Origin of the sequence: Devosia sp. WQ 349K1, assembly GCF_016595685.1 — a bacterium.
Classification (GTDB): Bacteria; Pseudomonadota; Alphaproteobacteria; order Rhizobiales; family Devosiaceae; genus Devosia.
Window position 1 is genome coordinate 113,868 of the sequence record NZ_JAENGO010000002.1, and the last position, 56,460, is coordinate 170,327.

Annotated in this window: 57 protein-coding genes and 1 riboswitch (2 of these 58 running past the window's edge); of the genes, 30 read left to right on the forward strand and 27 right to left on the reverse strand. The window is 58.4% G+C overall.

Annotated features, from left to right (window positions below):
• From JHL21_RS05755 to uraH, 7 genes are all read right to left on the reverse strand, one after another.
• Positions 1 to 371, reverse strand: partial view of an ABC transporter permease gene (locus JHL21_RS05755; protein ID WP_169195696.1) — the start only. It extends 553 nt beyond the left edge of the window; only the first 371 of its 924 coding nucleotides appear in the window; its start codon is at positions 369 to 371; its stop codon lies off the left edge, out of view.
• A complete protein-coding gene (locus JHL21_RS05760; RefSeq protein WP_248309021.1) occupies positions 371 to 1,504 on the reverse strand; it encodes an ABC transporter permease in 1,134 nt (377 codons plus the stop codon). The genes JHL21_RS05755 and JHL21_RS05760 overlap by 1 nt, the downstream gene beginning before the upstream one ends.
• Positions 1,501 to 3,030, reverse strand: coding sequence for an ABC transporter ATP-binding protein (locus tag JHL21_RS05765; RefSeq protein ID WP_248306522.1), 1,530 nt, complete (start codon positions 3,028 to 3,030; stop codon positions 1,501 to 1,503). The genes JHL21_RS05760 and JHL21_RS05765 overlap by 4 nt, the downstream gene beginning before the upstream one ends.
• Positions 3,020 to 3,877 (reverse strand): xanthine dehydrogenase accessory protein XdhC, encoded by an 858-nt coding sequence (xdhC, locus tag JHL21_RS05770; RefSeq protein ID WP_200212440.1) that lies wholly within the window; start codon positions 3,875 to 3,877, stop codon positions 3,020 to 3,022. Before xdhC ends, JHL21_RS05765 begins: the two co-directional genes overlap by 11 nt.
• Before the next feature lie 91 nt (positions 3,878 to 3,968).
• Entirely contained in the window at positions 3,969 to 6,299 is a 2,331-nt protein-coding gene (xdhB, locus tag JHL21_RS05775) for a xanthine dehydrogenase molybdopterin binding subunit (protein WP_200212442.1), read from the reverse strand.
• Positions 6,299 to 7,762, reverse strand: coding sequence for a xanthine dehydrogenase small subunit (gene xdhA, locus JHL21_RS05780; RefSeq protein ID WP_200212445.1), 1,464 nt, complete (start codon positions 7,760 to 7,762; stop codon positions 6,299 to 6,301). Before xdhA ends, xdhB begins: the two co-directional genes overlap by 1 nt.
• A 3-nt stretch (positions 7,763 to 7,765) precedes the next feature.
• The gene (gene uraH / locus JHL21_RS05785) at positions 7,766 to 8,116 is read right to left on the reverse strand and encodes a hydroxyisourate hydrolase (RefSeq protein WP_200212450.1); all 351 of its coding nucleotides are present in this window, start codon (positions 8,114 to 8,116) and stop codon (positions 7,766 to 7,768) included.
• A gap of 202 nt (positions 8,117 to 8,318) precedes the next feature.
• Between uraH and JHL21_RS05790 the strand changes: the two genes are divergently transcribed.
• The 8 genes from JHL21_RS05790 (at position 8,319) to JHL21_RS05825 (ending at position 15,283) form a co-directional block, all read left to right on the forward strand.
• Positions 8,319 to 8,756, forward strand: a complete 438-nt coding sequence (locus tag JHL21_RS05790) for a DUF1801 domain-containing protein (protein ID WP_200212525.1) — start codon at positions 8,319 to 8,321, stop codon at positions 8,754 to 8,756.
• 2 nt (positions 8,757 to 8,758) lie between these two features.
• A complete protein-coding gene (locus JHL21_RS05795) occupies positions 8,759 to 9,166 on the forward strand; it encodes a DUF1801 domain-containing protein (RefSeq protein WP_200212451.1) in 408 nt (135 codons plus the stop codon).
• A 125-nt stretch (positions 9,167 to 9,291) separates the two neighbouring features.
• The gene (gene puuE / locus JHL21_RS05800) at positions 9,292 to 10,710 is read left to right on the forward strand and encodes an allantoinase PuuE (protein ID WP_200212452.1); all 1,419 of its coding nucleotides are present in this window, start codon (positions 9,292 to 9,294) and stop codon (positions 10,708 to 10,710) included.
• Between the two features lie 42 nt (positions 10,711 to 10,752).
• Complete coding sequence (locus JHL21_RS05805) at positions 10,753 to 11,571, forward strand: bifunctional allantoicase/(S)-ureidoglycine aminohydrolase (protein ID WP_200212453.1); 819 nt, start codon at positions 10,753 to 10,755, stop codon at positions 11,569 to 11,571.
• A gap of 2 nt (positions 11,572 to 11,573) precedes the next feature.
• Positions 11,574 to 12,068, forward strand: a complete 495-nt coding sequence (locus JHL21_RS05810) for an ureidoglycolate lyase (protein ID WP_200212455.1) — start codon at positions 11,574 to 11,576, stop codon at positions 12,066 to 12,068.
• A gap of 40 nt (positions 12,069 to 12,108) precedes the next feature.
• Positions 12,109 to 12,930, forward strand: a complete 822-nt coding sequence (locus JHL21_RS05815; protein WP_200212457.1) for an META domain-containing protein — start codon at positions 12,109 to 12,111, stop codon at positions 12,928 to 12,930.
• Positions 12,931 to 13,020: 90 nt separating this feature from the next.
• Positions 13,021 to 13,821: a trehalose-phosphatase gene (gene otsB / locus JHL21_RS05820; RefSeq protein WP_200212464.1), complete on the forward strand. Its 801-nt coding sequence runs from the start codon at positions 13,021 to 13,023 to the stop codon at positions 13,819 to 13,821.
• Positions 13,822 to 13,870: 49 nt separating this feature from the next.
• Complete coding sequence (locus JHL21_RS05825; protein WP_200212466.1) at positions 13,871 to 15,283, forward strand: trehalose-6-phosphate synthase; 1,413 nt, start codon at positions 13,871 to 13,873, stop codon at positions 15,281 to 15,283.
• Positions 15,284 to 15,337: 54 nt separating this feature from the next.
• Here the strand turns inward: JHL21_RS05825 and JHL21_RS05830 are convergent, their stop codons facing one another.
• Positions 15,338 to 16,738: a DEAD/DEAH box helicase gene (locus JHL21_RS05830; protein WP_248306613.1), complete on the reverse strand. Its 1,401-nt coding sequence runs from the start codon at positions 16,736 to 16,738 to the stop codon at positions 15,338 to 15,340.
• Positions 16,739 to 17,074: 336 nt separating this feature from the next.
• Between JHL21_RS05830 and JHL21_RS05835 the strand changes: the two genes are divergently transcribed.
• Complete coding sequence (locus JHL21_RS05835) at positions 17,075 to 18,010, forward strand: ABC transporter substrate-binding protein (RefSeq protein ID WP_200212468.1); 936 nt, start codon at positions 17,075 to 17,077, stop codon at positions 18,008 to 18,010.
• Here the strand turns inward: JHL21_RS05835 and JHL21_RS05840 are convergent.
• From JHL21_RS05840 to JHL21_RS05850, 3 genes are all read right to left on the reverse strand, one after another.
• Positions 18,007 to 18,798, reverse strand: a complete 792-nt coding sequence (locus JHL21_RS05840) for a molybdopterin-dependent oxidoreductase (RefSeq protein WP_200212470.1) — start codon at positions 18,796 to 18,798, stop codon at positions 18,007 to 18,009. The genes JHL21_RS05835 and JHL21_RS05840 overlap by 4 nt on opposite strands.
• Entirely contained in the window at positions 18,795 to 19,643 is an 849-nt protein-coding gene (locus JHL21_RS05845) for a cytochrome b/b6 domain-containing protein (RefSeq protein WP_200212527.1), read from the reverse strand. The genes JHL21_RS05840 and JHL21_RS05845 overlap by 4 nt, the downstream gene beginning before the upstream one ends.
• Before the next feature lie 71 nt (positions 19,644 to 19,714).
• Positions 19,715 to 20,362 carry a ThuA domain-containing protein gene (locus JHL21_RS05850; protein ID WP_169195713.1) on the reverse strand — a complete coding sequence of 216 codons (648 nt, stop codon included), beginning with the start codon at positions 20,360 to 20,362 and terminating at the stop codon, positions 19,715 to 19,717.
• Positions 20,363 to 20,791: 429 nt separating this feature from the next.
• On the opposite strand from JHL21_RS05850, the gene JHL21_RS05855 reads away from it, so the two are divergent.
• Positions 20,792 to 22,396 carry a bifunctional UDP-sugar hydrolase/5'-nucleotidase gene (locus tag JHL21_RS05855; RefSeq protein WP_200212472.1) on the forward strand — a complete coding sequence of 535 codons (1,605 nt, stop codon included), beginning with the start codon at positions 20,792 to 20,794 and terminating at the stop codon, positions 22,394 to 22,396.
• A 176-nt stretch (positions 22,397 to 22,572) separates the two neighbouring features.
• Positions 22,573 to 22,986 (forward strand): hypothetical protein, encoded by a 414-nt coding sequence (locus JHL21_RS05860; protein WP_200212528.1) that lies wholly within the window; start codon positions 22,573 to 22,575, stop codon positions 22,984 to 22,986.
• 54 nt (positions 22,987 to 23,040) lie between these two features.
• Here JHL21_RS05860 and JHL21_RS05865 read toward each other — a convergent pair whose 3' ends face one another.
• From JHL21_RS05865 to JHL21_RS05890, 6 genes are all read right to left on the reverse strand, one after another.
• Positions 23,041 to 24,084, reverse strand: a complete 1,044-nt coding sequence (locus JHL21_RS05865; protein WP_200212474.1) for a Gfo/Idh/MocA family protein — start codon at positions 24,082 to 24,084, stop codon at positions 23,041 to 23,043.
• Between the two features lie 130 nt (positions 24,085 to 24,214).
• On the reverse strand, positions 24,215 to 24,994 hold the full coding sequence (locus JHL21_RS05870) for a ThuA domain-containing protein (protein ID WP_169195716.1): 780 nt from the start codon (positions 24,992 to 24,994) through the stop codon (positions 24,215 to 24,217).
• A gap of 116 nt (positions 24,995 to 25,110) precedes the next feature.
• The gene (locus JHL21_RS05875; RefSeq protein WP_169195717.1) at positions 25,111 to 26,115 is read right to left on the reverse strand and encodes an ABC transporter ATP-binding protein; all 1,005 of its coding nucleotides are present in this window, start codon (positions 26,113 to 26,115) and stop codon (positions 25,111 to 25,113) included.
• A gap of 14 nt (positions 26,116 to 26,129) precedes the next feature.
• The gene (locus JHL21_RS05880; RefSeq protein ID WP_182394225.1) at positions 26,130 to 26,975 is read right to left on the reverse strand and encodes a carbohydrate ABC transporter permease; all 846 of its coding nucleotides are present in this window, start codon (positions 26,973 to 26,975) and stop codon (positions 26,130 to 26,132) included.
• On the reverse strand, positions 26,975 to 27,955 hold the full coding sequence (locus JHL21_RS05885; RefSeq protein WP_169195718.1) for a carbohydrate ABC transporter permease: 981 nt from the start codon (positions 27,953 to 27,955) through the stop codon (positions 26,975 to 26,977). The genes JHL21_RS05880 and JHL21_RS05885 overlap by 1 nt, the downstream gene beginning before the upstream one ends.
• A 73-nt stretch (positions 27,956 to 28,028) precedes the next feature.
• The gene (locus tag JHL21_RS05890) at positions 28,029 to 29,288 is read right to left on the reverse strand and encodes an ABC transporter substrate-binding protein (protein WP_169195719.1); all 1,260 of its coding nucleotides are present in this window, start codon (positions 29,286 to 29,288) and stop codon (positions 28,029 to 28,031) included.
• A gap of 451 nt (positions 29,289 to 29,739) precedes the next feature.
• Between JHL21_RS05890 and JHL21_RS05895 the strand changes: the two genes are divergently transcribed.
• The 5 genes from JHL21_RS05895 (at position 29,740) to JHL21_RS05915 (ending at position 37,050) form a co-directional block, all read left to right on the forward strand.
• Positions 29,740 to 30,759 (forward strand): LacI family DNA-binding transcriptional regulator, encoded by a 1,020-nt coding sequence (locus JHL21_RS05895; protein WP_200212476.1) that lies wholly within the window; start codon positions 29,740 to 29,742, stop codon positions 30,757 to 30,759.
• 59 nt (positions 30,760 to 30,818) lie between these two features.
• Entirely contained in the window at positions 30,819 to 31,652 is an 834-nt protein-coding gene (gene sseA, locus JHL21_RS05900; protein WP_367948161.1) for a 3-mercaptopyruvate sulfurtransferase, read from the forward strand.
• Positions 31,653 to 31,762: 110 nt separating this feature from the next.
• The gene (locus tag JHL21_RS05905; protein WP_200212480.1) at positions 31,763 to 33,016 is read left to right on the forward strand and encodes an efflux RND transporter periplasmic adaptor subunit; all 1,254 of its coding nucleotides are present in this window, start codon (positions 31,763 to 31,765) and stop codon (positions 33,014 to 33,016) included.
• A gap of 11 nt (positions 33,017 to 33,027) precedes the next feature.
• Positions 33,028 to 36,147, forward strand: coding sequence for an efflux RND transporter permease subunit (locus JHL21_RS05910; RefSeq protein WP_169195723.1), 3,120 nt, complete (start codon positions 33,028 to 33,030; stop codon positions 36,145 to 36,147).
• 60 nt (positions 36,148 to 36,207) lie between these two features.
• Positions 36,208 to 37,050, forward strand: a complete 843-nt coding sequence (locus tag JHL21_RS05915; RefSeq protein WP_200212482.1) for an alpha/beta fold hydrolase — start codon at positions 36,208 to 36,210, stop codon at positions 37,048 to 37,050.
• Between the two features lie 3 nt (positions 37,051 to 37,053).
• On the opposite strand, the gene JHL21_RS05920 is transcribed toward JHL21_RS05915, so the two are convergent.
• On the reverse strand, positions 37,054 to 38,064 hold the full coding sequence (locus JHL21_RS05920) for an NAD(P)-dependent oxidoreductase (RefSeq protein ID WP_200212484.1): 1,011 nt from the start codon (positions 38,062 to 38,064) through the stop codon (positions 37,054 to 37,056).
• A 214-nt stretch (positions 38,065 to 38,278) separates the two neighbouring features.
• Here JHL21_RS05920 and JHL21_RS05925 point away from each other — a divergent pair, with 214 nt between their 5' ends.
• Together JHL21_RS05925 and JHL21_RS05930 are read left to right on the forward strand one after the other, a co-directional pair.
• Positions 38,279 to 38,980, forward strand: a complete 702-nt coding sequence (locus JHL21_RS05925) for a DNA helicase (protein WP_200212486.1) — start codon at positions 38,279 to 38,281, stop codon at positions 38,978 to 38,980.
• A 9-nt stretch (positions 38,981 to 38,989) separates the two neighbouring features.
• A complete protein-coding gene (locus tag JHL21_RS05930) occupies positions 38,990 to 39,370 on the forward strand; it encodes a GFA family protein (RefSeq protein ID WP_200212488.1) in 381 nt (126 codons plus the stop codon).
• Here JHL21_RS05930 and JHL21_RS05935 read toward each other — a convergent pair.
• The 4 genes from JHL21_RS05935 to chvE all read right to left on the reverse strand — a co-directional run bounded on the left by JHL21_RS05935 (position 39,367) and on the right by chvE (position 44,525).
• A complete protein-coding gene (locus tag JHL21_RS05935; protein WP_200212490.1) occupies positions 39,367 to 40,047 on the reverse strand; it encodes a DJ-1/PfpI family protein in 681 nt (226 codons plus the stop codon). The two genes, JHL21_RS05930 and JHL21_RS05935, sit on opposite strands and share 4 nt — an antisense overlap.
• Positions 40,048 to 40,063: 16 nt before the next feature.
• Positions 40,064 to 40,143, reverse strand: a riboswitch (ZMP/ZTP riboswitch).
• A gap of 368 nt (positions 40,144 to 40,511) precedes the next feature.
• The gene (mmsB, locus tag JHL21_RS05940) at positions 40,512 to 41,786 is read right to left on the reverse strand and encodes a multiple monosaccharide ABC transporter permease (protein WP_200212492.1); all 1,275 of its coding nucleotides are present in this window, start codon (positions 41,784 to 41,786) and stop codon (positions 40,512 to 40,514) included.
• Positions 41,783 to 43,315, reverse strand: a complete 1,533-nt coding sequence (mmsA, locus tag JHL21_RS05945) for a multiple monosaccharide ABC transporter ATP-binding protein (protein WP_200212499.1) — start codon at positions 43,313 to 43,315, stop codon at positions 41,783 to 41,785. Before mmsA ends, mmsB begins: the two co-directional genes overlap by 4 nt.
• A 151-nt stretch (positions 43,316 to 43,466) precedes the next feature.
• Positions 43,467 to 44,525, reverse strand: a complete 1,059-nt coding sequence (chvE, locus tag JHL21_RS05950; RefSeq protein ID WP_248306614.1) for a multiple monosaccharide ABC transporter substrate-binding protein — start codon at positions 44,523 to 44,525, stop codon at positions 43,467 to 43,469.
• 424 nt (positions 44,526 to 44,949) lie between these two features.
• Here chvE and JHL21_RS05955 point away from each other — a divergent pair, with 424 nt between their 5' ends.
• From JHL21_RS05955 to JHL21_RS05980, 6 genes are all read left to right on the forward strand, one after another.
• Positions 44,950 to 45,732, forward strand: coding sequence for a FadR/GntR family transcriptional regulator (locus JHL21_RS05955; RefSeq protein ID WP_182394234.1), 783 nt, complete (start codon positions 44,950 to 44,952; stop codon positions 45,730 to 45,732).
• A gap of 106 nt (positions 45,733 to 45,838) precedes the next feature.
• A complete protein-coding gene (locus tag JHL21_RS05960) occupies positions 45,839 to 47,425 on the forward strand; it encodes an FGGY-family carbohydrate kinase (RefSeq protein WP_367948162.1) in 1,587 nt (528 codons plus the stop codon).
• 114 nt (positions 47,426 to 47,539) lie between these two features.
• Positions 47,540 to 47,707, forward strand: a complete 168-nt coding sequence (locus JHL21_RS05965) for a hypothetical protein (RefSeq protein WP_169195732.1) — start codon at positions 47,540 to 47,542, stop codon at positions 47,705 to 47,707.
• A 36-nt stretch (positions 47,708 to 47,743) separates the two neighbouring features.
• A complete protein-coding gene (locus tag JHL21_RS05970; RefSeq protein WP_169195733.1) occupies positions 47,744 to 47,902 on the forward strand; it encodes a DUF3309 family protein in 159 nt (52 codons plus the stop codon).
• A 194-nt stretch (positions 47,903 to 48,096) separates the two neighbouring features.
• Positions 48,097 to 48,453: a YqjD family protein gene (locus tag JHL21_RS05975; RefSeq protein ID WP_169195734.1), complete on the forward strand. Its 357-nt coding sequence runs from the start codon at positions 48,097 to 48,099 to the stop codon at positions 48,451 to 48,453.
• Between the two features lie 5 nt (positions 48,454 to 48,458).
• On the forward strand, positions 48,459 to 48,881 hold the full coding sequence (locus JHL21_RS05980; RefSeq protein ID WP_200212502.1) for a hypothetical protein: 423 nt from the start codon (positions 48,459 to 48,461) through the stop codon (positions 48,879 to 48,881).
• 5 nt (positions 48,882 to 48,886) lie between these two features.
• Here JHL21_RS05980 and JHL21_RS05985 read toward each other — a convergent pair whose 3' ends face one another.
• The gene (locus JHL21_RS05985; protein ID WP_200212504.1) at positions 48,887 to 49,780 is read right to left on the reverse strand and encodes a diacylglycerol kinase family protein; all 894 of its coding nucleotides are present in this window, start codon (positions 49,778 to 49,780) and stop codon (positions 48,887 to 48,889) included.
• A gap of 13 nt (positions 49,781 to 49,793) precedes the next feature.
• Positions 49,794 to 51,158, reverse strand: a complete 1,365-nt coding sequence (locus JHL21_RS05990; protein ID WP_200212505.1) for a sensor histidine kinase — start codon at positions 51,156 to 51,158, stop codon at positions 49,794 to 49,796.
• Here JHL21_RS05990 and JHL21_RS05995 point away from each other — a divergent pair.
• Positions 51,157 to 51,324 (forward strand): hypothetical protein, encoded by a 168-nt coding sequence (locus tag JHL21_RS05995; protein WP_200212507.1) that lies wholly within the window; start codon positions 51,157 to 51,159, stop codon positions 51,322 to 51,324. The genes JHL21_RS05990 and JHL21_RS05995 overlap by 2 nt on opposite strands.
• Here JHL21_RS05995 and JHL21_RS06000 read toward each other — a convergent pair.
• A complete protein-coding gene (locus JHL21_RS06000; protein ID WP_169195739.1) occupies positions 51,321 to 51,875 on the reverse strand; it encodes an RNA polymerase sigma factor in 555 nt (184 codons plus the stop codon). The two genes, JHL21_RS05995 and JHL21_RS06000, sit on opposite strands and share 4 nt — an antisense overlap.
• Before the next feature lie 4 nt (positions 51,876 to 51,879).
• Entirely contained in the window at positions 51,880 to 52,098 is a 219-nt protein-coding gene (locus tag JHL21_RS06005; protein ID WP_169195740.1) for a NepR family anti-sigma factor, read from the reverse strand.
• 150 nt (positions 52,099 to 52,248) lie between these two features.
• Between JHL21_RS06005 and JHL21_RS06010 the strand changes: the two genes are divergently transcribed.
• Positions 52,249 to 53,043 (forward strand): response regulator, encoded by a 795-nt coding sequence (locus JHL21_RS06010; protein ID WP_169195741.1) that lies wholly within the window; start codon positions 52,249 to 52,251, stop codon positions 53,041 to 53,043.
• Between the two features lie 116 nt (positions 53,044 to 53,159).
• Complete coding sequence (locus tag JHL21_RS06015) at positions 53,160 to 53,327, forward strand: DUF1328 domain-containing protein (RefSeq protein ID WP_169195742.1); 168 nt, start codon at positions 53,160 to 53,162, stop codon at positions 53,325 to 53,327.
• Positions 53,328 to 53,359: 32 nt separating this feature from the next.
• On the opposite strand, the gene JHL21_RS06020 is transcribed toward JHL21_RS06015, so the two are convergent.
• Positions 53,360 to 54,151 (reverse strand): YdcF family protein, encoded by a 792-nt coding sequence (locus JHL21_RS06020; RefSeq protein ID WP_200212508.1) that lies wholly within the window; start codon positions 54,149 to 54,151, stop codon positions 53,360 to 53,362.
• Positions 54,152 to 54,306: 155 nt separating this feature from the next.
• Between JHL21_RS06020 and JHL21_RS06025 the strand changes: the two genes are divergently transcribed.
• The 3 genes in view from JHL21_RS06025 to JHL21_RS06035 are tightly spaced (at most 60 nt apart) and all read left to right on the forward strand, a layout consistent with a single transcriptional unit that may run on beyond the window.
• A complete protein-coding gene (locus JHL21_RS06025; RefSeq protein ID WP_200212509.1) occupies positions 54,307 to 55,104 on the forward strand; it encodes an ABC transporter ATP-binding protein in 798 nt (265 codons plus the stop codon).
• Between the two features lie 48 nt (positions 55,105 to 55,152).
• On the forward strand, positions 55,153 to 55,902 hold the full coding sequence (locus JHL21_RS06030) for a transporter substrate-binding domain-containing protein (RefSeq protein ID WP_169195745.1): 750 nt from the start codon (positions 55,153 to 55,155) through the stop codon (positions 55,900 to 55,902).
• 60 nt (positions 55,903 to 55,962) lie between these two features.
• Positions 55,963 to 56,460 carry the 5' portion of an ABC transporter permease subunit gene (locus JHL21_RS06035; protein ID WP_169195746.1) on the forward strand. The gene runs 315 nt beyond the window's last position, so the window shows 498 of its 813 coding nt (coding positions 1-498); the start codon lies at positions 55,963 to 55,965; the stop codon falls past the right edge of the window.

Below are 56,460 nucleotides of genomic sequence, written 5' to 3' on the forward strand. Positions count from 1 at the left end.
TCGGGCAAGACCGAGTCCATAAGCGGCACCGGACGAGCAGAGTAGTTCGCCCCAATGAGAGCCGAAAACCCTGTCCCGAAAATCGTCAGTGCTAGCCCGGTCGCTGTCTGATTGGCCGAAAGCGAGAGCGTCAGGAAACCAAAGATCAGTGACGAGAGAACGCCGGCAACGGCCGCAGCCAGAAGTGCCAGCAGCGGCTGACCGGTGTGGAACTGAACAATGAAGCCGACGACAGCGCCAATCAGCATCATGCCTTCAACGCCGAGGTTCAACACCCCTGCCCGTTCAACGACCAGTTCGCCCAAAGCGGCAATCAGAATAGGAGTGGACGCGCCAACGACGGTCACGATGATCGCAATGGTAAGATCCATTATGCAGCTCCCACGCGGGCATCAGGCTGAACGCGCCGAATGCGATATTTGATCAAAATGTCACCAGCCAGCAGCAGGAACATCATTAGCGCCTGGAAGATACCTGTCGTTTCATCCGGCAACCCCATGGTCGTCTGAGCAATCTGCCCACCGACGAATGTGACCGCCAACACGAAACCTGCAAATATTACGCCAAGTGGATTAAGCCGTCCGAGGAAGGCCACGATGATGGCCGTAAAGCCATAGTTGGTGGCAAAGCCGGGCACCATACGCTGGAACGGACCAGCCACTTCCAGCATCCCCGCCAGACCCGCCAAACCGCCACTCACGAGCATGGCCATCCAGATGGTTTTGTTCTGCGAAAAGCCGCCGTAACGCGCTGCGTGCGGCGCCGCACCAACAACGCGCATACGATAACCAAACACGGTGCGGGTCATGATGAACCACACGACCAGCGCAATGAAAATCGCCAGCGGCACGCCATAGTGCACGCGTTCCACGAGCCCCTTGAGGATCAAAGCGCCGTCGCCGAGGAAGCCAAAGTTTTCGACCGTCAGGTTCGGCAAGCGCGCCGCCACGTCAAAGCGACGCGACTGCGGGAAACCGATGCCCATTGGGTCCTTCCATGGACCACGAATGAGGAAGAAGATCAGCTGTACGGACGCATAGGTCAGCATCAGGCTGGTGAGAATTTCATTGACGTTGAGCTTGGTCTTGAGAAACGCCGGGATCGCCGCATAGGCCATGCCCGCAATCGCCCCTGCCACCGCCATCAGTGGCAAAATCCAGAAGCCACCCTGCCCGTGTGTGGCCAGCGCCACCCAGGTCGCAGCCAAAGCACCAACGATGTACTGGCCCTCAGCACCGATGTTCCAGACATTGGCCCGATAAGCGATCGAAAGACCAACACCGATAATAATCAACGGCGCCGCTTTAACGCCCAATTCCTGCCACTTGTAGGGATTGGTCAGTGGGGTAAGGAAAATCTCCCCAACCGCCGCAAAGCCATTGTAACCAATGGCAGAAAACAGGATCACGCCCACCAGCATGGTCAGAGCAACAGCCGCAATCGGCGTTGCATAGAGCATGAACTTGGATGGTTCAGCGCGCTTTTCGAGACGAAACTGCATCATGCTGCTCCCGCCTCGCCATGCACACCGCCCATAAGCAGACCGATCTCTTCCACGCTAAAGTCCTTCACCGGCCGCACTTCAGAGAGCGACCCCATATTGATTACCGCAAGGCTGTCGGACAGGGCCAGCAACTCATCAAGGTCCTGGCTGATCACGACAATGGCCGAGCCCGACGCGGCCAGATCGACCAAAGCCTGATGGATCGCCGCTGCCGCGCCCGCATCCACGCCCCAAGTTGGCTGGCTCACCACCAGCACCTTGGGGCTCTGCATGATTTCGCGGCCCATAATGTACTTCTGCAAATTCCCGCCCGAGAGCGAACTCGCGGTCGACTGCGAGCCGATGGCCTTCACCGAGAAACCAGCGATCACCTTGTCGGTGTATTTCTTCGCCGTGCCGAAATTGATCAGCCCCAGCATAACCATGCCGATACGATCACGCGCCGTAAGCACCGAATTGTCCGAGAGCGAGAAATCACCAACCGCCGCGTGACCATTGCGCTCTTCCGGCACCGCTGAAATCCCTGACCGGCGACGGTCGGTTGGGTGCTGCAAGCCAATGCTGCGTCCATCAAGGCTAATGGCGTCGCGATCTTCCCCGAGCAACTCGCCCGACAGCGCGTCTAAAAGCGCGTTCTGCCCATTACCGGCCACGCCCGCAATGCCCAGAATTTCACCAGCATGCACAGTAAATGAGATGTTGTTGACGGGCACATCGAAGTCGCCCGTCTTCTTGGTCGAAAGACCGTTCACTACGAGCTTAGGCTCGCCGAAACTGCGCCCTTCACCCTTGTTGATATCCTTGAGCCCGGCCCCGATCATCTTCTCGGCCATCGAGCGCGAGGTCTCGACCTTGGGGTCACACGTATCCACGAGCTTTCCGCCGCGCAGAATAGTCGCTGTGTCACACAGCGCCTTAATCTCATGCAGCTTGTGCGAGATATAAAGGATCGAGCAGCCTTCGCTCGCCAGCTGGCGCAGTACGGTGAACAGCTGCTCCACTTCCTGCGGCGTCAAAACCGAAGTCGGCTCATCCATAATCAGCAGTTTTGGATTGAGCAGCAGCGCGCGCACGATTTCGATACGCTGGCGTTCGCCCACCGAAAGCGTTGCAACGGTACGGTGCGGATCAAGCGTCAGCCCATAGGTCTGCATGATCTGCCGCGTCCGCTCTTCGAGCTCACGCTGCGGGATCTTCGCATCCATGCCGAGCGCGATATTTTCGAGAACGGTCAGCGCTTCAAACAGCGAGAAGTGCTGGAACACCATGCCGATGCCCAGCTTGCGCGCGGCCTTTGGGCTCTGCACGACAGTGGGAACCCCATTCCAGCGGATCTCGCCGGCATTGGGCTGCATGATGCCATAAATCATTTTCACGAGGGTGGACTTACCCGCCCCGTTCTCACCGAGAAGCGCGTGAATTTCACCCGGCTTGACCGAAAACGACACATTGTCGTTGGCCAGAACGCCTGGGAATTGCTTGGTGATACCGCTCAGTTCGAGCCGATTGGGCAGGTCAGAAACCACGCGCCACTCCCGTTTGTTCAAAGGAGGAATTGTCACGTGCACAAATGCCCTGACTTCCAACATGTGCCATAATTTCAGCTGCGGCGAAGGCCGCTATAACGGCGGGGCGTTTGTCGCCAAGGCCCTGCGCGCCGATAGGTAAAATGAGCTTGTTCAACGCCAATGCGTCACCCCCTTGGTCACGATACCAGCGCGTGAACTTTGCTCTTTTCGTTTGTGAGCCGACCATTCCAACATAGGCAGTGTCACGTCGCGACAATGCTTCATGTGCAATGAGAAAATCCAAAGCGTGATCATGCGTGACGATCACAAAGCTGCTGCCCGCTGGCGCCTGGCGCACAATCATCTCGGGCATAGCGACAAGTCGAGAAGCGATTTGAGGCGCAAGTGCAGCCAGCTCCTCTTTGCGCGTATCAATCACCTCAAGCCTCACTGGCATAAGCGAGAGAATGTGCGCCAAGACACGGCCAACATGGCCCGCGCCAAAAACAAATACGCTCGGACGTTGCGCCAGTTCGGCCTCGCACCGCGCCACAAGCTCGGCCCGCATCGTGTCGGTAACATAAGAAAGGTCGACACGAACACGCCCGCCACAACACTGGCCGATTTCGGGGCCCAAAGGCACGTCCATGACCTCATGCGCGCGCCCTGCTGTGATCAGCCGGCGCGCGTGGTCAATAACCATATATTCAAGGGCACCGCCACCTATAGTCCCAAGCGCGAGTGTCGCGCCCACCACCATGAAAGTGCCTTCCGCGCGTGGCGAGGAGCCTTTCACATGCGTGATCTCGCACAATATGGCGTCGGGATTTTCGGCGAAAAATGCGCTGAGAGCTTGGGGAGTCATGATTCTCCCCCGTAGGCGCGGCCGGGCAGTTCCCCTCCCCCAATTTGGGGGAGGTACGGTGGGACACCAGACTTTGCGCCCACCGAGTTTTTCACGCGCGCGTCTCCGCTTGGAGTCGCTCTACGCCCATCAACACGCGCTCGGGCGTAATCGGCGTATCAAGGCGCGGCGCGATTCTATAATCGGCCACGCTGGCCACAGCCATGCCCAATGCTTCAGCCACACTCATGGCCAGCATAAAGGGCGGCTCACCGACCGCTTTGGATCGACCTATGGTCGGTTCTTTGTTCACCGACCACTCCGCCAGCTTCACGTTGAAGACCGGCGGGATATCAGAAGCCAAAGGGATTTTGTAGGTGGAAGGGGCATGAGTCCGGAGCTGTCCCTTAGAATCCCACACTAATTCTTCGCTGGTGAGCCATCCCATCCCCTGAATGAAGCCGCCTTCGACCTGTCCAACGTCGATAACGGGGTTCAGCGACTTGCCGACATCATGCAAAATATCGACTCGGTCGACGGTATATTCACCCGTCAGCGTGTCGATGGTGACCTCGCTCACCGATGCCCCATAGGCATAATAATAGAACGGTCGACCACGGCCCGCTGCACGATCCCAATTGATATCCGGGGTCTTGTAAAATCCCGCTGCCGAAAGCTGAACGCGGTTCAGATAGGCCGAAGCCACCAGTTCACCAAACGGCACGAAGGTGGACCCTGCCTGCAATCCACCCTGCACCCACGAGCACTCGCTCTCTGAAACCTTGTGCAACGCCGCCCCATGGGCGACCAGCCGAGCCTTAATCTGATCACAGGCGTTGAGCGCCGCCATACCATTAAGGTCAGTGCCCGAAGAGGCAGCCGTCGCCGAGGTATTGGGAACCTTCCCCGTGGAAGTCGCCATGATCTTGACGGTGTCGAGATTGATGCCAAAGGCATCGGCAACCACCTGCGCCACCTTGGTGTGCAGCCCCTGCCCCATTTCTGTGCCGCCATGCGAAAGATGGACCGAGCCATCCTTATAGACATGCACCAAAGCACCAGCCTGATTGTACCAGGTCGCCGTGAACGAAATCCCAAACTTCACCGGGGTCAGCGCAATGCCCTTTTTGAGCACTTTGCTGGTCTTGTTGAAGGCGATCACCGCCCGGCGACGCGCCTGATAATCAGCGCTGGCTTCCAGCTCCTCCACCACGCGATCAACGACATTGTCGGTCACCGTTTGATGGTAGGGCGTAATATTGTCGGTGTCCGTGCCGTAGAAATTGGCCTTGCGAATGTCGAGCGGGTCTTTGCCCAGCGCATAGGCGATGTCTTCTACCCAGCGCTCCGCCGCCAACATGCCCTGCGGCCCACCAAAACCACGGAACGCGGTGTTCGAAACAGTATTGGTATAAAGCGGCTGCGACCGCAGACGCACCGCCGGATACCAATAGGCATTATCCGCATGGAACAATGCGCGGTCTGTTACCGGCCCCGAAAGATCGGATGAGAATCCCGCGCGCGCCGCATAGTTTGCGTCAACGGCGAGAATTTTGCCGGTCTCATCATAGCCAACGTCATAATCGACCACGAAGTCATGGCGCTTGCCGGTCGCCTGCATATCGTCGTCCCGGTCCGGACGGATTTTACAAGCGCGGTTCCACTTCTTCGCCGCCAGCGCGGCGACAGCAGCAAAGAGATTGCCCTGCGTTTCCTTGCCGCCAAAGCCACCGCCCATGCGGCGGATATTGATGGTCACAGCATGGTGGCGAATGGCCAAAACCTGCGCCACCATCAATTGCACTTCGCTCGGGTGTTGGGTCGAGGCGTGGATGGTCACGTCCTCGTCTTCGCCCGGAATGGCGAGTGCAATCTGCCCCTCCAGATAGAAGTGATCCTGCCCGCCGATCGTCATTGCGCCTTGAACGCGACGCGGCGCGCTGGCGAGGCCTGCCTCAACGTCGCCCCGTTCCAGCTTGAGCGGTTCGGTCACGAGCTTTCCGCCCGCGCCCTGCGCTGCGCGGACATCGAGCGCATGCGGCAGGTCTTCGTAGTCGATCTTGACCAGCTGTGCGGCGCGGCGCGCGGCGTCGCGCGTGTCTGCCACCACCGCAAACATCGGCTGGCCCCAGAAGTGCACCTTACCAACCGCGAAAATGGGTTCGTCATGCTTATGGCTCGGCGAGACGTCATTCTCGCCCGGAATATCCTCCGCCGTCAGCACGCCGATAACGCCGGGCGCCGCGCGAACGGCATCGAGATCAATCGACTTGATCGTGGCATGGGCGCGGGTCGACAGGCCCAAATAGGCGTGCATCGTGCCCACAGGCTCGATCATATCGTCGATATATTCTGCCGTCCCGGTCACATGCTTGGGGCCGCTGTCATGGCGCGTATTGGCATGCAGCACAGCCAATGAAATTTCGGAAGAATGCTTATTCATCATGCCACCTCACGGCTCAACCGCTCAGCGGTGCCTTCGGTCTCCATGAAAAACCGACGGAGCAGGTTCTTGGCAGCCAACAGACGATAGTCCGCCGAGGCGCGCATATCGCTAATGGGCTGATAATCCTCGCCAAACAACGGTAGAACCGCCTCAATCGTTTCTTCCGACCAGGCCTTGCCCATCAGCGCTGCTTCCACCACCGCGGCGCGCTTTGGCGTCGCCGCCATGCCGCCAAAAGCGATACGCGCCGAGGTCACCACACCATTGTCGGTCCCCACGCGGAAGGCCCCACACAGCGATGAAATATCCTCTTCCTTACGCTTGGCGACCTTGTAGACGGCGTAGTGTTCACCCGCAGGCAGCCTAGGCACAAAGAGGCTTTCGACAAACTCACCCGGCCCACGATCCTGCTTGCCATAGGCAACGAAGTAATCCTCAAGCGCCATTTCGCGCCGCTCATTGCCTTTGCGCAGCGTCAATCGCGCACCCAGCGCAATAAAGGTCGGCGGAGTGTCCCCGATGGGCGAGCCATTGGCGATATTGCCGCCCAGCGTACCCATATTGCGCACCTGTTCCCCGGCAAAGCGGCTCCAAAGCTCACGCAATTGCGGGAAATGCTCTTCGATCGTCGGCAGCGCTTCCGAATAGGTCACGCCCGCCATAAAATTCACGCCCGCGTCCGAGACCGTAACAGCCTTCAGCTCTTGCAGATGATTGATAAAAATCACCGGCCCAATGCGACGCATGAACTTGGTCACCCACAGCCCAACGTCCGTTGAACCGGCGACGATCCGCGCTTCCGGATATTGCGCATAAAGCTGCGCCAGATCATCCAGACTTGCGGGAATGATGATGCGATTTTCATCCGCACCAATATCGACGCGCCCTGTCTGGCTCAACGCGATCAGCCTATCCTTGACCGCAATCCGCTCGGCCCACAGCACATCGCCCTGCGGCAGGCCATAGCTCGAAATCGCCTCAGCCGCGCGAATGATTGGCGCATAGCCGGTGCAGCGACAAAGATTGCCCTGCAATGCTTTCTCGATAGCCGAGCGCGTTGGGTGCGGGTTCCGCATCCACAAGCCATAAAGGCTCATGACAAACCCCGGCGTACAGAAACCACACTGGCTCCCGTGCTGATCCACCATCGCCTGCTGCACCGGATGGAGCTGGCCATTCCCCCCCCGCAAATGCTCAATGGTGACGACGTGGCAGCCATTGAGGCTCCCCAGCAGTCGAATGCAGGCTGTTACGCTGTCATAAATGACTTCATCGCCAAAAACGCGACCAACCAATACCGTACAGGCACCGCAATCGCCCTCAGCACAGCCCTCTTTCGAGCCGCGCAGTCGGCGCTCAAGGCGCAACCAATCGAGCAGCGTCTGATCAGGCGCCACATCCGTCAGGGCAATATCTTCACCATTGAGCAAAAAGCGAATGGCGTTGGTCACGTCTACCAAGGCTCAACTCCCGCGGTAGGTCGAATACGCAAATGGGCTGACAAGCAGCGGCACATGGTAGTGCTTGTCTTCAGAAATCGTAAAACGGATCGGCACGACATCAAGGAACGGCGTTTCAATCTCAACGCCAATACGCTCGAAAAACTGCCCGACGTGGAAGCGGATTTCATATTCGCCGTGCTGGAACTCTTCGTCCAACAGGGGCTGATCTACGCGACCGTCAGAATTGGTGTAGCTATCAACAAGATGATGCGTGTGGTCGCCATGAACATAGTGAAGTTCAAGGCGCATACCCCGCGCCGGCGTACCATGCATTGTATCGAGAACATGGGTCGTAAGGCGTCCGCCTGCCATGTTGCTACTCCTATTCGTCGTCCCCCCAAGACCATAGCATTTAGCAATCTTGCGGCTAGCCCAATTTCACACAGGAAAGCCAGAAGTTACCCAGACATATTTGCCTGCCTAATTTTTAGCCTTCACCCCGCCTTAGACAGGTGCCACACTCCCCCTCAGGACACCATGCACGATCAAGGCTTTGCGAGGAGCGCCCGTGGCTATGAACCCTAAAATATCAGACCTAAAACCCGATGCTGATGGCGTCACCCGCCTCAGTGGTGGCAATCCTCAAATCGCCAAAGGCTATGGCGATGAGGTGGTGCAGAACTACATCGCCGCCCTCACCGGTTGGCAGCAACGCGAAGCCAAAATCATCGATAGCCTGATCACCGCAGCTGTTCCCAATGTGCTCAAGGCGGTGAAGTGGAACTCGCCGATGTATGGCGTCACCGAGCACCACTATTTCACCTCCTTCCATGCCATGAAAAACTACCTCAAACTTGGCTTCTTCAATGGTGGGCAGCTCGTGCCACCGCCACCAGAGCCGTCCAAAAATCCAGACGTGCGCTATCTCCATGTCACCGAGGCGGGCTTTGATCACGCCCAGTTCTCCGCCTGGATAAAAGCCGCTGCTCTGCTCCCCGGCGAGAAAATGTAGCCATGGCTTTTCCTCGCATCAGCAAGGCCGACCTCGCCACCGGCGCGACGCCCTCCCAACTGATTGACCAGCGGATTGCTGACCTCCCCGGCTGGCGCGGCGAAACCCTCGCCCTTTTGCGCAAGCTCATCCACGAAGCACTGCCCGATGTCATCGAAGAGTGGAAATGGGGTCAGCCGGTCTGGTCTCACAATGGCATTTTGTGCACCGGCGAGGCCTATAAAGCCGCCATAAAAACCACCTTCCCAAAGGGCGCATCGCTGCCCGACCCCTCTGGTATCTTTAACGCCAGTCTGGAGGGCAATGCCCGCCGCGCCATCGACTTCACCGAAGGCGGAACGATAGATCACGACGGATTTAAAGACCTCATCCGCGCCGCCGCTTCTTTGAACAAGCAGAGTGCAAAATAGGCATTGTTGATAACTCGCGAAAGAAACGCGCTTCGCCGAAAGATTTTGCACTTAAACCCGCTAGCCTAAGTGCAAACCTGCTCCTACCATCATGCAGAATTATTCGACGCTGATGGATACCGCAGATGCTTCGCTACCCCCGCAATATGCACGGTTATGGCGCCAATCCCCCCAATGCCAATTGGCCCGGTGGTGCGCATGTCGCGGTGCAGTTTGTCCTCAATTATGAAGAGGGCGGCGAAAACAATATTCTGCACGGCGATGGTGCGTCGGAAGCCTTCCTCGTCGACGTTCTCGGCGCGCAGCCTTGGCCAGACCAACGCCATGCCAATGTCGAGAGCATGTATGAATATGGCTCGCGCGCTGGCTTCTGGCGCCTCCATCGCCTCTTCACGCAGGCCGGTCTCCCCGTCACCGTCTATGGCGTCGCCACTGCGCTCATGCGTGCGCCAGCGCAGGTTCAGGCCATGCTCGACGCTGGTTGGGAAATCGCCAGCCACGGTCTCAAATGGGTCCAGCATAAGGACATGCCGCCCGCTGAAGAACGCCGCCAGATCGCCGAAGCCATTCGCCTCCACACCGTCGCCACCGGCACCCCGCCGCAAGGCTGGTACACAGGCCGCTCCAGTCTCAACACCGTCGATCTTGTCACTGAAACAGGCTCAATGGCCTATATCTCCGACACCTATGACGACGACCTGCCCTATTGGCGGCTTCACGGCGACCGCCCGCAATTGATCATCCCCTATACGCTCTCGGCCAATGACATGCGCTTTGTCACGCCCCCGGGCTTTGACACGGGCGACGAGTTCTTCACCTTCCTCAAGGACAGCTTTGACTGCCTTTATGCCGAAGGTCAGGCCGGCAGCCCCAAGATGATGTCCATCGGCCTCCACTGCCGCCTCGTCGGTCAGCCGGGGCGCTTTCAGGGCCTCAAGAAGTTCGTTGATTACATCAAAACCTTCGACAAGGTCTGGGTCCCCACCCGCCTTCAAATCGCCGAGCATTGGGCCAAGGAACACCCTTTCATTGCGCAGGATGTGCTCCCCAGCACGCTCGACCGCGACGATTTCATTTCCCGCTACGGCTCGATCTTCGAGCATTCGCCCTGGATCGCCGAGCGCGCTTGGGATGGTGAATTAGGTCCCGCCAATGACACCGCTCAGGGCCTCCACTTCGCCCTACGCAGTCAATTCCGCATGGCAACAGACGACGAACGCATGGGCGTTCTGCGCGCCCACCCTGATCTCGCGGGCAAGCTCGCCGCTGCCAAGCGCCTCACGGCTGAAAGCACTGCCGAACAAAAGTCCGCCGGTCTCGACGCCCTCACCGACCAAGAGCGCGAAACCTTCACGCGCCTCAACACCGCTTACGTCGACAAATTCGGTTTCCCCTTCATCATCGCCGTGCGCGACCACACCAAGGCGTCGATCTTGGCGAACTTCGAAACCCGGCTCGCAAACACCGCCGAGCAGGAGTTCACCACCGCCTGCCGTCAGGTCGAGCGCATCGCTCTCCTTCGTCTCAGCGCCGTCCTGCCCTAAGCCGCGCCCTGCCCTTTGTCCGAAATTTTGCCCGAGCCCGAGATGTCATCACAGTACGCATCACCCCCTGCAGGCCTACCCAGCCAAATGGCGCTTCACACCCAGCGCGCGGTTTTCACCGAGGCCTATGCCGTGCTCCCTCATGGGACGATGCGCGACATCGTCATCTCCTATCTCCCCCATTGGCGTCTCACCCGCCTTTGGGTCATCGCTCGCCCCTTGAGCGGCTTTGCCGAGACCTTCTCGCAATACATTATGGAAGTTGCCCCGCAGGGGGGCAGCGATAAGCCAGAGGGCAATCCAGAGGCCGAAGGCGTCATTTTCGTTGTCGCTGGCGAGATCACCCTCACCATCGAGGGCACTGAGCATACGCTCACTGAAGGCGGCTACGCCTTCCTGCCTCCCGGCTGCAACTGGACCGCCGTCAACAACGGCACCGAGTTCTGCCGCTTCCATTGGATCCGCAAAAAATACGAACGCGTCGAAGGCGTCGATGTGCCGGAGGCCTTCGTCACTTCCGATAAGGTCGAACCCATCCGCTGGATGCCCGGCTCAAACGATCGTTGGGGCACGACACGGTTCGTCGAGCCGATCGACCTGCGCCACGACATGCACGTCAACATCGTCACTCTCGAGCCGGGCGCGGTCATCCCGTTCGAGGAAACCCATGTGATGGAGCACGGCCTTTACGTCCTCGAAGGCAAGGCCGTCTATCGCCTCAACCGCGACTGGGTCGAAGTCGAACCCGGCGATTTCATGTGGCTCCGCGCCTTCTGCCCGCAAGCCTGCTACACGGGCCCGGAACGCTTCCGCTATCTGCTCTACAAAGACGTCAACCGTCACGCCAAGCTGCCGTTTTGATCATGAACGATCGCACACTTCGCATCGAGCCGCTCACCGCAGAAGCCTTTGCCCCCTTCGGTCAGGTGATCCAGACCGAGGGCTCAAACCACTTCACCATCAATCGTGGCATGACCGAGCGCTACCATGATCTGGCCACGATCCAATTGGGCGGCACCGATCCCCGCCCGATTATTTCGCTCTTTGCTGGCCAGCCATACGCCCTACCGCTCAGCCTTGATATGGTCGAACGTCACCCCTTGGGCAGCCAGGCCTTCTACCCCACGAGCGCTGCCTCATGGCTTGTCATCGTAGCGGAGAACGAAGACGAAAAGCCGGTGCGCATCCGTGCTTTCCGTCCGGCTCCGGGGCAAGGGGTCAACATCGCCATCAACACTTGGCATGGCGTGCTTTGCCCCATCGAAAAGCCAGCAAATTTCATCGTCATTGACCGCGGCGGACTAGACAGGAATCTCGAGGAACATTTCTTTGATGACCCCTGGCTTGTGGACGCTTAATCTCGCCGCAAAAATACTTTACCCCTGATGGCGAACGGAAATGCTACCTCGCCTTCTCTTCCGTTCGGTGATGGAGTTGCTCATGCGCACATGGATCATGCTCACCCTTTGCAGTGTTTTGCTCGCCACCCCCGCTCTGGCGCAAGCAACCACGCTAACCGGCGACGTGACCTATCGCGAGCGCATTGCCCTGCCCATTCCCGCTGAGCTTGTCGTCACCCTCGTCGAGTTGACAACCGGCACGCAAATCGCCAGCGCCACCGCGCCAATTCCAGATCGGGGTCAGGTTCCACTATCCTATTCGCTGAATCTGCATCAGCAGCCTGCGCCCGAAAACCACTATGGCCTTGTGGCCAAAATCCTCAGCCGTGGCGCCGTAGTCTTCCAGAATTATGATCCCATCGCCGTCGACCCTGCTTCTCCCAAGCAGACGACAATTTTCGTGCATCGCGCTGGCGATGTGCAGCCCCTCATCGAAGAACCACAGGTTCTCAATTTCAACGCCATGACCCCAACCACGTCTCCGCTTATTGATACCGATTGGACAGTTCAGTCGGTCAACGGACAAGCCATTGAAGGTCCGCGCAAGCCCTCAATCGGCTTTGATCATGAAGGTCGCGTCTACGGAACCGGCGGCTGCAATCGCTATTTCACGACCGCGACAATCGCCGGAACAGCGATCAGCTTCGGCGTCGGTGGCACCACAAACATGGCCTGCGACGCCGCCACAATGGGCCGGGAAGCTGCGTTCTTTTCAGCGCTTGCCGAAATCGTTGGCTTTGTTCGCCAAGACGATGTGCTGCAGCTCATTGGCACGTCTGGTGCGGTTCTCCTCGAGCTGTCCCGCAACGCCGCCGCTTAACCAAGTTCATCATCTCTCGCTAATATTCGAACCTTTTCATCAAGAGTCACGTTCCCCCCTCAACTGATTAGTTGTTCGTGGGAAAGCGTGATGTCCGATCCATCTCTTTTTTCCGGGAGCCCTTCACCGCTCCTGGCTATATTTACCGATTTCGATGGCACGCTGGTCGAGCTAGCCGAAACCCCTGATGCTATTCATGTTCCGACCGAGCTGGCGGAACGTTTGGCGCGGGCGATCAACGAATTCGATCACGCCTTTGCCATCCTCACAGGGCGCGAAATCGCCGACATCGACACCTATCTGGGCGAGTTGCATCTCCCCATCGCCGGTGCTCATGGCGCGCAACGCCGTCGCGCCGATGGCAGTTTTGAAGAAGTCTTGGAAATCTACACCAAGGGCGCTTCCGAAATTGCGCAAGCCTTGGCCCTGATCGTGGCGGAGAACGAAGGCCTCATTCTCGAAGAGAAAGATGGCGCCGTTGCCCTGCATTATCGCCAAGCACCCGAGCTTGAAGAGCTGTGCCGCGAGGCCATGACCGAGGTGCTCACGGCCCATTCGATCTTCACCATGGTGCCGGGCAAAATGGTTTTCGAAGCTCGCCCTGCCGGTTTCGACAAAGGCAATGCCCTGCGCGCCTTCATGCAGGAGGCACCTTTTGCTGGGCGCACGCCGATCTTCATCGGCGATGATGTGACCGATGAAGATGCCTTCCGCGCCGCGCAGGAATTGGGCGGCATTGGCATCAAGCTTGGACCTGGTGATACCGCAGCGCGCATGCGCATTGCCGACGTCGCCTCTGTCAATGCTCTGATCGAAGGTCTCATCGACATCGCCAGCCGTAGCGCAACCGCACAGACCGACACCACACCGCCGGAGACCATCACCCACTGATCGGAGCCTTGAGCTCCGATCCCTAGATCGAGAAAAACCCGAAAGACCTATGAGCCGTATAGTTATTGTTTCCAATCGCACCCCCGCCAAAGGCCCAGCCGCTGGCGGTCTCGCAGTCGCACTCAAAAAAGTACTCGCCGAACGTCAGGGATTTTGGTTCGGCTGGTCTGGCAAGCTCACCGAGAGCCCAAGTCCCACCGCGCAAATTCAAGACGTCGATGGTCTGGCGGTCGCCCAGATCGACCTGACCCGCGACGATCATCAGGCCTATTACTCTGGCTTTGCCAATTCCATCATCTGGCCCAGTTTCCACCTTCGGCTCGATCTCACCACCATCGAGAGCCACTGGTACGAAGGCTATCGCCGCGTCAATGCGCAGTTCGCCGCCGCGCTCGCCAAACTCTTAAGACCCGACGACATTATCTGGGTGCACGACTACCATCTGATCCCGCTGGCCACCGAATTGCGCCGTCTTGGCGTCCGCAATCGCATCGGCTTTTACCTGCACATCCCGTTCCCGACGCCGGATGCGCTCTATGCCATTCCCCATCACACCGATCTCATGCGCGATCTCTCGCACTATGATCTTGTCGGCATGCAGGCCAAGCGCGACGTTGCCGCCTTTATGGAGTTCGCCGAGCACCAAGCCCCGCCAACCTTTGCCTCAAGCGCAAATCACCACGTCGATTTCTCCCGCACCGAAATCGTCGCTTTCCCCATCGGCTCTGATCCGGATGCTTTCGCAAGCCTCTCGGTCAGCCCCGCTGCGCAAAAGATGATCACGCGCATGCGCCGTTCCTTGGGCGATCAGCGGCTCATTCTCGGGGTTGATCGTCTCGATTATTCCAAAGGCCTGCCGCAGCGCGTTGAAGCCTATGAAAAGTTCCTGGCTCACAACGCGAGCTTCCGCCGCGGCGTGCATTTCCTACAGGTCGCGCCGCCCTCGCGCGACACCATCAAGGAATATCAAGCCACTTCTGAAACCTTGGATGCCGTTTGTGGTCGGGTGATGGGCAAGTTTGCCGAGCCAGATTGGCAACCCCTCACCTATGTCAAACGGGCCTATGGACAACCAAGCCTGGCGGGTCTTTATCGCCTCGCGCGCGTCGGACTGATCACGCCCCTCCGCGACGGCATGAACCTTGTGGCGCACGAATATATCGGCTCGCAAGACCCCGAGGACCCGGGCGTACTGATCCTCTCGCGCTTCGCCGGAGCGGCCGAAATCTTCCCAGCCGCGCTTCAGGTCAATCCCTTCGACACCGACGAAAGTGCCGAGGCGATCCGCGTTGCACTCGAAATGGGGCTTGAGGAACGGCGTGCTCGCTACGAGGCACTCATGGCTGCCGCCCGCAAACACAATGTCGGTGATTGGGCTGAAGAGTTTCTCGCCCACCTCTCCCGCAAGACCGGGTACAGCGCTCACCAGCACGACCATTTTTATCTCAATTCGGTCGCCTGATACCCCAAGCAGACAATAAAAAAGGCGGCCCGTGAGCCGCCTTTTTCGTGATCTTTAGCCGTCGCGACGATTGCGCGCTGCGGTCTTTTTAGCCGCTGTGCTCCAGCGCTGCTTGGTCTTGAGACCATCTGCGCGTGGTGGCTTAATCGACTTAGCCGGAGCCAATGGGTTCTTCGGATCGCGAGCAACGCCTTCGCGTGCTGCCCCGCCCTTGCTGCGCTCACCACCCGGACGTGGGGTGTTGAACTTGCGCGGATTTGGCTTCGGATTGCGTGCAGTACGCGCACCAGCCGGAGCACCCGGGCTCGTGCGTGCGCCACGCGGAGCTGCATCCGTTTCGACCAAGTTCACATCGCCCGAGACTGGCAGCGTACGACGGATGAGGCGTTCCACATCGCGCAGCTTGGCCTTTTCCGAGCCATCAACGAGAGTGATCGCGATGCCGCTTTCCCCGTTACGACCGGTACGACCGATACGGTGAACGTAGTTTTCCGGATCGTCTGGCAGTTCGTAGTTCACGACGTGGGTGATGCCCTTAACGTCGATACCGCGCGCTGCAATGTCGGTCGCAACCAGAATGCGAACCTGACCGGTAGCAAAGCCCTTGAGAGCTGCCTGACGGGCGTTCTGGCTCTTATTGCCGTGAATAGCCGCTGCTTCATGACCATCGATGGCAAGGTTCTTCGCCACGCGGTCGGCGCCATGCTTGGTGCGTGAGAAGATGATGACGCGTTCCATGCCTTCCTTCTCGTCGGCGAGCAGGTCGTTGAGAACGCCACGCTTTGCCTTCGAACCGGACATGATTACGCGCTGGTCGATCTTGACCACGGTCGAACCCTGCGGCGCCGCTTCAACCTTGATCGGTTCCTTCAGCAGCGTCTTGGCCAGATCTTCGATTTCCGCCGGCATGGTCGCCGAGAACAGCATGGTCTGACGACGCAGACCGATCTGCTTGGCGATAGCACGGACCGGGGCAATAAAGCCCATGTCGAGCATGCGGTCAGCTTCGTCCAGCACCAGCCAACGGGTTTCGTTGAGCTTGATCTTGTTGTCGTCCAGCAGGTCCTTGAGGCGGCCCGGCGTTGCAATCACAACGTCAACGCCCTTGGCGATCTTGCCAACCTGATGGTAGCGCGACACGCCGCCGAGCACGAGAACGGTATCAAGGCGCATCTTGGAACCTGCGAACTTGCGCATGTTCTCTTCGATCTGCACGGCCAATTCGCGGGTCGGCGCCAGGATCAGCGCACGGGTGGTCATTGGGCGTGGACGGCCGGTCAGGCCCATGAGGCCAGCAAGGATTGGCAGGCCGAAAGCCGCCGTCTTGCCCGAGCCGGTTTGGGCGATGCCCAGCATGTCACGGCCTTCCAACAGCTTTGGAATAGCCTGCGATTGAATCTTGGTTGCTTCAGTAAAACCACCTGCAGTCAGGCTGGTGGTGAGCTGTTCGGGCAAACCCAATTCGATGAAAGAAGTCAAACGTGTGTCTTTCTTGCTGCGCGATACAACGCGCCAGCGCACCGCACAGCGGCCGCCGAATAAAATTCTGCAAACGGGCGATAGAGTTATCGCGCGGGTGCTGGCTCAAGCCCGGAGCCTGTTGCTTCCGGGATGACTTCGCCGCTCACCGCTTAAGTAAGAAGAGAAGCCCATCATCGGCCTTTCCGGCCGGGGACGTGGCCCTCATATGGGCGAGAGATCACAAAAACGCAAGGTTTTTCGAGTGTGCGCCTGCGCATACCCTTCATGCGTCCCACTTGCCTTGGCGCGATGACAGTGCGATCTAGCACCATGATCCGCGCCCTTGTTCTTCTCGCCCTGCTCGCCCTTCCCGCCAGTACTCTGGCTTCCGAATGGCGTTACACCGACGGCGCGGGCACAGAAGTCGTCCTTGCAGAACCGCCTCAGCGCATTGTTGCGCATGCTAGCGTGGCTGCCGCACTTATTCCCCTGGGCATCGAGCCCGTCGGCATTCTGCTCAACGGCCAACCCTCGCTCGAGCGCGCCCTCGAGGGCGTGGACGTTTCCCACATTCCCGTCGTCTCGCAAGGCTGGGGTGAGATCGACGCCGAGGCCATTCTTGCCCTCGCGCCCGACATCATCATCACCGAATACGCGCCAGAGTATTATTCCTATGCTGGCGGCACCCATGAGGAGCCGTTCAAATCCCGGCTGGAAGCCATTGCGCCCCTCATCGGCATCGCCACGCCCAATTCAACTCTCGCGACGATTGTTGAGTATGAAAGCTTTGCGCGTAGCCTCACAGACAGTGTCAATGAAGAGCGCCTTGCTGCCGATAAAGCCGCTTTTGAAAAAGCCCGCGACGCTCTCATCGCCACTGCGGCCAGCAAATCCGATTTGACGGTCCTGCCCATTTCGCCCGGCCGTTCAGAGATCGCCCTTGGCGTCGCCAGCCGCTTTGGCGAACTGGTCGATTTCCGCAACTGGGGCGTCAACATTGTCGAGCTGGTCCCCACCTCCGGCGACTATCACGCCACCAGCTGGGAAAACATTCGCAATTACGACAGCGACATCCTGCTCATCGATGATCGTTGGGGCATAGCCTCGCTCGCAACCATCACCGAAAACCCACTCGGCGCGCGCATCCCCGCCATCATAGCCCAGCAAACCGGCAACTGGCCCGCCGGCTGGATCCGCAGTTATCGCGTCTACGCGCAGGAAATCGACAAGATCACGAGCCTCCTTGAGCGCAGCGAAAAGCTCTAAATCCCGCCGTACCAATCATAGCCATTATCTTCCCAATACCCCCCCTTGCCGAGGCCGATCTTGGAGAGATCATCCACGAGTTCAATGGTGTGGAGATATTTCGGCTGCTTATAGCCCAGCGCCCGCTCGATCCGCAGCCGCACCGGCGCGCCATTGCTCACAGGCAGCGTCTCATCATTGAGCCCATAGGCCAAAATCGTTTGCGGGTGGTAGGCGTCAACGAGGTCGGAGCTGGTGTAATAGAGAATGTCGCCGCTCAGCGTGCGCTGGATATTGTCAAAGCAATGGTAAACGCAATAACGCGCGCCATCTTTCACCCCTGCCTCATCGAGCAGCGCCCCAAGTTGGGTGCCGGTCCACTTGGCGATGCAGCTCCAGCCTTCAACACAATCATGCCGCGTAATCTGCGTGCGCGAGGGCATATTGCGCAATTCCGCCAGCGAATAGCTCACCTCGCGCTCCACCATCCCCTTGATGGTCAAGCGATAGGGCTCAAAATTGGCCATGCGCAGGAAATTGTACTCGGCGGTCGTTGGTTCGGTTGAGCCATTGGGCTTCATGCCCTGCCGAATTTCGCTTTCGCTATATTCGGGCGACAGCACTTGCTCCCCGATCAGCGCCCGCTGCGCCCTGTAGGTCAGCACATTGGCGCTTTCCATAACTTCACGGATCGGATCGCCGCGTCGCGCCAGAAAATCGAACGGCTTACAGCCAGTCAGCGCCAGTCCCGCGCCCACCGCGCTGCCACCCAGAAGGAGCTTACGCCGATTGAGAATGAGCTTGCTCATAGCTTGTCCTTCTCCTGAATTGGCGTATCGGGGCTGGTCCGATAGCGTCCCGTGATCATCGAGCGCAGATTGTTCAGCGGCCCGGAGACAATCACCATGATCACATGGACGACGAAAAACAGCACCAGAAGCGCCATGGCGATAAAGTGGATAGTGCGCGCCGTCTGTCGCCCCCCGAACAGGTCCAGCAGCCACGGAAATCCTGCATTCATACCCGGGCTCATGCACAGCCCGGTCAGGATAATCGCTGGAAACAGCACAACGAAGACGATGAAATAGGTGAGCTTTTGCAAAGGCGCGTAGCGTCGTCCGTGTTTGATCCGGAACCGCAGATGGTTCCAGATGTCACCTGGCAGGCCCCGCCAATCGCCCTTTTTCGGGATAATGTCGCGCTCAATATGCCCATTGAGCACGCTGGCCACAAACCAGACGAACATCGTGCCGACGAAAATCCAGCCAAAGAAGAAGTGCACCACCCGCCCGGTCGCCAGATCGCGGAACGAGGGAATGGTCACAGCCCCCGGAAAGGCCACAAAATCGGGCCGCACGGCCGATCCGCTCATGCCCAAAACGCCGGTGGTATCAAAGGTCTGCCCGAAGACGGTCGTCTGTCCGCGCGGACCCGCAGGCGTATTGACCGCCCTGATATCGAGAATGGCGTTGTCGAACTCAAAGCCAGATTGCTGGCCGATATAGAGCGTGGGGTGGGCGTTGAAAATCTGCAAGCCAGAGCACAGCAGAAAGAATAGGCAGATCACCCAGGACCAATGGGTTAACCGCGTCCAGATCGATTGCCGATAGACCAGCGGCCCTTTGGTCGCTGGTGTGGTTTTTTCTGCGTTCAACGCCACGGTATTCGCCTCCTCAAGAGAGATAAGCGTCCGCGCCACTCATGCGGCGCGGTAGGCACTTCACGCTAAACGTCGCGTGCCGCCCAATTCATACCACGGCGGATGATGGTTGCCATATTAGGGTTTTCGAATTCTTTGGCTTGGTGGCCTAAAGTCATGTGGAACACGCGGCCCTGGCCGTACTGCCGCTTCCAGACGACAGGCATAACGACGCCCTTGGTCCAAGCGGCGTGCTCACCCGAAAATGTCGTCGTCGCCAGCACTTCGATCGATGGATCGACATGCATGTAATATTGCTCGGACGTGTATGGGAACGACTTGATCCCCGCCATGATCGGATCTTCCGGCCGCGCCACATCGACCGTGTAGTCGATGATATCGCCCGGATGCGCCACCCACTGGCCACCGACCATGAATTGATACTCGACGCTATCGCGAAACGCGTCGCTCATCCCCCCGTGATGCCCGGCAAGGCCCACGCCGTTTTCGACCGCCTTGGTCAGGTTCGCGACCTCGTCCTTGCCAATCTTGCTCATCGTGAAAATCGGGATAATCAACGACAGATTGGCAATATCAGGATCGGCAAAAGCGCTGGTCTCGGTTGAGGTGCGGACAGAATATCCGTCCTCATGGAGCCACCGACGATAAATCGTGGCGCACTCCTCAGGGTCATGCCCCTCCCAACCACCATAAACGATCAATGCACTGCGCATGCGCAATCCCCTGCAAATCAAACCGTGGCAACAATAACGGAGTGATCGGGAGATGTAAGCCCACTAAGCCAATTCATTGCCAAATCTAGCTACGCACCGCGGACAAGCCCTTAAGTCTCTTACTATAAAGAAAATTTCTCGCCCTCATCTTAGCGCCCCCACCAACCCACTCGATCCATCCCTCCGCCGACGAGTGGCAGGTTTGGCAGGCGTACTCTTGCCTCCCCTCAGCCCCTTCCCCAATCCCTCAACCCACCCGATCCATCCCTTCCCCTACCAGGGGGAGGCTAGGTGGGGGTCCCGGTGCCCTCCCTCCTCCTCCCCCAAAAAACACCGCACTTTGCACTGTTACAAAGACCTGCTTAACTACCCGCGCGTTCCGTGCCCGCCACGGATTGCAGCAAGGACAATGAACGAGGAATTACGGGGATGAAGAAACTGCTTTTGAGCGCCACCGCGCTCACGTTTTTCGCCGGTCTTTCTGGCACCGCCTATGCCGACTTCACACTGAACATCCTGCACATCAACGATTTCCACTCGCGGTTTGACCCGATCACGGGATCAGACTCCAATTGCAATGCGGAAACGGACGCCAAAGGCGAATGCTTCGGCGGCATCGCGCGATTGAAAACCATCATCGACGACACCCGCGAGAAATACACCTCGGGCAATTCGATTCTGCTGTCCGCGGGCGACAACTTCCAAGGCTCGCTCTATTACTCGACCTACAAGTCCAAGATCGTGGCCGACTTCTTCAACCAGATGGGCTTTGACGTCGTCGCCACCGGCAATCATGAATTTGACGACGGCCCTGAAGAGTTCCTCAAATTTATCGACGCTGCCGAGTTCCCAATCATTGGCGGCAATTTTGACGTCTCGCGTGACGACAACCTGCGCGGCAAGATCAAAGGCTCCTACGTCGTCGAAATCGGCGGCGAAAAGATCGGCATTATCGGCGCCACCGCCGAGGACACACCCGAAATCGCTTCCGTGGGCAATGTCGAATTCCACGACGTCATTCAATATGTCCGCGGCGCGGCCGAAGCGCTTGACGCCGCTGGCGTCAATAAAATCATCCTGCTCTCCCACATTGGCTATGGGGTAGACCTGCAAGTTGCCGCAGCGGTCCCGCTCGTCGACATCATTGTTGGTGGTCACAGCCACTCGCTGCTCTCGAACACTGCTGAAAACGCCGTCGGCCCGTATCCGACCATGGTCACCAATCCGGACGGAATTGAAGTCGCCGTCGTCCAAGCCAACCAATATGGCAAATATCTCGGCGATCTCTCGGTCACTTGGGACGACAATGGCGTTGTCACCAAGGCCGAAGGCGAGCCCTATCTGATCGACGCCACCGTCGTCGGCAATGAAGACTTCAAGACCCAGCTTGCCGATCTGGCTGGCCCCCTCGCCGAAATGGCAGCTGTCGTTGTCGGTTCCACCACCGCACCGCTCGAAGGCTCGCGTGAAGTCTGCCGCGTGCAAGAATGTAACCTCGGCAATCTGCTCGCCGAAGCGATCCTCGAGCGCACCAAAGATCAGGGCGCAACCATCGCTTTCCAGAACTCTGGCGGCATTCGCGCGTCCATCGACACCGGCGAAATCACCATGGGTGAAGTGCTGACGGTCCTGCCGTTCTCCAACACCCTCGCCACCGTCGAAGTCTCCGGCGCAGACGTCATTGAAGCGCTCGAAAACGCCGTCAGTGACGTCGAAAACGGCGCTGGCCGCTTCAGTCAGGTCGCGGGCATGAAGTATTCCTTCTCGCTCTCCAAGCCGGTGGGCGAGCGCATCTCCGACGTTCTGGTCAAGGGCGAAGGCGATGAATGGGTGCCGATCGACGAAGAGGCTGACTACATCATCGTCACCAATAACTTCGTCCGCGGCGGCGGTGACGGTTTTGGAGTTTTTGCCGAGGGCGAAGATCCATATGACTTCGGCCCACCACTTGAACAGGTTCTGGCCGATTACATCGCCGAGCACGGTGGCTCGTACACCCCATTCTTGGATGGTCGCATCACCCAGCTCGACTAACGCAAACTATAGCCAAGACTCTAAGGGCGCTTCCGAGCGCCCTTTTTTGTGCCCGCAAATGAAAATTGTGATGACCCCTGCGGTGAACAATTCGTGAGCCCGCCCGTTAAGGGAGGGCTGGCGCCGTCACGCCTTGTGATCGGCCTAGCCTACGCGATAATTTAGAGACCCTTAGCATGAAGCCCTTACTCTTTGCTGCCATCGCCGTTTCCGCTCTGACCCTTGCGGCGTGTGACAACGCGCCAAGCGAAACACCCCCAGCCGCGTCAACGACCACGACGACACCAGCCCCGGCCCCTGCTCCAACGCCTGAACCTGCCCCAGCGCCTGCAGCGACGCCAGCGCCAACGCCTGCTCCGGCAGACCCGACCGCGACTTTGCCGTCGGACGCTGAAGTCAAGCAGGCCATGGACGATCTGCAGAACCAGGTAAAAGAGCTCAATCTGACCGATGCTGAAAAGCAGGAAGCGATTGCTCAGGCCCGTACTCAGGCCGAAACCATGGCCAAAAGCTCGGGCCTTACGGACGAACAGGTCAAGCAGGCTGGCGATGCCGCCGAAAACGCGGCCAAGCAGATGTTCGGCCTCTAATTCAAAAAAATTAGGCCCGCATCGCTGCGGGCCTCTTGCTTTGCACCGTGTCGCTTAGACGTGGTGCTCGGTGCGGTCGCGATCGGTCACCGTACCCAAATCCAGAACCTTCTGAATATTGGTGGCGTGGCGGAAGCTTGGCTCAAGGTTATTACCGGTGCGGCACGCTTCAACAAAGCGCTCGTAATTGGTCTGCACCTTGTCGACCTGAACCTCGGTCCAGGTTGCTGTCTCAGCATCATCGCCAAGGCAGGTCAGAAGCTGCGATCCATCATGACGATGGCGCACTTCCACAGCGCCCAACTCGCCATAAACGCGCAAGCGCAGCTCATTGACGTGGCCGGTTGCCCAACGGGTCGCGTGGATCACGCCAAGCGCGCCATTTTCCAGCTGCGCCGTCATGGCAAAGCTGTCGTTCGCGTCCAGATCATATTCGCCAATCTTATTGCCCGGAGCCTTGTCGAAGGTTTCCAAGCGGCAGAAGACCTTGGAGAAATCGCTGCCCGCGCCATAGGCTGCAAAGTCCAGAATGTGAACGCCGATGTCGCCCAAAACGCCATTCGAGCCATGCTTTTTGGACAAGCGCCAAAGCCACTGCGACTCCGTGCGCCAGTCACCCCAAGCCTTGGACACCAGCCAGCTCTGCAGATAGCTCGCCTCAAAATGCTTGACCTGGCCGACCTGTCCCGACAGCACGATCTCACGGGCCTTCTGCAGCTCGGAGACGTTGCGATAGGTCAGATTGACCATGTTCACGAGGCCAAGGCGCTCGGCGGTTTCGGTCATTTCCAGCGCACGCGCATGGTCGGTCGCCAGCGGCTTTTCGCAGAACACGTGCTTGCCGCCATTGAGCGCTGCAATCGTAGTCGCGTAGTGCACGCTATCAGGCGTCACATTGGCAATGGCGTCAAATTCGCCCCAAGCCAGCGCTGCATCGAGCGAGCCAAAGCCGCGCTCAATATTGTGTGCCGAGCAGAACGCCTCAACGCGAGCCGGATCAACGTCCACGCCCCCCACAAGGGTCACGCCTTCAATGGCCGCAAAATTCTTGGCGTGCGTGTTTGCCATGCCGCCAGTACCCAGGATGAGGATACGCATTGTCATTTATCCCTGCGGCCCGCGCCGCGCTGTTTCTCAACCAACGGTTCAGCTCTTGTACCGAGCCGATTTCCGTCCATTCAAAAATCCCGACGCGAACGCCGGGATTTCAAAAAGTGCGTCGCTCAGCTTATTTGAAGCCTTCGCGGCCTTCATGAAGGGTCGGACCGCGTTCTTCGATCGCTTCGAGCGCTTCACCAACCGGCACGTTCGGTGCGTCCAGCAGCGCTGGGAAACGCGTACCGTTATTGGCCCAGTTCACCGCATTGCGCAGCACCTTGCCTACGGTGTCGTCGTGATAGGTTGGGTAGGTTTCGTGACCCGGACGGAAGTAGAAGATATTGCCCGCGCCGCGACGATAGGTCAGGCCCGAACGGAACACTTCGCCACCCTGGAACCACGACACGAAAACGGTTTCGAGCGGTTCTGGCACCGAGAAGGGCTCGCCATACATTTCTTCCATTTCAAGTTCGAAGAATGGCGGCAGGCCCTTGGCAATCGGGTGGCCCGGATTGACGACCCACAGGCGTTCGCGTTCGCCCGCTTCACGCCAGCTGAGCGCACAAGGCGAACCCATCAGGCGCTTGAAAATCTTCGAGAAGTGGCCCGAGTGCAGAACGATCAGGCCCATGCCCTGCCAAACATGCTTGGCAATGCGTTCAACAACTTCATCGGAAACGTCGCCATGCGCGGCGTGGCCCCACCAAACCAGAACGTCGGTGTTCGCAAGCACGTCTTCAGTGCAGCCATGTTCCGGCTCCTGAAGCGTCGCGGTCTTCACCTCGATATTGCCATCCTGCTTGAGCAGCGAGGCAATCTGGTTGTGCATGCCATTTGGATAGTTTTCGGCGACAACCTTGTTCTTTTGTTCGTGAACATTCTCGCCCCAAACGAGTGTACGGATGGGCATGGTAGGCTCCTAATGCTGTCGACCCCTTGGTCGACGTCTGCTGAGGTTATGGAGGTTGGCGACAGCCAAAAGCATGCCGCCAACCCGATCTTTTCATGCGCCCTCAGGCGCAAACTTTAGCGAATGGGTTTTCCGGCCTCGTCGAACCGGTGAATTTTCTCATTCAGAGGCGACACCCGAATGACATCGCCGCTGCGATATTCGCGCGCTTCATCCAAGCGCACGACCACAGGCTCTTCCTGCCCCATGTCGAGGTAGACATAGCTGTCCGAACCGAGGTTTTCGGTGTGGATCACCTTGCCTTCCCAGACGCCATCAGGCGACACAGTCATGTGCTCGCCACGAATGCCGACGGTGGTGCAATTATGCGCCGCAGCCTTATCGCCGGTGATGAAGTTCATTTTCGGCGAGCCGATAAAGCCCGCGACGAACAGGCTGTTTGGCGTCTCGTAAAGCTCCATCGGCGTACCGACCTGCTCGACCAGACCATCCCGCAACACACAAATCCGGTCGGCCAGCGTCATCGCTTCCACCTGATCGTGCGTGACGTAGATCATCGTCACGTCGTTCATTTCTTCATGCAGCTTGGCGATCTCGATACGGGTCGCCACGCGCAGCGCCGCGTCGAGGTTCGAGAGCGGCTCGTCAAAGAGGAACACTTTTGGGTCGCGCGTAATCGCACGGCCAATCGCCACACGCTGGCGCTGACCACCCGAAAGTTGCTTGGGCAGACGGTCGAGATACTGCCGGATTTGCAGCATGTCCGCTGCGCGTTCGACGCGCTTGCGAATGTCTTCCTTGCTCTTGCCCTTTTCGAGCGTCAGCCCGAAAGCCATGTTGTCGTAAACGGTCATATGCGGGTAGAGCGCATAGGACTGGAACACCATGGCGATACCGCGCTTGGATGGTGCCAAAGCGTTCACCCGCTGCCCGTCAAACAGCATGTCGCCGGAGGTAATGTCCTCTAGCCCGCTGATGAGGCGCAACAGTGTGGACTTCCCGCACCCCGAAGGGCCGACGAAGACCATGAACTCGCCCTTTTTGATGTCGAGGTCGACGCCTTTGATCACCTCAACCGCGCCAAAGGCCTTACGGATATTGCGAAGCTCAATGCTTGCCATTTTCGACTTACTCCTTAGCCCTTGACGCCGCCGGCGGTGAGCCCGCTGACAATCTTGCGCTGGAAGATCAACACGAGCGCCACCAGCGGCACGGTTACAATCACCGAGGCTGCCATGATGATGCCCCATGGGATTTCATACTGAGACCCGCCCGACAGCATGGCGATAGCCACGGGAACCGTTCGGGTCTGGTTGCTGACGGTGAAGGTGAGTGCAAAGAGGAACTCGTTCCACGCCGCGATGAAGGCCAATAGGCCCGTCGTCACCAGCGCTGGCCACATCAGCGGCAGGAATACGCGGGTAATAATCACCCAAGGCGATGCCCCATCCACAATCGCTGCTTCTTCAATCTCGATGGGCAGGTCACGCATAAAGGTGGTGAGCACCCAGACGGTGAAGGGCAGCGTAAAGATGGTGTAGGAGAAAATCAGCGCCCAAGGGGTGTTGTAGATCCCCAAGGCACGGATCACCTCAAACAGGCCCGACAACACCGCAATTTGCGGGAACATCGAGACGGCCAGAATGCACATCAAAAGCAGGCCACGCCCCGCAAAGCGCACACGGCTCAATGCGAAGGATGCTGTCACCGCCAGAAACAGCGCAAACACCACGGTCGTTGTCGCGATGAACACCGAGTTCAGCAGATTACGCGGGAACGAGCCCTGGCTGAACACGGAGATATAGTTCTCGAGGCTGAACGAGGTCGGCCAGTAGTTGACGCGGTACAGGTCGGTGCCCGACTTAAAGCTCGTTAGAATGGCGTAGTAGAACGGGAACACCGCAGCCACCACAATCGCCACGACGAGCGCATAGAACAGCACCGTCTTGGTCAATTTCCAAAGGTTCAGTGAGCTATCCATTAGCGAGAACCTCCGTCAAAATTCACCTTGCCCAACCAGATGTAGAGAATGGTGAAGAGCGCGATGATGAGGAACAGCAGCGTCGATTGCGTCGAGCCTTCGGCGAAATTGTCGAACTGGAATAAGTTCTCCTGCGCCAACACCGACATGGTCTTGGTGGCCTTGGAGTTCGGCGTTAGCACATAGATCAGATCGAAAATGCGCAGCGCATCGAGCACGCGGAAGATGATTGCCACCATCAGCGCCGGACGCACCAGCGGCAGCGTGATCTTGAAGAACTGCTTGACCGGATGCACGCCGTCGATCTCAGCGGCTTCATAGATGTCCTTGGGGATCATCTGCAGGCCCGCCAGAATGAGCAGCGCCATAAACGGCGTCGTCTTCCAGATATCAACAATAAGCACGGCCAGCATGGCGGTATCGGGCGATGCCGTCCAAGCCACTGGCCCGTCCAACAGGCCCAGCTTCATGCCGAGATCATTGAGAATGCCGAACTGATCGTTCAGCATCCAGCTCCACATACGGGCCGATACAATGGTCGGGATCGCCCATGGAATAAGCACGGCAGCGCGGACAAAACCGCGGCCTTTGAATTCAGCGTTGAGCACCAGCGCCACGATCATGCCGAGCACGGTTTCCCAAAGCACGGACCAGAACGCGAAGCGCACGGTGTTCCAAACGGCGTTCCACCAATCGGGGTCGGCCAAAACGCCACGATACAGCACACGGCCGCTCTCAAGCGTGCGGATTTGCAGATAGTTCGCAAACCCAACCCACTGAGCGTCACCAATGCTGTTGAGCTTGGCATCTGTAAAAGAAAAATAGATAGACCGAAGCAATGGCCACCCTGCCACGACCGCTAGGGCGATCAACATTGGCAGAAGGAACAGTCGAGCAGCACGCACGCGCTGCTGCATCAGTTCGGATTTGTTGTGGGCCGCGCCTCTGGGCATCTGCGAAGAAACCGCCTCAGTCGTCATCAGCCTTCCCCCATGGTTCAAGGCAGAGGAGGTGCGGACATAGGTGCCCGCACCCTAACTTCATCCGAAGCGCTTACTTAGCGAGCAGATCGGTCAGGTCGATTTCGAGAACTTCAAGGTTCTCGGCAGCCGAACCATTGCCCGAGAGCGTGTTGTGGACTGCACTCCAGAACAGCGACGAGGCTTCGTTGTAAGAGGCTTGGGTTGGTGCGGAAGGACGCGGAACAGCGTTCTTGAAGATTTCTTCCCAAGCAGCCATGAACGGTGCTGCTGCCAAGACGTCAGCATCCTTGTAGAGGGTCTGAACGGTCGGCAGATTGTTCTGGCTGATCGCACGACGCTTCTGGGAGCCTTCCGAAGCGAGGAACAGCGCCAGTTCGGTCGCTGCATCGACTTCCTTGGAATACTTGGAAACCGCGAAGTTCCAGCCACCCAGCGTGCCCGATGCCTTAGCGCCTGGGCCTTCGCCCGCAGGAAGCGGAGCTACGTCGAACTTGCCCTTAACAGGCGCGTCGGCCGAGTTGCTCAGCGCATAAGCATATGGCCAGTTGCGCATGAACACCGAGTTGCCCAGCTGCCAAACACCACGAGCTTCTTCTTCGCCATAAGCGAGAACGCCTTCTGGTGCGATGGTGCCGATCCAGCTTGCAGCTTCTTCAAGCGCCGCTACAGCCTGCTCGTTATTGATCGAGATGGTGCCGTCAGCTTCGATGATCTGGCCACCGCCGTAAGCGTTAACCCACTCGAGAGCGTTACAGGTCAGGCCTTCATAGGCGTTCGCCTGGAAGACATAGCCCCACATGTCCTTGTTACCTTCGGCGCGCTCAGCATCCATGATCGCCTGAGCGGTCTGGTGCAGCTCAACCCAAGTCTTTGGAACTTCCTTGCCGTGCTTTTCCAGCAGGTCCTTGCGGTAGAACAGAGCTGGCGCGTCGGTAAAGCCTGGGACGGCAACCAATTTGCCATTCACGGTCTGCGATTCAATCACGGACGGGAAGTGAACGCCAACAACGTCCTTGGCAGCTTCGGTCAGGTCAACGAGCTGATCGGCCAGCTGCGGCGCCCAGATAACGTCGGTCTGGTACACGTCGATGTCTGCGTTCCCCGCAGCAAGCCACAGACGGTACTGACCAAACTGGTCACTGGTCGAAGAAGGCATTGGGACGATGGTCACGTCATGGCCGCTTTCGGCCTTGAACAGATCCAGTTCCGACTGCAGGAACTGCAGGCCGGTGCCGGTGTCGCCCGAAACGATAGCGAGGGACGCCGCGTTTGCAGCGCCAACCATCGTCACACTCGCCAGCAATCCGGCGATAAGGGTCTTTAGATTCATTCGGAGTCCTCCCGAGAGAATATAAATGGGGGAGACAAAGACAGTCAGCCGCACTCCAGCCGTACTGCTTTTCCTCCCAAAGCGACTTTGCTGTTACCTGTTTCCGGTAGCGTCTTTCAAAGCGCTTTGGACGAGAAGGAACCAGACGGCCCGAAAACTGTCAAGCAAGACTTAACACATTTTCCAGCACGCATTCTTGAGCGTTACTTTTCCTCCAAGAAGATCATGCACTTAAATCCGCAGTATTCGGCCACCCACCAAACCTGAGGTACGAACCGCAATCTGCTCCAATCGGTTTCAAACACCATCTTGCGCAGAAATTTGAAATCGCTTTGAATGGAATCTGAGGAGAAGCGCGGAGTCCCTATCAAAGGGAGCCCGCCTGCTTTAGAGCCAAGGTACACAATCAGCACTCAGCTGAGACACCGACGCGTTCGAAGCGAACCACGCCATGAGACTAAAAGATCTGGCCGAGCACCTGGGCCTTTCGCAGACCACAGTGAGCCGCGCCCTAAATGGCTATCCCGAAGTCAATGAGGAAACGCGCAAGCGCGTGTCCGAAGCGGCTGATCGCTTGGGCTATCGTCCCAATGCCAGCGCTCTTCGCCTGGCGACGGGCCGCAGCGGCGCCGTTGGGCTGGTCACCTCAGCCTCCGAAATTCTCGGGCCTCATATGTCGGAGTTCATCTCCGGCGTCGGCAGTGTCGTCACCAATCGCGACCAAGATATTCTGGTGACTGTGGTCAACAGTCTCGAAGAAGAAATGGCGGCCTATCGGCGTTTGGCGGCCAGCAAAAAAGTCGATGCGGTCATCCTGCACTCGCCCACCACCCACGATAAGCGCGCCAAGCTCCTCATGGAACTTGGCCTGCCCTTCGTGCTCCACGGCCGCACTGACATCGGCAAGCCCATTGCCTATCTCGACATCGACAATCAGGGCGCAACCGAACGCGCCACCACCCATTTGCTCGATCTCGGGCACACGCGCATCGCCCTGCTCAATGGCATCAAGGGGCAGACCTTTGCCGAGCACCGCGAGCTGGGCTACCGCATGGCGCTGAAGGCCCGCAACATTCCCTGCGACCCAAACATGGTCGTCAACACCCCGTTCACCGACGAATTGGGCTTCCGCATCGCCCAATCAATGCTCGCAGCCCCAAATCCGCCAACGGCGTTCCTGCCCGGCTCGATGATGACTGCACTCGGCGTCTTCCGCGCCATTCGCCAAGCTGGCCTGACTTTGGGCAAAGACGTCTCCATCATCGCCCATGACGACGTCTTCCCCTATCTCAACGCCGACAACATGTACCCCAGCATGTCCACGACGCGCTCCTCCATCCGTCAGGCGGGTATCCGCATTGCCGAGCTGATCAGTCAGATCCTGGCGGGCAAATCTTCAGCCGACCTGCAGGAAGTCTGGCCGGTCGAACTCGTGCTGCGTGAAAGTTCCGGCCCTGCGCCAACACGCTAACTGCCCTTGTCGCCGATCAGCCTTCCGCGCTACGACACTGAAAAGACTTGGAGCGTGCTGTGCAGACACCATTTGTCACCACTGATTGGCTTGCGGCCCATTTAGAAGACGACAACCTCGTCATCGTCGACGCCAGCTGGCACATGCCCAATGTGTCTCGCGATGCTCAGGCAGAGTTCCGCGAAGGCCACATCCCCGGCGCTGTGTTCTTCGACATCGACGCCATCTCCGAAAAATTCACTGATTTGCCGCACATGCTCCCGACGCCGGAGGCTTTTGCCCAAGCTGTCGGCGCTTTAGGCATCAGCGAAACCAGCACCATCGTCGTCTATGACGAAACCGGCCTCTTCAGCGCTCCACGCGTCTGGTGGACGTTCAAGATTTTCGGCGCCCAAAACGTCTTAATGCTGGAGGGCGGCGGCCCAAAATGGCGGAGCGAACAGCGCCCAACTGAAACTGGCGAGCATCTGGCCCAGCCTGCGGTGTTTAATGCCCAATTCAAACCCGAAGCCGTCGCCAATTTCGACACCGTCTTGGCGCGCCTCTCCGACAAAAAAGCGCAAGTCCTCGACGCCCGCCCTGCCCCGCGGTTTAACGCAGAAGTCCCCGAACCGCGCGCTGGCCTGCGCAGCGGCCACATGCCAGGCGCTATCAACGTTCCCGTAGGCACCCTCACCGAGGCCGGCATTCTGCGGTCCGACGATGAGCTCAAAACCCTGTTCGCTGAGCGCGGTGTGGATCTTGATCGGCCGATCATTACCAGTTGCGGCTCGGGCATAACGGCTGCGGTTCTGACGCTGGCGCTTCAACGCGCGGGCGCACAGTCGGTGGCGATTTACGATGGCTCTTGGACCGAATGGGGTTCGCGCGCCGATGCCCCGATCGAGCCCTAACGGCTTCAAACGGACTTTTCGCAGCACCTTACAGCATTGTAATGCCCGCTTTCCTTCCGTCACTGTTAGGGTCGTGCATTCTTATGACCATCTTACGACCGAGGTTTTTGTTGATCCGGCAGCTTCTGGCATCTTTTGTTGTCCTCGTGATTGCGGGACTGGCATGGCTTTATTTCGTTCCGGGCGCTCCGTCGACGCTGACGCAGCTCGGCATCTCGCTGCCCTTTGGTCCGCAAACCAGCGCTGAACCAGCGTCCGCTGGCGGCGCTCCAGCAGCGCAAGGCGGCCCGCGTCCCGGCGGTCCTGGTGGTCCCGGCGCCCGTGCCCGCACCACCAATGTCGTCACCACCCCGGTCACGATGGCGACTATCAACGACACCCTTCAGGCCATTGGTGAAGGCACACCGTCCCGCTCGGTCACGGTCATTTCCCCGGCTGCAGGCACGCTGGCCGAAGTGCTCGTGCGCGCCGGACAAACAGTCAAAGCCGGCGACGTCATCGCCCGCATCGATTCTGCCGCCGAGCAGATCGAGTTTGACCGCGCCACCCTTACCGCCGCCGATGCCAAGGCAACGCTCGATCGCACAACAGGTCTTGCGACCACCAATGTCGTCTCCGGCACCGCCCTCACCGCCGCGCAGCTCGCCGCCAACAATGCCGAATTGGCGCTGCGCACCGCCAAGCTCAACCTCGACCGCCGCACCATCACCTCCCCCATTGATGGCACACTCGGTCTCATCCGCGTCACACCGGGCAATTACGTCACCGCGCAGACCCAAGTGACCACCGTCGATGACACCGGCACCATTCTCATCGATTTCTGGGTGCCAGAGCGTTATGCCGATAAGCTCAGTGCCGACATGCCGGTTACGGTCACCGCAGTCGCCTTGCCCGGAAAAAGCTTCACCGGTGAAATCGCCGCTATCGACAGCCGTATCGACGCCGCCAGCCGCACGCTTCAGGTTCAGGCCGAAATCCCGAACCCCGACGGTGTCCTCCGCGCTGGCATGAGCTTCTCGGTTGCCGTCGCCTTCCCCGGCGAAACCTATCCGGCAGTCAATCCGCTCGCCATCCTCTGGTCCGCCGAAGGCTCTTACGTTTGGACCCTTGAAGACGGCGCAGCCAAAAAGGTCATGGCCGAAATCGTTCAGCGCAATAGCGATGGCGTGCTCGTGCGCGGTCACCTTGAGGCGGGCGACCCAATCATCACCGAAGGCATTCTGCAGCTGCAGGAGGGCGCGCGCGTCACCGTACTCGATGGTCCCGGCGCTGAAGAGCGTCCCGCCCCATCCGCCGATGGTCAGCGCCCCGCAGATGGCGCAAACTCCGGTGGGCGCCCAAGCGGCACCCGCCCGAGCAACTAAGGAGGGACGCCATGTCGATCGAGAAGAAGAATGAGAGGGGCGGCGCACTCGCCACCCTTTTCGTCAAACGCCCCGTCTTGGCCATCGTTATCAATGCCCTCATCGTCGTTGCGGGCCTCGCCGCGCTTCTGGGCATTGAAGTGCGCGAGCTGCCGCGTGTCGAACAGCCCGTCCTCTCCATCTCCACCAGCTTCCCCGGCGCCGCCGCCGAGACGGTGGACCGCGAGATCACCGCTATCGTCGAAGGTGCGGTTGCCCGCGTCCAGGGCGTCACCTCGATTTCCTCATCCTCTTCGGTTGGCCAGAGCCGCGTCACGCTCGAATTTTCCGAGAGCACCAATCTCGATACCGCCACATCCGACGTGCGCGACGCCCTCTCCCGTGCCGTTCGCAATCTGCCTGACGACGCCAACGAGCCAACCATTTTCAAGGCCGACAGCGACGCACAGGCGGTAATTCAGCTCGCCGTCACCTCCGACAATCTGACCACGGCCGAACTCTCGACCCTTGTCGACGACATCATCTCCGAGCGCCTCGCCGCCGTTGATGGCGTTGCCGAAGTGCAGGTGTACGGCACCCGCACCTCGAGCTTTGAAATCGACGTCGATCCGATCAAGCTTGCCAGCCGCGGCCTCACCGTCGCCGACGTGCGCGCGGCGGTCTCCACCATCGCGCTCGACACCCCTGCTGGCTCGATCAACGGCCCCAATCAGAACATCGCCGTCCGCGCCATTTCCGAAGTCACAAGCCCCGCAGACTTCGAAAAGCTCCCCGTCGGCAACAACAAGACCCTGCTTGGCGATGTCGCCACCGTCGTTTTCGACGCCGCCGCCAGCACCTCCTCCATCCGCGCCGATGGTCGCCCCGGCATTGGCCTGGGAATTGTGCGTCAGGCCCAGTCCAACGCCATCACCATTTCCGAAGGCGTCCACGCCGCCGTTGCAACGCTCAACGAAACCCTGCCCGCTGGGGTCACTGTAAAGATTTCCAGCGACGAAGCCGTCTTCATCAAGGGCGCGCTGCACGAAGTAGAAATCGCGCTCATTGTGGCGCTGGTGGTGGTCATTGCCATCATCTTCCTCTTCCTGCTCGATTGGCGCGCCACCATTGTGCCCGCCATTTCCATGCCCATCGCCCTCCTCGGCGCGGTCGCAGGCATGTATGCCGCAGGTTTCTCGCTCAACATCCTCACCCTGCTCGCCCTCGTACTCGCCACGGGTCTGGTGGTGGACGACTCCATCGTCGTTCTCGAAAACATCGTCCGGCGCAAACACATGGGCGCAGGCCCCCGCGCCGCAGCCGTGCTTGGCACGCAGGAAGTGTTCTTCGCCGTCGTCGCAACCACCCTCACGCTCGCCGCAGTCTTTGTCCCGCTCTCCTTCCTCGACGGTCAGACCGGCCGCCTCTTCCGCGAGTTCGGCTTTACCCTCGCCATCGCAGTGCTGCTCTCCTCAGTGGTGGCGCTCACCATGGGACCCATGGTGGCCTCGCGCCTCCTCAAATCGTCCGAGCACAAATCCCACGGCGCCGTTGGCAAGCTGGGCGGCCTCCTCGCGGGCTTCTACCGTCGCTCGCTGCGCATGGCGCTGAACAACCCGCTGGTTGTCATCGTCATTGCCGCCCTCTTCGCCGTCGCCTCCGTCTTCGTCTTCACCGGCCTTCGTCAGGAAATCACCCCGCCCGAAGACCGCTCGATGATTTCGGTCAACGTCTCGGCCCCCAACACCGCCAGCCTTGATTTCGTCCGCACCCGTCTGGGTCAGGTCGAAGCCATGCTCACGCCCTATCTCGAAAGCGGCGAAGCAACCTCGCTCTTCGTTCTGTCCGGCTGGGGCAATGGCGGCTTCATGACCCTCACCCTCGCCGATTGGAAAGATCGTGAGCGGTCGCAGGCTCAGATCGCCACGGAGATCAACGGTCTGCTCGCGCAGGTTCCGGGCGTTCGTGGCGGCATTCGTCAGGGCAATAGCCTTGGCATTCGCGGCGGCGGTTCTGGTCTGCAATTTGCTGTTGCTGGTTCCGACTATGCCGAACTGGCAGCCACGGCCCAGACCATTTCCAAAGCTCTTGAGGAAGATGGTCGTTTCGGCCGCGTCACCGTCGGCTATGACACCACCCAGCCTCAGCTGACCCTCACCATCGACCGCCAGCGCGCCGATGCCTTGGGCATCGACATCAATGGCCTCGCCGCCACCATGCAGGCGATGATCGACGGCTCCGAAGTCGGCTCGATCTTCATCAACGACACCTCCTATTCGGTGCGCATGGTATCGACCACCAATCCGGTCAATGACCCTAAGGATCTCGAATCCCTCTTCGTCAAAACCGGCGACGGGCGTTTCGTGCCGATCTCAACCATCGCCACCATCACCGAAGCACCGGTTCCCCCTTCGCTTCGCCGCGAAGAACAGCGCCGCGCAGTCAACGTCACAGCCAGCCTTGAAGACGGCCTTGCGATGGGCGACGCTTATGCCGAGCTCCAGCGCATCGCCACCCCGCTCCTCGAAAACGGCCAGTCGATCCTGCCGATGGCAGAAGCCAAAACCTTGGGTCAGGCGAACAACGCTCTCGCCCTCACCTTCGGCTTTGCGCTGATCATCATCCTTCTGGTGCTGGCCGCGCAGTTCGAAAGCTTCTGGAGCGCGATCATCGTCATGACCACCGTGCCGCTCGGCGTCGCTGCTGGCATCTACTCCATTCAGCTCACTGGCGGCTCGTCAAACATCTTCGCACAGATCGGTCTGGTGCTGATTGTCGGCATCATGGCGAAAAACGGCATTCTTATTGTCGAGTTCGCCAATCAGCTGCGAGATCGTGGCATGTCGGTCAACGAGGCGATCGAAGAAGCCTCCAACATCCGCCTGCGCCCCGTTCTCATGACCATGATCGCCACCATTTTGGGCGGCGTTCCTTTGGTCGTGGCCACTGGTGCTGGTGCCGAAGCCCGTGCGGCCTTGGGTTGGGTCATCGTTGGCGGCCTCTCTATCGCATCGGTCGCCACGCTTTACCTCACCCCGGTCGCCTATAAGCTTCTCGCTCGCTTCTCCAAGCCAAAGGTTGAAGAAGAAGCCCGTCTTGAGCGCGAGCTGGACGAAGCCAATGATCTGCCGGAGCCCACTCCGGCAGAGTAACCCTTCTTGCCTTAGGGGCGTTTATGGGCAACCGTAGACGCCCCAAAGCAAGGAGGCCGCATGCTATCCGTCCAAAACGGCGCCATCACGCTCGAAACTGAAAGTTTCGGGTCTCCCGACCATCCGGCCATCCTGCTCGTCATGGGCGCCACCACCTCCAAGCTCGGCTGGCCCGATGCAATGTGTGAAGGGCTGGCAGCCTCCGGTCATTACGTCATCCGCTTTGACCACCGCGACACCGGTCGCTCCACATCCCGCCCCTTCGGCACCACTGCCGACACAGTCGAAGACCTCGTCACCGACGTCCTCGCCATCGCCCGCGCTTTTAAGCTCACGCGCTATCATCTCGTCGGCATGTCCTTGGGCGGTTTCATCACCCAGATGATCGCCACCAATCCCCCACCAGAGCTGGCGTCCATCACCCTCATCGCCGCCGAACCTCTCGGCTGGGATGGAGCCGAACTGCCCACCTTGCCGCCCGAATTTTTTGCCCATTTCGGCGGCCTTGCAGACCTCGACTGGTCCACCCGGGAAGACGTCATCGCCTTCCTCGTCGAAATCCAGCGCCTCTCAACCGGCAAAGCCCCCTTCGATCCAGCGCTCGCCCGCGCCGATGTCGAACGCCTCCTCGATTACGCGCCGTCCGTGCCTTCCATGTTCAACCACGCCAGCCTTACCACGGCGCGCGATTGGACCGGTGCCTATAAGCGCATCGCCCTCCCCACGCTGGTCATTCACGGCAAGCTTGATCCGCTCCTCCCCCTTCCCAACGGCGAAGCCCTCGCCCATCACATCCCCCACGCCAAACTCACCGTTCTGGCCAACACCGGCCACGAACTCCCCACCCACGCCTTCCCAACCCTCCTCACCGCCATCACCACCCACGTGCGTGAAAATGGTTAGGCGCTAGGCCGCGAGAAACGCATCCTCGGCCGCGTAGTCGAACGGGTTGTGCTCTGCCTTGGCAAAGGCTGGGAACATGGTTTCCCAGCCACCCGCCTGATGCAGATGCGCCAGCCACGTGATCACCGGCCCAATACTCTCAGCATAGCTCTTTGGCTGGTAACCGATGGCAATCGCCGCGCCGCTATCAATCATAAAAGGCGCTGGCACCGACCAAGGCGTCCCCCCGATGGTACTCGGATAGTCGTCACCAGAGTCAACAAACTCCACCGCGCTCCCCAGCGCCTGCGCGATCACAGCGCCAATCTCCTGCACGCTCAAACAGGCGGCATCGCCAACATTGAGAATACGCGGTGCATCCCCTAGCGCCACCAACCGCACCACTGCCGAAATATTGTCGACTGATGTCGTGTGAAATCGGCTCTTCCCAGCAAAGGCCAATGGCACTCGCGTTCGCCCATCGAGCAGACGTTTCACCAGCCACCATTCGCGCGGATTGACCGAGCCGACCCCATGGATGGCGCAGGGGCGCAAAATCGTCACGCGGGCGTCCTGCGCCCCAAGCAACACATGCTCCAACGCCACTTTGCGCGTGGAGTAATTCTCATCACCCGGCGACAACACGCTCTGGCTTTCGACCATTGCCTCGGGCAGATCAGGAAATCCGTTTTCCTGTGCCTCATCGAGTGAACGCCCCTGCGCGTCGCAATAAACACTCGCCGAGGAGATGACCACAAATCTGCCGACGTCGTGCCGCGCTGCCAAAAGCTGGCGGCCATGCTCGGGGCCAAAGGCGATGGCATCTACAACCAGATCTGCCCCCGCGATCACCGGAGCAAGCGGCTCACGCGACCGATCATGCACCACCGCTGTCACCCCAATCGCCCTCAGTTCTTGCGGAAATCCATGCCCGCCGCGATGGGTCACGCTTACCGCATAGCCATCTTTGGCCAAGTCCGCCGCTACGCGCCGCCCGATCTGCCCCGTCCCCCCGATCACCACTGCTTTGCGCATTAGCCGCTCCCCATCTCTCGCCACTCGACCACGAGTCCGCCCCCTTTGCAAAATCGAGAGCTTCCCGCTAATCTTCGTGCACGGCATAAGCCCATGCCGCCCCCCTCCAATGGGTAAGCAGTCACCTGTAGGGCCGCAATTTTGAGCAAACACATCGCTCGAGCGGTTGCATAAGGAGGGGTTGCTTCATTCGCTCTAGCCATGAGGTTTGACCATGAAGCTTACCCAATCCGTCTCTCGCCTGCGTCGCCAAGCCAAGGCGATGTCGCGTGACAACGCAGTTCCCTTGCATGTGGCACTCGACACCATTGCCCAACAAAACGGTTTTGCCCGCTGGTCCTTATTGATCGCCCAAAACCCGCAGCTCACGCCGCCTGAGCAATTTTTTGCGCTGATGTCACCGGGCGACCTGACCCTTATTGCGGCACGCCGCAACCAAGGCAAAACCCGCTTCGCCCTAGACCTGTCCCGCCTCGCAGCGCGCGCCGGGCTCTGGACCAAAATTTATAGCTTTGAGTTTACCGAAGCCGAATTGCGCAATCACCTCACCACTGAGGACGCGGACGACGCCATTGCGCTGAACTGCTCGGACGAGGTGAGCGCTCAGACCATTGCTGACGACCTCGCCCAAGCCGGTCGCCCTTCGTTTATCCTCATCGACTATATGCAGGCCCTTGATCACCAGCGCAGCAAGCCCGATCTGGGCACGCAATTGGAAATACTCAAAACCGCAGCGCAAGATCACAGCGCCATCATCTGCCTCATCAGCCAGATCGACCGCGCCTTTGACGATAGCGACAAACGCTTTCCCGACATCGATGATCTGCGCCTGCCCAACCCAATCGCACCGCACCTCTTCAGCGTGGGAGCCTTTTTGAACAAGGGCTCCGTCACCTTCCAGACGGTCCAGCCCTAGGGGGAAACCATGCACAAAGGCTCCTGCCTCTGCGGCGCTATCCAGTTTTCAGTCTCAGCGCCCCTCGCCCCGCCCACCGCCTGCCACTGCATTCAGTGCCGCAAGCAGACAGGGCATTTTGAGGCAGGAACCGATGTGCCCAAATCCGCCCTCAGCGTGACGGGCGAGGAGAATTTGCGCTGGTATCACTCCTCGGAAAAAGTCCGTCGCGGCTTTTGCGGCACCTGCGGTTCAGCCCTGTTCTTTGATCCCGTCCATCTCGGTTGGATCGGCATCTTCATGGGTGCCTTTGACGGCCCTACCCACACCAAACTGGCGCAACACATCTTCACCGCCGAAAAAGGCGACTACTACGACATCACCGACGGCCTCCCTCAAAACCAACACTAACGCGCCCCAAGCCGCGCCCCGGCTTTGCGCGCGGCCTCTTCGCGTCTCTGCTGAAATGGCGCCGCACTTTCAATGATCGCCTCAACGTCCGCTCTCTGCGCTGTCTTTGGCGAACCTCCGGACAGGGGCGGCGCGGGATCATATTCCATGCCGAGTTGGATAATGCGCGCGCGGTCCTCGCCAAACACCCGCGCCACAAACGCCAGAGCGAAGTCGATCCCCGATGTTACACCCGCGCCGGTAATGCGATTGCGGTCAGTCACGACACGCTCCGCCACCGGATCAGCGCCCATCAGCGCGAGCTGATCCAGTGACAGCCAATGGCACGTTGCTCGATAGCCCATGAGCAGGCCCGCCGCCGCCAAGACCAATGACCCCGTGCAAACCGAGGTGACATATTGCGCTTTTTCCGCGCGTTCGCGCAGAAACGCCAACACCGTATCGTCATACATCAGCGCCAATTGTCCCGGCCCGCCGGGCACGAACAACACATCGGTGCGCTGGCAATCGGCGAAAGTCGCGGTCGGCGTCAGCGTCAGTCCAGAGCCGCACCGCAGCGGCTCCAAATCTTTCCAAACGAGATCAATGGTGACGCCCGGAACGCGTGCAAAAACTTCAAATGGTCCAGTCAGATCGAGCTGGGTCAGTCCGGGGTAAATGAGCATAGTGATATGCATGGCAAATCCTCCTCCAAAGATTTGCCCAGGCGAACGGCGTTTCCCGGTCGCGCTCCCTGATGGTGATCCATCGTTTCGCCAGTCACGCAACGGCTTCAGAGTTGCACCATCCCAACCACTGCGCAAACAAAAACTGCCTGTGCGTCCGTCGCGCATCGCCACTCTCGGCGACACCAAGCTATCCCCTCGCTCCCTGCAGCCCCTATTCTGGTCCCCGCGCCATTTCAACAACACTAGCGCCCATTACCCCTCCTCAAAGTCACGCCCGAAACGAGTTTGCAATCGCTCATCTTTCGGCATGAACGCATGCCACGCGAGGCCTTTTTGCGCCCACTTGCCGCCCAGCCACGTGCCCAAAAGTGCCAGCCAAAAGCCACATCGAGGCCAATGGACGCCACAGCCAAAAACTCAACGAAAAACCGGGACTCTCGCCCCGGTTTCTAACGCTTCGCCGCCAGCTAAAATCAGGCCGAGCGGTTCTTGTTGTAGAGATCGAAGAACACCGCTGCGAGCAGCACCACGCCCTTGATCATCTGCTGCCAATCGATGTTCACGCCCATGATCGACATGCCGTTATTCATCACGCCCATGATGAAGGCACCAATCACCGCGCCCGCCACCTGACCGACACCACCCAGCGCCGAAGCGCCGCCGATGAACACCGCCGCGATCACGTCGAGCTCCAGCCCCTGCCCCGCCTTCGGCGTCGCCGAGTTGAGACGCGCAGCATAGATCATGCCGGCCAGAGCCGCCAAAGCGCCCATGATTGCAAAGATATAGAAGGTGGTGCGTTCGGTCTTGATGCCCGAAAGCGCTGCGGCCTTGAGATTGCCGCCAATCGCATAAATACGACGACCAAAGGTCATCTTCTTGGTCAGGAATACAAAGCCCGCGATCAGGATACCCATAACCACTAGCACGTTTGGCAGGCCGCGATAGGACGCCAGCATATAGGCGAAGAACAGCACCAGCGCCGCGATCACCACGTTCTTGATGATGAAGAGGCTAAAGGGTTCAACCACATAGCCGCGCGCAATGCGACGCGACCGCGTGCGCAGACTGAAGAACATCATCGCCACAATAGCCACGATTGCGATCACCATAGTGGTGGTGTGCAGCACAACCGGCTTGCCGTTCTCGGCGATAAATGGCGTGGTCAAAGGCCCAATCAAGTCAGGGATAAAACCAGCCGACAGCATCTGGAATTCTGCAGGGAACGGACCAACCGACTTACCCGCGAGAATGGCCAGCGACAGGCCCTTAAAGATCAGCATGCCCGCCAGCGTCACGATAAATGCCGGAACGCGGTGATAGGCAATAATATAGCCCTGTGCCGCGCCGATAGCGGCACCGACAACCAGACAGATCGCCCCGGCAACAATCGGATTCGCGAGGAATGCCAACTCTGGCGGGAACTTCCACCCCACCATCAGCATCGCCGCCAAAGCCCCGACAAAACCTGAGACTGAGCCGACCGAAAGATCGATATGGCCCGCGACGATCACCAGCAACATGCCCAGCGCCATCACGATGATATAGCTGTTCTGCAGGATAATATTGGTCAAATTCACCGGCTTAAACAGCACGCCATTGGTGAAATATTGGAAGAAAAGCATGATCAGGATCAGCGCCAGCAGCAGGCCGTAGTCCCGCATATTGGCCTTCAATGCTCCGACGAGGGTCAGCTCTTGGCCCTGTGCAGGCGCTGCAGCTCCAGTTGGTGCGGTGTCTGTGGTCATGATGCTTTTCCTTCGGCGCGCACGATAGAGCGCATGATCTTTTCTTGGCTGGCTTCGCTGGTCGGCATTTCGCCAACGATGCGGCCTTCATTCATCACGTAGAGGCGGTCCGTGATCCCCAGCAGTTCGGGCATTTCCGAAGAGATCACGAGGATAGCTTTCCCCTGTGACGCCAGCTGGTTGATAATGGTGTAGATTTCATATTTCGCGCCCACGTCGATGCCGCGGGTCGGCTCATCCAAAATCAGCACGTCTGGATTGGCGAAAAGCCATTTGGACAGCACAACCTTTTGCTGGTTGCCGCCCGAAAGATTACCCGTCACCTGATAGACGCTCGAGGAGCGGATATTGGTTTTCTTGCGATAGTCATTGGCCGCGTCCAGCTCGGCCAGATCGTCAATCACCCCGAGGCGAGAAACGCCCGTCAAATTGGCAATCGTGGTGTTGTTCTTGATATGATCGATGAGGTTGAGACCATAGGTTTTGCGGTCTTCCGTGGCATAGGCGATGCCGCAGGCAATCGCGCGACCAACGGTCGAAATATCAATGGGCTGGCCGTTTTTGGTTACCTGCCCGGAGATTTTCTGCCCCCAGGACTTACCAAAGAGGCTCATGGCAAATTCGGTACGACCCGAACCCATCAAGCCTGCAATACCAACGACCTCACCCTTGCGCAGGGTGATATTGACGTCCTTGATGACATGCCGATCCCGATGCTGAGGGTGGTAGGCATTCCAGTTTTTAACTTCGAGAATAACCTCACCAGCATGGGTCTGCCGGGCCGGATAGCGATCTTCAAGGGAGCGGCCCACCATGGAGGTGATGATCCGGTCCTCGGTAATATCCTGCGTATCCATCGTCTCGATGGTCTTGCCGTCGCGAATAACCGTTACGCGGTCCGCCACGCGCGAAATCTCATTGAGTTTGTGGCTGATGATAATGGAGGTGATGTTCTGCTTTTTGAATTCCAGCAGCAGATCGAGCAGCGCTTGGCTGTCTTTTTCCGAGAGCGACGCTGTCGGCTCGTCAAGGATAAGAAGCTGCACGCGCTTGGACAGCGCCTTGGCAATTTCCACCAGCTGCTGCTTACCCACGCCGATATTGGTGATCAGCGTATCTGGGTCTTCCGATAGGCCGACCATGCCAAGCAGTTTACGCGCGCCATCGCGGGTTTCGTCCCAGTCGATAACGCCGCTCTTGGCCACTTCATTGCCGAGGAAAATATTCTCTGCGATGGACAAAAGGGGCACCAGAGCAAGCTCTTGGTGGATGATTACAATGCCCTTGTGTTCGCTGTCGCGGATGGACCGGAATTGCTGTTCCTGTCCCTGATAAACGATCTGGCCTTCGTATGAGCCATGCGGATAGACCCCGCTCAAAACCTTCATCAGGGTGGATTTACCGGCCCCATTTTCCCCGCAGATGGCGTGAATTTCGCCTTCACGAACGTCCAGATTGACGTCCTGTAGCGCCTTCACACCCGGGAATGTCTTGGTGATGCTGCGCATCTCCAGAATAGTTTTGGTCATGCTGACCCTATGATTTAGAGCCACAGCGCCCCGCCAGACGCCAGTGCTGTGCCAAGTCATATGGCGGGGCCCTAAGGCTCCGCCTCTCTTCGCTCGCTCACAAGGATTGAAAAGGCCCGGACAAAGCCGGGCCTTTCCATCCGTTTAAAGCTTACTGGAGTTCTTCGGCCTTGATGTAACCGGAAGCGATAACGCGTTCTTCGTAGTTGTTCGCGTCAACTTCGTATGGGGTCAGCAGGATCGAAGGCACAACCTTGACGCCGTTGTCATAGGTGGTGGTGTCGAGGCCGGTTGGCTCGCTGCCACCGATAACGGTGTCGAGGAGCTGCGCGGTGTACTGAGCCAGTTCGCGGGTGTCCTTGAAGATGGTCGAGTACTGTTCGCCAGCGATGATCGCCTTAACCGAAGGAACTTCAGCGTCCTGACCGGTCACGATTGGCCACTTCAGGTCGCCAGAGCCATAGCCAACGCCACGGAGCGAGGAGATGATACCGCGCGACAGACCATCGTATGGTGCCAGAACGCCGTGTACGATCGAGCCATCGGAGTAGTTAGCGGACAGAATGTTGTCCATGCGAGCCTGTGCAACAGCACCGTCCCAACGCAGGGTACCAACAACGTCCATGCCCTGCTGGCCGGACTTAACAACAACGTCACCGCTGTCGATCAGTGGCTGCAGAACAGACATCGCGCCGTCGTAGAAGAAGAAAGCGTTGTTGTCGTCTGGCGAGCCGCCGAACAGTTCAACGTTCCAAGGCTTCTGGTCTGCAAAGCGTTCTTCGAGGCCCTTTACAAGGCTGTTCGCCTGCAAAACACCAACCTGGAAGTTGTCGAAAGTGGTGTAGTAGTCAACATTGCCGCTTTCGCGGATCAGACGGTCATAGGCAACAACCTTGACGCCCTGATCAGCAGCCTGCTGCAGAACAGCGGAAAGCGTGGTGCCGTCGATCGAAGCGATAACCAGAGCGTCGACGCCCTTGGTGACCATGTTTTCGATCTGCGCGAGCTGGTTCGGGATATCGTCTTCTGCGTACTGCAGATCGACGGTGTAGCCCATGCCTTCAAGCGCACCCTTGAGTTCATTGCCGTCCGAGATCCAGCGCAAAGACGACTGGGTCGGCATAGCGATACCAACCGAGCCCTTGTCCTGAGCGAAAACGCCCGACAGCGCAGTGGTCGAAAGAACAGCAGCACCAACGAGTGCCAGAATTGAGTTACGAACCTTCACGTCTCGACTCCCTAATTTTCGAGATGACTGTTTATGGTCACGACTTAGGAGCCGGATGATTTCTGGCGCAGCTTTGCCGGCTCCTCGCCATGCAAAGGCATCCCGCGCGCCAAATAGCGCGCAAACGGGGGCCTGCGTCCGACGCAAACCACGGTGCCAATGAATTCCTCCGGTGCAGGCGACATGCGCCTGTTGAGCCCTCCTCTGCTCATGGCCGGAAAGCTAGTGCAATCTGATAGCTTCTGTAAAGTCCCCACACGCGCTTCAGAATATTTTTTCGAACCCAGAAGAAAATTGGAACGCTTGCTTGATCGGAAAAAATTCTCAGACTAACGTCCGGGTTCTGCCGCGGTCATAGCCAGATTATACGGTAGTCAGGATGTGAAACAGATCAAAGGTATCTGATATGTTTGATAATAACGCGCCATCGCCCGCGCCGAGCGATGCCACTGTCAGCGCCGCAGATTCCGTCGCTCGCGATCTGGCAGACATGATCCTGACGCAGATGGTGCCCGGCGCGAGCCTGCCCAGCGAAGCCGAGTTAGCAACACGTTATGGCGTGTCGCGCCTCACCATCCGCGAGGCGGTCAAACTCTTGGCCGGCCGCGGCCTGCTGGACTTGGCGCGAGGACGGCGCGCGGTTGTGCGCGAGCCAGATGGTTCGGTCTTCGCTGATTTCCTCACGGCCATATTGCACAATGATAGCAAGGGGCTTTTCGACCTCGTCGAGGTGCGTTTCTCGCTAGAAATGCAATCCGCCACTCTTGCTGCCAAGCGCGTCAATCGCGCCGGGCTGACCGCGATCGAAACCACTTTGGAGCGCATGCGCCAGTCTGCCGCCTCCGACAGTCCGGACGCAGAAGCCGATTTTCATAATGCTGATATTGCCTTTCACGAGGCCATTGCCCTCGCCAGTGGCAATCGCGTTTTAGGCTATCTGTTCGAGGCCATGTCCGGCCCCCTGCGCAATGGCGTTCGCATCAGCCGTCACGGCCAGGCCGCACGCGGCCACACGATCCAAGACACGATAAATGCCCATCAGCTCATTCTCGACGCCATTCGATCCGGCAATGGGCGCGCGGCAGGCGAGGCCATGCGTGTCCATCTCAAGGACACCGAATCCGACATCCGCGCCGCGCTTGCCAGCATGACCAATCTACGCCCCACCCAGACCGACCTGCCCCGATAAGCCTCTGAGCGACAGAAGATTTCTCAAACTCTGCGCTAACGCTCCTGCCTAGCCCCACACCCTATCGTGGGCTATGGTCCGCGCCGGATGGAGCGGAGGGCAAGGCGTGTCACAGGATCTTCTGATTAGCGTCGATGTCGGCACAGGCAGCGCCCGCGCCGGGCTTTTCGACAAAGCAGGCAAGCTTTTATCGCGCCACGAAGTCCCCATCTCGATGCGGCGCTCAGATGCCCATCACGCAGAACATGATAGCGAAGAAATTTGGTCCTCTGTCTGCCAGGCCGTGAGGGCAATTCTCAATCACGCCAAAGCCGATCCTGCCGCAGTCGTCGGCATCGCTTTCGATGCCACCTGTTCGCTGGTCGTCCGGGATGCAGACGGCGTGCCAGTTACGGTTTCCCCTGATGGCAACGCGCGTTGGGATACTATTGTCTGGCTCGACCATCGCGCCATTGCCGAGGCTGAAGAATGCACCCGCACGGGCCACCGCGTGCTCTCCTCCATCGGCGGCGTGATGTCGCCGGAAATGGAAGTACCGAAGCTGATGTGGCTCAAGCGTCACCTGCCCCAATCTTGGTCACGCGCCAAACAGATCTTTGATTTGGCAGACTTTCTCTCTTGGAAGGCCACTGGCTCAAATCAGCGCTCGCTCTGCACCCTTGCCACCAAATGGACCTATCAATCCGGAGATGGAGCGGGCTGGCAGCACGACTTTTTTGAACAAATCGGCCTTGAAGATATCTTCGAACGCACCAGCATCCCGCCGCATCCTACCCCTGTCGGGGGCGATCTGGGCCCCTTGACCTCTAAGGCCGCGACGGAGCTCGGCTTAACCACGAAATGCCACGTCGGCGCAGGCGTCGTTGATGCCTATTCAGGCGCGCTGGCCACTCTTGGCCCGCTGACAAGTACCCCACTCGACCTCAATCGCCACTGCGCCCTAATTGCGGGCACCTCAAGTTGCGTGATGACCATGGCACCCGACCGCGCGCCCACGCCGGGCGTTTGGGGGCCTCACCATGGAACAATCCTAGGCGGCTACTGGCAAATGGAAGGTGGGCAATCGGCCTCCGGCGCCCTGCTCGATCACATTGTCCGTTGGCACGCTGCGGGCGGCGACCCCACAGCCGAGCGTCATCGCGACATTATTGATCGCGTTCAGCAGTTGCGCGCCATCGAGGGTGTCGACTTCGCCAAGCGCCTTCATGTCGTCCCCGATTTTCATGGCAATCGCTCACCCCTAGCAAACCCAAATGCTCTGGGCGTCATATCTGGGCTAACCCTCGATAGTGACTTCGATAGCCTCTGCCGCCTCTACTGGCGGACATGTGTTGGCATAGCCCTAGGCATTCGTCACATTCTCGACGCCATCAACACCGGCCCCTATGCGATTGACACGATCCACGTCATCGGCGGTCACACCAAAAATCTACTATTGATGGAGCTTTACGCTGAGGCGACCGGCTGCACAGTGATCGAGCCCAACACTCCAGACGCAACGCTCCTGGGCATGGCGATGGCCGCCGCGAATGCCGCTGGGCTATATGATGGCCTGGCGCAAGCGACCATTGCGATGCACCAAGCCGGCACCGCCCACACACCCCACCGCAACGACGAAACCGCTTTTTCTCGCGACTACGATATCTTCTTGAAAATGCTCGCGCATCGCGCCGAGCTAGATGCCTACTCATAAGGACTATGTGCCGGAAACATTAGCGGAACTAATTTCGCTATGTCTCGTTCTCCCTGCAGCCCCGATGACTGCAGCCGTCTTGTACCCCCCAAGCCGGTTTATGGAGATACGATCATGCAGAATATCGAACTCAAATCCCTCGAAGATGCAGGTCGCACCACCGCAGTCTGGTCTTCCGATATTTCGGAGAAACCATCCCGCCTTGAAAGCGTTGCCTTCGCGCTTCTTCCGGCGTCGCTCATCCTAGTCGTCGCCGCGATTTTGCTGGTCGCGCTGCTCTAGGGTCAGAGCTGCGTTCGCGCCACTTAGGAGGGTCTTATGACACTAGGCACCATACTTCTTATTATTCTCATCTTGCTTCTGGTCGGCGCTCTGCCCAATTGGGGCTACTCGCGTAACTTTGGCTATTTCCCGTCCGGCATTCTGGGCGTGATTTTGGTTGTCGTGATCATCCTGCTGCTGATGGGACGAATTTAGCTAAGAACACCGAAAAACGGGCAGACTTCCCTCAGGCTCTTTGAGCCCGCCCGTTGCAAGACGGCATTGCCCCCGCCCGTCTTGCCCATGATCCCGGCGACCTAACGGTCTTGCCGGGATCATTCTTTATTGGCCCCTTCGGAACCCACACCCAGCATTCGCGTTTAGTACACACACATAGTGGAGTATTATTTATGGCAAGTTCAGACGTAACCACCGCAGCGGCCAAAGCGAAAAGCACAACGCGCGAAGCAGAACTAGAGCTTCAGATTTCACAACTGCGCGAAGACATTAAGTCGATCACGGACACTGTTGGTAAACTGGCAAACAGCAAGACTGAAGAAGCCAAGGGCAAGCTGAACGAAGTTAAAGACGCTGCAGCCAATGAACTTGAACACCTCAAGGCCAAAGGCCAGGACCTGATCGGCGAAGCCCAGGGTCAGGCTGAGCAGTATGAAAAGCAGCTCAAGGACACCATTCGTGAAAAGCCACTGACTTCGGTTGCGACTGCAGTGGGTATTGGCTTCGTCCTCGCCCTTCTGACACGGTAAGCCTTATGGGTCTGATAGCGCCCCTCGCGGCGCTACTCGGCTTAGAGGTAGAGAACATTGCCGACAAGGCAAAGGCGGCAGCAATCGTTTATGGGCTGCTGGGCCTGTTCTCGACCATTGCTATCGTCTTCCTGCTTGTCGCAGCCTATCTGGCGCTTGCTGATCTCTTTAGCCCGGTGATCGCCGCCCTCCTGCTCGCTGGCCTATTTGTCCTGCTTGCAGTGGCGCTATTGCTCGGCGCTCAGATTGGAAAGAACCAGCAAAAGCGCAAGGTCGCTCAGCGTCGGCGGTCCAGTGAAACCGGCGCCTTCATCACTACAGCAGCGCTCACTGCTGTGCCGATGATCTTGCGCGCACCAATGGCGGCTAAGCTTGCGCTGCCTGCTGCTATTATCGGTGCCCTAGCTCTGCTGCGGAACCGAGAGTAACCGTCTCAAACCACTGTCGCTGGCTGAACAATTGCCAGAGACAGTGGTTTTAATTCGAGCACCACCTTCTCTTCCAGCGGTATCAATTCCCCATCGATCACGGCGAACACGCCGCGTTTGCGCTTGGGAAAAGTCAGCACGACCTTGCGCGCTTCAATCTCGGTGACAGATGGATTGTCCCGCCATTGTCCGGTGACGATATCTTTCACAAGCCCCAACAGCGCGTTGGATGTCAGGGCACCAGCCACGTAGACGCCGAGCTTGCCGCTATCGAGCCGCGCTGCCACGGGCAGTCCACCGGCACCAACCGGGTTGTTGGATACCGCCAGGCCAGAGCTATGCTGAGACACCAAGCCCTGCGCCGTTTCGATTTCGACCGCAAAGCGCGGCGGGTTCACCATTGACGAAAACACCGCGCGCAGGCTCGCCAGCATTTTGCCGATCCGCCCATGATAGGTCATCGAATTACGGATCCGCACCAGCCGCGCATGAACGCCGACACCAAACTGAAAGACGAACGGTCGGCCATTGGCCGTCGCGACGTCGACATGGGCTATGCGCCCCGCAGCCAAAGCGCTAATCGCCGCCGTCAGGTCCATCGGCCCACCTATGGCGCGCGCGAACATGTTCATTGTCCCCGCTGGCAGAACACCCAGCGGCTTGCCGCAGTGGTAGGCCACAGCTGCGGCGACAGAGATCGTTCCATCGCCACCACCCGCTATAATGCCGTCCACCCCATCGTCCTCAGCGGCCGCCTGCAATGCCGCCTCGACCTCATTGCCACGGACCTGCACACACTCGAGCTTGTGCCCTTCCGCCTCAAAATTGGTCGTCGCCAGCGCGGTGAAAGCGTCAAGGTCTGTGGTTTTCAGCGTTCCACCATCCCGGTTGAGGATCATGCGGAAGCGCAATCTAGGCCTCGTGACCGTGGAGCAACTGCCCCAGCTGCGGCATGGTGATACGCACGGTTAAACCACCGGTATCGCGGCGTATGTACTTCGGTTCCCCGCCAAACTGATTGGAGAGCTGCTTGACGATAACCGATCCAAGCCCCTCATCGCTCGTTTCGTTCTGCAGGCCGGCACCATTGTCCTCGACGTCAAGAACAGCAATCCCATCATCACCCTTGTAAAGCTTGACGATGATGGCCCCGCCCTGGCCATTGGGAAACGCATGCTTGAGCGCATTGGTAATCAATTCGCCGACGAGAATACCCAAGGTCGTTGCATCTCGCGCACCAACCTCGATAGGTTCAATATCAGCGGAAATGCTGACACGCCCACTGTCCGCTTGGGTGTCGGCGATGTCCTCGACCACCGCACCCAAAAACTCAGCCGCGCTCGTGGTTTCAAGATCATCACCCAGTCGCAACCGTCTATGCGCGGAAGCAATCGCATGGACGCGTTGACGCGCTGCCTCAAGCGCAGTCTTCACCTTATCGGAGTTAGAGCGCATTGCCTGCAAAGCGAGGAGAGACGAGACCGTTGCCAAGGAATTGCCGATACGATGGTTCATATCCTGCAGAAGCGTCTCGACGCGTTCCCGTTCCTTTTCAGCAAGGGTTTTCGCCTCTTCGATAACCTTTGTTCGTTCCGCGACCTCGGATTCAAGCAATTCGTTCTGCGATTTCAGGCCATGCCGCTCCATCGCCAAAAGGCTCACCTGGCGCTGCGTGCGCGCCAGTAGCGAATAGGCCAACACCACCGAGGCGAACACTGCGGCAATCATCGCGAAAGCGGATAAGCTTCTCGTCTGGCGTATCGCCTCGTTTCTCTGCGCGAGCTTTTCGTCTTCTTCGGCCACAAAGTCCGCCAGCGTCTGAGTGACCTCGCTCATCAACCGCGCACCGAGCCCAGTCTCCAAGAGATTGAGCGCTTGCCCGCCTTCATTCAGCCGCGCGAGTTCGACAACCCGCTGCATTTCGGCGAGCTTACCCACGAAGGAACCCGTAATGCCTTCAAGCCGCGCGTGTTGGGCGCGGTCGTCTTCTGTCATGGTCAGCAGAGTGTCGGCATCGTCACTAATGCCAGCGATAGCGGATTGATACGCCTGATAAAATTGCTCATCGCCGGTGAGCAGATAGCCACGCTGGTTCGCTTCCGCCTCGACAAGCGATTGGCTCAACTGGCTAGCCGATGTCCGCACAGCGAAGGTCTTGGTGACATCTTCAAGCTGACGCTCGAAGCCACGCAACAAAAGCAGTGACGTCACAACGCCCAAGCACACCAAGGCCAAAGACGACCAAATAGCGACCCTGCGCATTTGCGGGCGCAACATGGGTCTCGTCTCTGCCGACTTGGTTTCCATCGTCAAAGGCCCCGATCCGATATTCAAATCCACTGCCCCGCTCAAGGCCGACATCAAGACGGCCTTGCATCACATCAATGGCAGTATTGAGGCTCAGGGCGAGAGAGATGGCAATAGGTGCCTCACTCACCCCTAGAACGAGTGGTTTCCTGATGTCACCTGCGCTGAAACAGCATCCGGACCATAGTCAGACTCGCCGCTGACTTTGAGAATATCAGTGAGGCGCGACCGTGCTCTGGAGACCCGGCTCTTCATGGTTCCCACCGCGCAATCACAGATGGCTGCCGCTTCTTCGTAGGAGAAACCAGAAGCGCCGATCAGAATAACAGCTTCACGCTGATCATCTGGCAGCTGCGCCAATGCCTTCTTGAAATCCTCAAGATCCATGGAGCCATACTGCGAGGGATGCACCGATAGTCGTTCGGTAAAAGCACCGTCGCTATCTTGCACCTCGCGGCCGCGCTTACGCATCTGGCTATAGAATTCATTGCGAAGAATGGTGAAAAGCCATGCCTTGATATTGGTGCCCATCTCAAAGCTGGACTGCTTCGCCCACGCTTTCATAACGGTATCCTGCACCAAGTCGTCAGCCTTATCGTGCTTGCCGGTCAAAGACACAGCAAACGCGCGCAGACTAGGCAAAGTCGCCAGCATTTCTCTCTTAAACGAGGGAGTCTCGGCTGCCATGAGGTTACTCCCCACCCGTTTGGGCACTAGCAGCTTGAGCCCTTTCGGCCTCATCAAGTTTTTCTAGTAAATCTAGAAGTTGGTCAGGAACCCCCTCGTCCTGCACTGCTCCATAAAGAGCACGCAAACGCGAACCAATATCGGAATTCGGCCCCAACCCGTCGTCTACCCGCCCCTCATGCTTTCGCATGTTCGGCTGAGTCACACGATTATCCTTTGTCATTCACCCGACCGTTCAGTCTTGCACTACTCTATTTAACAGTTACCAATGCACACATAGGGCAAAAGTTCCAGTACATCGGAACTTTCCTTTATCGTGGTCGTTAAGGATAAAGTGCAAGATTGCACGAGCGTCACTGGGGAGCTATTTTCTATGTCACTATCTATGCGGATTGCGCCGCACCTGCCCTACCTCCGTCGTTTTTCGCGCGCAGTGACTGGCTCACAAACTTCTGGCGACGCCTATGTCGCCGCTACTCTAGAAACTCTGATTGCCGATATTAGCCTATTTCCAGAAGCGTCTAGCGATCGCATAGCGATCTACAAACTCTTCTCGGCCTTGTTCTCCTCTTCTGCCATTACGATCCCATCGCCTGTTTCCAGTTTCATTTGGGAGCAGCGTGCGGCGTCTAACCTTGCCAATTTGGCCCCGCGCCCGCGCCAGGCATTTTTGCTGGTTGCAGTCGAAGGTTTTACCAATGATCAGGCTGCAGAAATTCTGGATGTGAGCGCTGAAGAGTTCACAGTTCTCCTGCGCGAAGCCTCGACCGACATCTCCCGTCAGGTCGCGACCGAGATTATGATCATTGAAGATGAGCCGCTCATCGCAATGGACATTGAGCAGATGGTTGAAAGTCTCGGCCATAAAGTCGTCAGCATTGCCCGCACCCACAAAGAAGCTGTGGCGATGTTCAATGACACCAAGCCACGCATGATCCTTGCAGACATTCAGCTTGCTGACGGAAGCTCGGGCATTGATGCGGTAAACGACATTCTCAACGCTGCGTCCGTGCCGGTCATTTTTATCACAGCCTTCCCAGAACGGCTGCTCACAGGTGAACGTCCCGAGCCGACCTTCCTCGTCACCAAACCGTTCAACCCAGACATGGTCAAGGCATTGATCAGTCAGGCCCTATTCTTTGACGAAGGTTCCCGAGCGGCAGCATAAACTGCAAAATCAAATCTAAAGCAGAAGGCCGGGTTATACCGGCCTTTTTCTTTGTCGAACGGAACTCGAAGAGCGGCGGAACAGTTTATATTTCAATTCAAACTTTGGAGATTGAGATGCTGTACTACGCTCTCGTATTCCTCGTTATCGCTCTTATCGCTGGCGTGCTCGGCTTCGGCGGCATTGCAGGCGCCTCTGCGGGCATCGCGCAGATTCTGTTCTTCCTGTTCTTGGCCTTCCTCGTCATCTCGCTGGTCATCGGCCTGATGCGCCGTAAAACCTAATCTCAGAAGGCGGTGCTCCGGCACCGCTTTTTTTATTGCCTTGGCGCAGGCAGCATATCCCCAATTCTTCCTGTAACCTTGTAGGCCACAAGGCCAATCCATTCGCGCATGGCAACGGTAAGAACCTCAAGGTTGAGGAGCGGATTTGCCAGGTCCAACCCAAAACTCTCATTGCCCGGACTCCTATAGTCGGTCGGCCAGGTCAGCACCTCTATGCCTTCCGCGCGAAATAGACCGACAGATCGCGGCATGTGAAAGGCTGACGTGACCAGCGCGATGCCCCGGCTGTTCTTAAGCTGGTCTGCGGTGAACGCAGCGTTTTCCGCCGTGTTCCGGGACTCACCTTCTAAAATTAGCCGCGATCGATCAATTCCGAGCTGAACGAATAGGCGTTCGGCCGATTCCGCCTCTGTTTCGGTTTCGGCTACAATTAGCCTGGACCCGCCGCTAAAGACGATCTGAGCCTGAGGGAACCGCTGTGCCAGGGTCACAGCTTCGACAAACCGATCCCCTGCGCTATTCAGCTCCGAAACGCCCCGCGCCGCGCTGATCCGCCCATAGGTAGAGCCACCCAAAACAAGGATTGTGTCGAGATCGTCCGGAAGCGCGGCCCGCTCGAATCTATTTTCTAACGGCGCAATTAAAACCGCACCAAAGTTCGAGAAACCGGCAACCAGCGTGAATACAACCGCGGAGGCGATAAAGCTCAATGCCATCCTTCGCTTATGGAAGAAGGTGCCGATCATCGCTGCGACTAAGAGTATCAAAATAATGCTTAATGGCTGAGCGATGAGCCAAAAAATCTTTGATAGCAGGAAGAACAACGCTACCCCCGATCTACACCGTCTTTGGGTAAAGAACCCTTTTTCACTTGCTATCTCACCGACTTCTGGTTTTCTACCAAATGGTCAAGATTGCGTGCCTTCAAAAATAGCAATCACCGGTCAGCAGGAAGGCTCTTTCGGGGGCTAAGGTCAGTATGAGTCAAGCCGAACCCGTTGTGAACGGGGCAAATGCCGTTGTCGAACTGCGGAATATCCATAAGTCCTTTGGTGAACTTGAGGTCTTAAAAGGCGTTTCGTTCTCCGCGAATGAAGGTCAGGTCATCTCGTTGATCGGCTCGTCCGGCTCTGGCAAATCGACGCTTCTGCGCTGCATCAATATGCTTGAAGTGCCCAATCAAGGTGACGTTGCCATTGGTGGTGAAGTCATTTCACTGGTGGGCAACGGCCATGCGCGCCGTATCGGCGATGAAAATCAGATCCGTCGCATCCGTTCGGAACTGGGCATGGTGTTCCAGTCCTTCAATCTCTGGGCGCACATGACTGTTCTTGAGAACGTCATGGAAGCCCCTTTGATCGTTCAAAAGCGTCAGCGCGCCGAAGTAGAAGCAGAGGCTCGCGCCATGCTCGACAAGGTCGGCATCGGCGCTAAGGCGGACGCTTACCCATCGCAGCTGTCTGGCGGCCAGCAACAACGCGCTGCAATTGCGCGCGCACTGTGCATCAACCCGCGCGTCATGCTGTTTGACGAACCCACCTCGGCTCTCGATCCGGAGTTGGGTGTTGAAGTACTACGCGTGATCAAGCTTCTCGCTGACGAGGGGCGCACCATGATCCTTGTGACCCACGATATGGATTTCGCACGGTCGGTTTCCGACCATGTGATCTTCCTGCATCAAGGGCTAATCGAGGAAGAGGGAACACCTGATCAGGTGTTTGGTGCAACCAAGTCGGCGCGTCTTAAACAATTCCTCAACGCAGCGAACCACGACTGACGAGGATTGGACTTAAGGCAAAAACCAAGAATTATAGGAGAGAGCGTTATGAAGAAAATTATGTTTGCCGCCGTTGCCGCACTTGCGCTAACCGGCGCGGTCTCCGCACAGGAAACCGTCCGTATCGCAACTGAAGGTGCATATGCACCTTGGAACTTCCTCGATGACAACGGCAATGCTGCCGGTTTTGAAATCGAGCTGGGCAATGCAATCTGCGCTGAAGCAGGTCTCACCTGCGAGTGGATCTTAAACGACTGGGATTCGATCATCCCGAACCTGCTCGCTGGCAACTACGACCTGATCATGGCTGGCATGTCGATCACTGAAGAGCGTCTCAAGACGATCGACTTCACCCAGAACTACTTCCCGCCAGATCCGTCCAAGTATGTTGCTATGGCAGCGACCGAGCTTGATTATGCCAACCTCTCCGGCGCCCGCGTTGGCGTTCAGGGCGGCACCATTCAGGCTGGCTATGCCGAAGAACATCACGCGGCCAACAACACCATCATCACCTTTGCGACCGCCGACCAGGCGATGGCCGATCTTGCAGCAGGCAACATCGACACCATCCTCGCCGACGGCGCTTATCTTGAACCAGTCGTTGCAGCTTCTGGCGGCGCGATCGAATTCAAGGGCGAAAACGTGCTCATCGGTGGCGGCGTTGGCGCTGGCGTCCGCAAGGATTCCGAAATCAAGACCAAGGTTGATGACGCGATCACCGCTCTGAAGAAGAACGGCACCGTCGACACCATCATTGCGAAGTGGTTTGAAGGCCACGGCCCATATTTCGCTGAATAAGGCTTAAAGCCCAACATCGGCCTTTCCCGCCATCGGGAAAGGCCTTTTAGAGATTCCCATATGTTCGAAGACTTTGCATTCTGGGTCGCCTACCTCACCAACGGTAAGCACATGACCTGGTACGCCAGCTTTCAGTTTACCGTTATTGCAGCCCTGCTCGGTGGGGCGCTTGCTGTTGTCTTCGGGCTAACTGGCGCGACGCTGAAAAGCTCGCGCTTTCTACCGCTCCGTCTGATTGGGTCCACCTACTCCGCTATCGTTCGCGGCGTCCCAGACATCCTCTTCTTCCTCTTCTTCCCGCTCGCCTTCGAGCAGGGCGTAGAGTGGTTCATCTCGACCCAAGTGTGTAGCGCCGACATGATCGCCGCGCAGAACGCACCTTGGCCTCCGTGTAAGGAAGCTAACTGGTTCCTGGGCACCACCGAATACCTGCTGCTCGCTAGCGTTTCCCTTGGCCTCGTCTATGGCGCGTTCGCGACCAACGTCATTCACGGGGCGATGCGCTCCGTGCCCCATGGCCAGCTTGAAGCGGCGCGTGCCTTTGGCATGTCCTCAAGC

Bases quoted from the DNA above. Each gene is read 5' to 3' on its own strand.
- JHL21_RS05760 (WP_248309021.1), bottom strand. From the start codon at position 1,504: ATGATGCAGTTTCGTCTCGAAAAGCGCGCTGAACCATCCAAGTTCATG.
- xdhC (WP_200212440.1), bottom strand. From the start codon at position 3,877: ATGACTCCCCAAGCTCTCAGCGCATTTTTCGCCGAAAATCCCGACGCC.
- xdhB (WP_200212442.1), bottom strand. From the start codon at position 6,299: ATGAATAAGCATTCTTCCGAAATTTCATTGGCTGTGCTGCATGCCAAT.
- uraH (WP_200212450.1), bottom strand. From the start codon at position 8,116: ATGGCAGGCGGACGCCTTACGACCCATGTTCTCGATACAATGCATGGT.
- JHL21_RS05790 (WP_200212525.1), top strand. From the start codon at position 8,319: ATGAACCCTAAAATATCAGACCTAAAACCCGATGCTGATGGCGTCACC.
- JHL21_RS05795 (WP_200212451.1), top strand. From the start codon at position 8,759: ATGGCTTTTCCTCGCATCAGCAAGGCCGACCTCGCCACCGGCGCGACG.
- puuE (WP_200212452.1), top strand. From the start codon at position 9,292: ATGCTTCGCTACCCCCGCAATATGCACGGTTATGGCGCCAATCCCCCC.
- JHL21_RS05805 (WP_200212453.1), top strand. From the start codon at position 10,753: ATGTCATCACAGTACGCATCACCCCCTGCAGGCCTACCCAGCCAAATG.
- JHL21_RS05810 (WP_200212455.1), top strand. From the start codon at position 11,574: ATGAACGATCGCACACTTCGCATCGAGCCGCTCACCGCAGAAGCCTTT.
- JHL21_RS05815 (WP_200212457.1), top strand. From the start codon at position 12,109: ATGCTACCTCGCCTTCTCTTCCGTTCGGTGATGGAGTTGCTCATGCGC.
- otsB (WP_200212464.1), top strand. From the start codon at position 13,021: ATGTCCGATCCATCTCTTTTTTCCGGGAGCCCTTCACCGCTCCTGGCT.
- JHL21_RS05825 (WP_200212466.1), top strand. From the start codon at position 13,871: ATGAGCCGTATAGTTATTGTTTCCAATCGCACCCCCGCCAAAGGCCCA.
- JHL21_RS05835 (WP_200212468.1), top strand. From the start codon at position 17,075: ATGATCCGCGCCCTTGTTCTTCTCGCCCTGCTCGCCCTTCCCGCCAGT.
- JHL21_RS05840 (WP_200212470.1), bottom strand. From the start codon at position 18,798: ATGAGCAAGCTCATTCTCAATCGGCGTAAGCTCCTTCTGGGTGGCAGC.
- JHL21_RS05850 (WP_169195713.1), bottom strand. From the start codon at position 20,362: ATGCGCAGTGCATTGATCGTTTATGGTGGTTGGGAGGGGCATGACCCT.
- JHL21_RS05855 (WP_200212472.1), top strand. From the start codon at position 20,792: ATGAAGAAACTGCTTTTGAGCGCCACCGCGCTCACGTTTTTCGCCGGT.
- JHL21_RS05860 (WP_200212528.1), top strand. From the start codon at position 22,573: ATGAAGCCCTTACTCTTTGCTGCCATCGCCGTTTCCGCTCTGACCCTT.
- JHL21_RS05865 (WP_200212474.1), bottom strand. From the start codon at position 24,084: ATGCGTATCCTCATCCTGGGTACTGGCGGCATGGCAAACACGCACGCC.
- JHL21_RS05870 (WP_169195716.1), bottom strand. From the start codon at position 24,994: ATGCCCATCCGTACACTCGTTTGGGGCGAGAATGTTCACGAACAAAAG.
- JHL21_RS05875 (WP_169195717.1), bottom strand. From the start codon at position 26,115: ATGGCAAGCATTGAGCTTCGCAATATCCGTAAGGCCTTTGGCGCGGTT.
- JHL21_RS05880 (WP_182394225.1), bottom strand. From the start codon at position 26,975: ATGGATAGCTCACTGAACCTTTGGAAATTGACCAAGACGGTGCTGTTC.
- JHL21_RS05885 (WP_169195718.1), bottom strand. From the start codon at position 27,955: ATGACGACTGAGGCGGTTTCTTCGCAGATGCCCAGAGGCGCGGCCCAC.
- JHL21_RS05890 (WP_169195719.1), bottom strand. From the start codon at position 29,288: ATGAATCTAAAGACCCTTATCGCCGGATTGCTGGCGAGTGTGACGATG.
- JHL21_RS05895 (WP_200212476.1), top strand. From the start codon at position 29,740: ATGAGACTAAAAGATCTGGCCGAGCACCTGGGCCTTTCGCAGACCACA.
- JHL21_RS05910 (WP_169195723.1), top strand. From the start codon at position 33,028: ATGTCGATCGAGAAGAAGAATGAGAGGGGCGGCGCACTCGCCACCCTT.
- JHL21_RS05915 (WP_200212482.1), top strand. From the start codon at position 36,208: ATGCTATCCGTCCAAAACGGCGCCATCACGCTCGAAACTGAAAGTTTC.
- JHL21_RS05920 (WP_200212484.1), bottom strand. From the start codon at position 38,064: ATGCGCAAAGCAGTGGTGATCGGGGGGACGGGGCAGATCGGGCGGCGC.
- JHL21_RS05925 (WP_200212486.1), top strand. From the start codon at position 38,279: ATGAAGCTTACCCAATCCGTCTCTCGCCTGCGTCGCCAAGCCAAGGCG.
- JHL21_RS05930 (WP_200212488.1), top strand. From the start codon at position 38,990: ATGCACAAAGGCTCCTGCCTCTGCGGCGCTATCCAGTTTTCAGTCTCA.
- JHL21_RS05935 (WP_200212490.1), bottom strand. From the start codon at position 40,047: ATGCATATCACTATGCTCATTTACCCCGGACTGACCCAGCTCGATCTG.
- mmsB (WP_200212492.1), bottom strand. From the start codon at position 41,786: ATGACCACAGACACCGCACCAACTGGAGCTGCAGCGCCTGCACAGGGC.
- mmsA (WP_200212499.1), bottom strand. From the start codon at position 43,315: ATGACCAAAACTATTCTGGAGATGCGCAGCATCACCAAGACATTCCCG.
- JHL21_RS05955 (WP_182394234.1), top strand. From the start codon at position 44,950: ATGTTTGATAATAACGCGCCATCGCCCGCGCCGAGCGATGCCACTGTC.
- JHL21_RS05965 (WP_169195732.1), top strand. From the start codon at position 47,540: ATGCAGAATATCGAACTCAAATCCCTCGAAGATGCAGGTCGCACCACC.
- JHL21_RS05970 (WP_169195733.1), top strand. From the start codon at position 47,744: ATGACACTAGGCACCATACTTCTTATTATTCTCATCTTGCTTCTGGTC.
- JHL21_RS05975 (WP_169195734.1), top strand. From the start codon at position 48,097: ATGGCAAGTTCAGACGTAACCACCGCAGCGGCCAAAGCGAAAAGCACA.
- JHL21_RS05980 (WP_200212502.1), top strand. From the start codon at position 48,459: ATGGGTCTGATAGCGCCCCTCGCGGCGCTACTCGGCTTAGAGGTAGAG.
- JHL21_RS05985 (WP_200212504.1), bottom strand. From the start codon at position 49,780: ATGATCCTCAACCGGGATGGTGGAACGCTGAAAACCACAGACCTTGAC.
- JHL21_RS05995 (WP_200212507.1), top strand. From the start codon at position 51,157: ATGGGTCTCGTCTCTGCCGACTTGGTTTCCATCGTCAAAGGCCCCGAT.
- JHL21_RS05990 (WP_200212505.1), bottom strand. From the start codon at position 51,158: ATGTTGCGCCCGCAAATGCGCAGGGTCGCTATTTGGTCGTCTTTGGCC.
- JHL21_RS06000 (WP_169195739.1), bottom strand. From the start codon at position 51,875: ATGGCAGCCGAGACTCCCTCGTTTAAGAGAGAAATGCTGGCGACTTTG.
- JHL21_RS06005 (WP_169195740.1), bottom strand. From the start codon at position 52,098: ATGACAAAGGATAATCGTGTGACTCAGCCGAACATGCGAAAGCATGAG.
- JHL21_RS06010 (WP_169195741.1), top strand. From the start codon at position 52,249: ATGTCACTATCTATGCGGATTGCGCCGCACCTGCCCTACCTCCGTCGT.
- JHL21_RS06015 (WP_169195742.1), top strand. From the start codon at position 53,160: ATGCTGTACTACGCTCTCGTATTCCTCGTTATCGCTCTTATCGCTGGC.
- JHL21_RS06025 (WP_200212509.1), top strand. From the start codon at position 54,307: ATGAGTCAAGCCGAACCCGTTGTGAACGGGGCAAATGCCGTTGTCGAA.
- JHL21_RS06030 (WP_169195745.1), top strand. From the start codon at position 55,153: ATGAAGAAAATTATGTTTGCCGCCGTTGCCGCACTTGCGCTAACCGGC.